The organism is Bradyrhizobium sp. IC3195, from assembly GCF_020193585.1.
In the GTDB taxonomy this organism is placed as follows: domain Bacteria; phylum Pseudomonadota; class Alphaproteobacteria; order Rhizobiales; family Xanthobacteraceae; genus Bradyrhizobium; species Bradyrhizobium yuanmingense.
In genome coordinates, this window is record NZ_JADYVG010000033.1 from 1 (window position 1) to 48,672 (window position 48,672).

Annotated in this window: 45 protein-coding genes and 1 pseudogene; 28 read left to right on the top strand and 18 right to left on the bottom strand. The window is 65.4% G+C overall.

Annotated elements, in window-relative coordinates:
• The first annotated feature begins 78 nt into the window (after nt 1-78).
• Nucleotides 79-546: a hypothetical protein gene (locus I6F09_RS35000; protein ID WP_225144812.1), complete on the top strand. Its 468-nt coding sequence runs from the start codon at nt 79-81 to the stop codon at nt 544-546.
• A gap of 129 nt (nt 547-675) precedes the next feature.
• A complete protein-coding gene (gene murA, locus I6F09_RS35005; RefSeq protein WP_225190068.1) occupies nt 676-1,968 on the top strand; it encodes a UDP-N-acetylglucosamine 1-carboxyvinyltransferase in 1,293 nt (430 codons plus the stop codon).
• A gap of 387 nt (nt 1,969-2,355) precedes the next feature.
• Here murA and I6F09_RS35010 read toward each other — a convergent pair whose 3' ends face one another.
• From I6F09_RS35010 to I6F09_RS35025, 4 genes are read right to left on the bottom strand one after another with little or no spacing between them, the layout of a single operon-like run.
• Nucleotides 2,356-2,799 (bottom strand): periplasmic heavy metal sensor, encoded by a 444-nt coding sequence (locus I6F09_RS35010; RefSeq protein ID WP_225144809.1) that lies wholly within the window; start codon nt 2,797-2,799, stop codon nt 2,356-2,358.
• Nucleotides 2,796-3,224 carry a hypothetical protein gene (locus I6F09_RS35015; protein ID WP_036024094.1) on the bottom strand — a complete coding sequence of 143 codons (429 nt, stop codon included), beginning with the start codon at nt 3,222-3,224 and terminating at the stop codon, nt 2,796-2,798. Before I6F09_RS35015 ends, I6F09_RS35010 begins: the two co-directional genes overlap by 4 nt.
• The gene (locus I6F09_RS35020) at nt 3,221-3,823 is read right to left on the bottom strand and encodes an RNA polymerase sigma factor (protein ID WP_346730142.1); all 603 of its coding nucleotides are present in this window, start codon (nt 3,821-3,823) and stop codon (nt 3,221-3,223) included. The genes I6F09_RS35015 and I6F09_RS35020 overlap by 4 nt, the downstream gene beginning before the upstream one ends.
• Before the next feature lie 43 nt (nt 3,824-3,866).
• The gene (locus I6F09_RS35025; protein ID WP_225190070.1) at nt 3,867-4,595 is read right to left on the bottom strand and encodes an outer membrane beta-barrel protein; all 729 of its coding nucleotides are present in this window, start codon (nt 4,593-4,595) and stop codon (nt 3,867-3,869) included.
• Nucleotides 4,596-4,754: 159 nt separating this feature from the next.
• Here I6F09_RS35025 and I6F09_RS35030 point away from each other — a divergent pair, with 159 nt between their 5' ends.
• The gene (locus tag I6F09_RS35030) at nt 4,755-6,155 is read left to right on the top strand and encodes an MATE family efflux transporter (RefSeq protein WP_225190071.1); all 1,401 of its coding nucleotides are present in this window, start codon (nt 4,755-4,757) and stop codon (nt 6,153-6,155) included.
• Nucleotides 6,152-6,640, top strand: a complete 489-nt coding sequence (locus I6F09_RS35035) for a DUF2867 domain-containing protein (RefSeq protein WP_225190072.1) — start codon at nt 6,152-6,154, stop codon at nt 6,638-6,640. The genes I6F09_RS35030 and I6F09_RS35035 overlap by 4 nt, the downstream gene beginning before the upstream one ends.
• Nucleotides 6,641-6,675: 35 nt before the next feature.
• Here I6F09_RS35035 and I6F09_RS35040 read toward each other — a convergent pair whose 3' ends face one another.
• The gene (locus I6F09_RS35040; protein ID WP_192893029.1) at nt 6,676-7,170 is read right to left on the bottom strand and encodes a septal ring lytic transglycosylase RlpA family protein; all 495 of its coding nucleotides are present in this window, start codon (nt 7,168-7,170) and stop codon (nt 6,676-6,678) included.
• A 312-nt stretch (nt 7,171-7,482) separates the two neighbouring features.
• Nucleotides 7,483-8,598, bottom strand: coding sequence for an FUSC family protein (locus I6F09_RS35045; RefSeq protein ID WP_225190073.1), 1,116 nt, complete (start codon nt 8,596-8,598; stop codon nt 7,483-7,485).
• Between the two features lie 117 nt (nt 8,599-8,715).
• Between I6F09_RS35045 and I6F09_RS35050 the strand changes: the two genes are divergently transcribed.
• On the top strand, nt 8,716-10,083 hold the full coding sequence (locus tag I6F09_RS35050) for an MmgE/PrpD family protein (RefSeq protein ID WP_225190074.1): 1,368 nt from the start codon (nt 8,716-8,718) through the stop codon (nt 10,081-10,083).
• A gap of 44 nt (nt 10,084-10,127) precedes the next feature.
• Here I6F09_RS35050 and I6F09_RS35055 read toward each other — a convergent pair whose 3' ends face one another.
• Nucleotides 10,128-11,555, bottom strand: a complete 1,428-nt coding sequence (locus tag I6F09_RS35055; protein ID WP_225190075.1) for a serine hydrolase — start codon at nt 11,553-11,555, stop codon at nt 10,128-10,130.
• A gap of 335 nt (nt 11,556-11,890) precedes the next feature.
• Complete coding sequence (locus I6F09_RS35060; protein ID WP_225184223.1) at nt 11,891-12,946, bottom strand: helix-turn-helix domain-containing protein; 1,056 nt, start codon at nt 12,944-12,946, stop codon at nt 11,891-11,893.
• A 159-nt stretch (nt 12,947-13,105) separates the two neighbouring features.
• Here I6F09_RS35060 and I6F09_RS35065 point away from each other — a divergent pair, with 159 nt between their 5' ends.
• The gene (locus I6F09_RS35065; protein ID WP_036024106.1) at nt 13,106-14,023 is read left to right on the top strand and encodes a pirin family protein; all 918 of its coding nucleotides are present in this window, start codon (nt 13,106-13,108) and stop codon (nt 14,021-14,023) included.
• 63 nt (nt 14,024-14,086) lie between these two features.
• Entirely contained in the window at nt 14,087-15,001 is a 915-nt protein-coding gene (locus tag I6F09_RS35070; protein ID WP_225190076.1) for a phosphoribosylaminoimidazolesuccinocarboxamide synthase, read from the top strand.
• Nucleotides 15,002-15,167: 166 nt separating this feature from the next.
• Here the strand turns inward: I6F09_RS35070 and I6F09_RS35075 are convergent, their stop codons facing one another.
• Together I6F09_RS35075 and I6F09_RS35080 are read right to left on the bottom strand one after the other, a co-directional pair.
• Nucleotides 15,168-16,661, bottom strand: a complete 1,494-nt coding sequence (locus I6F09_RS35075) for an NAD-dependent succinate-semialdehyde dehydrogenase (RefSeq protein ID WP_225190077.1) — start codon at nt 16,659-16,661, stop codon at nt 15,168-15,170.
• A gap of 108 nt (nt 16,662-16,769) precedes the next feature.
• Entirely contained in the window at nt 16,770-17,090 is a 321-nt protein-coding gene (locus I6F09_RS35080) for a hypothetical protein (RefSeq protein WP_036002694.1), read from the bottom strand.
• A gap of 346 nt (nt 17,091-17,436) precedes the next feature.
• On the opposite strand from I6F09_RS35080, the gene I6F09_RS35085 reads away from it, so the two are divergent.
• The 3 genes from I6F09_RS35085 (at nt 17,437) to I6F09_RS35095 (ending at nt 21,753) form a co-directional block, all read left to right on the top strand.
• Entirely contained in the window at nt 17,437-18,633 is a 1,197-nt protein-coding gene (locus I6F09_RS35085; protein WP_225190078.1) for a serine hydrolase domain-containing protein, read from the top strand.
• Between the two features lie 148 nt (nt 18,634-18,781).
• Nucleotides 18,782-20,476 (top strand): AMP-binding protein, encoded by a 1,695-nt coding sequence (locus tag I6F09_RS35090; protein ID WP_225190079.1) that lies wholly within the window; start codon nt 18,782-18,784, stop codon nt 20,474-20,476.
• 443 nt (nt 20,477-20,919) lie between these two features.
• Nucleotides 20,920-21,753 (top strand): outer membrane protein, encoded by an 834-nt coding sequence (locus I6F09_RS35095; protein ID WP_036024125.1) that lies wholly within the window; start codon nt 20,920-20,922, stop codon nt 21,751-21,753.
• A 150-nt stretch (nt 21,754-21,903) separates the two neighbouring features.
• On the opposite strand, the gene I6F09_RS35100 is transcribed toward I6F09_RS35095, so the two are convergent.
• Nucleotides 21,904-22,905 carry an adenosine kinase gene (locus I6F09_RS35100; RefSeq protein WP_109142029.1) on the bottom strand — a complete coding sequence of 334 codons (1,002 nt, stop codon included), beginning with the start codon at nt 22,903-22,905 and terminating at the stop codon, nt 21,904-21,906.
• Between the two features lie 124 nt (nt 22,906-23,029).
• On the opposite strand from I6F09_RS35100, the gene murJ reads away from it, so the two are divergent.
• The 4 genes from murJ (at nt 23,030) to I6F09_RS35120 (ending at nt 27,186) form a co-directional block, all read left to right on the top strand.
• Nucleotides 23,030-24,562: a murein biosynthesis integral membrane protein MurJ gene (gene murJ, locus I6F09_RS35105; RefSeq protein WP_225190080.1), complete on the top strand. Its 1,533-nt coding sequence runs from the start codon at nt 23,030-23,032 to the stop codon at nt 24,560-24,562.
• Between the two features lie 81 nt (nt 24,563-24,643).
• Nucleotides 24,644-25,696, top strand: a complete 1,053-nt coding sequence (gene trpS / locus I6F09_RS35110) for a tryptophan--tRNA ligase (protein ID WP_225190081.1) — start codon at nt 24,644-24,646, stop codon at nt 25,694-25,696.
• A gap of 107 nt (nt 25,697-25,803) precedes the next feature.
• Entirely contained in the window at nt 25,804-26,298 is a 495-nt protein-coding gene (locus I6F09_RS35115) for a universal stress protein (protein WP_036002710.1), read from the top strand.
• Nucleotides 26,299-26,616: 318 nt separating this feature from the next.
• Nucleotides 26,617-27,186 (top strand): NifU family protein, encoded by a 570-nt coding sequence (locus tag I6F09_RS35120; protein WP_036002713.1) that lies wholly within the window; start codon nt 26,617-26,619, stop codon nt 27,184-27,186.
• Nucleotides 27,187-27,191: 5 nt separating this feature from the next.
• Here I6F09_RS35120 and I6F09_RS35125 read toward each other — a convergent pair whose 3' ends face one another.
• Nucleotides 27,192-28,226, bottom strand: a complete 1,035-nt coding sequence (locus I6F09_RS35125; RefSeq protein WP_057025860.1) for an aspartate-semialdehyde dehydrogenase — start codon at nt 28,224-28,226, stop codon at nt 27,192-27,194.
• 117 nt (nt 28,227-28,343) lie between these two features.
• On the opposite strand from I6F09_RS35125, the gene I6F09_RS35130 reads away from it, so the two are divergent.
• Nucleotides 28,344-29,132: a hypothetical protein gene (locus I6F09_RS35130; RefSeq protein ID WP_057025859.1), complete on the top strand. Its 789-nt coding sequence runs from the start codon at nt 28,344-28,346 to the stop codon at nt 29,130-29,132.
• Nucleotides 29,133-29,302: 170 nt separating this feature from the next.
• Complete coding sequence (locus I6F09_RS35135) at nt 29,303-29,704, top strand: hypothetical protein (RefSeq protein WP_225190082.1); 402 nt, start codon at nt 29,303-29,305, stop codon at nt 29,702-29,704.
• Between the two features lie 76 nt (nt 29,705-29,780).
• On the opposite strand, the gene I6F09_RS35140 is transcribed toward I6F09_RS35135, so the two are convergent.
• Both I6F09_RS35140 and leuB read right to left on the bottom strand, forming a co-directional pair.
• Entirely contained in the window at nt 29,781-30,416 is a 636-nt protein-coding gene (locus tag I6F09_RS35140) for a DapH/DapD/GlmU-related protein (protein WP_225152252.1), read from the bottom strand.
• Between the two features lie 119 nt (nt 30,417-30,535).
• Nucleotides 30,536-31,648: a 3-isopropylmalate dehydrogenase gene (leuB, locus tag I6F09_RS35145; protein WP_225144796.1), complete on the bottom strand. Its 1,113-nt coding sequence runs from the start codon at nt 31,646-31,648 to the stop codon at nt 30,536-30,538.
• A 231-nt stretch (nt 31,649-31,879) separates the two neighbouring features.
• On the opposite strand from leuB, the gene I6F09_RS35150 reads away from it, so the two are divergent.
• Nucleotides 31,880-33,082: a YbfB/YjiJ family MFS transporter gene (locus I6F09_RS35150; RefSeq protein ID WP_036024151.1), complete on the top strand. Its 1,203-nt coding sequence runs from the start codon at nt 31,880-31,882 to the stop codon at nt 33,080-33,082.
• 119 nt (nt 33,083-33,201) lie between these two features.
• Here I6F09_RS35150 and I6F09_RS35155 read toward each other — a convergent pair whose 3' ends face one another.
• From I6F09_RS35155 to I6F09_RS35170, 4 genes are all read right to left on the bottom strand, one after another.
• The gene (locus tag I6F09_RS35155) at nt 33,202-33,984 is read right to left on the bottom strand and encodes a molybdopterin-binding protein (protein WP_225190083.1); all 783 of its coding nucleotides are present in this window, start codon (nt 33,982-33,984) and stop codon (nt 33,202-33,204) included.
• Between the two features lie 70 nt (nt 33,985-34,054).
• Nucleotides 34,055-34,684: a cytochrome b/b6 domain-containing protein gene (locus tag I6F09_RS35160; protein WP_225152250.1), complete on the bottom strand. Its 630-nt coding sequence runs from the start codon at nt 34,682-34,684 to the stop codon at nt 34,055-34,057.
• A gap of 182 nt (nt 34,685-34,866) precedes the next feature.
• Nucleotides 34,867-35,421 carry a fasciclin domain-containing protein gene (locus I6F09_RS35165; protein ID WP_036024154.1) on the bottom strand — a complete coding sequence of 185 codons (555 nt, stop codon included), beginning with the start codon at nt 35,419-35,421 and terminating at the stop codon, nt 34,867-34,869.
• A 341-nt stretch (nt 35,422-35,762) separates the two neighbouring features.
• Complete coding sequence (locus I6F09_RS35170) at nt 35,763-36,524, bottom strand: SDR family NAD(P)-dependent oxidoreductase (RefSeq protein WP_225152248.1); 762 nt, start codon at nt 36,522-36,524, stop codon at nt 35,763-35,765.
• An 86-nt stretch (nt 36,525-36,610) separates the two neighbouring features.
• Between I6F09_RS35170 and I6F09_RS35175 the strand changes: the two genes are divergently transcribed.
• The 11 genes and pseudogenes from I6F09_RS35175 to I6F09_RS35225 form a co-directional block, all read left to right on the top strand.
• Complete coding sequence (locus I6F09_RS35175; protein WP_225130240.1) at nt 36,611-38,140, top strand: malonyl-CoA synthase; 1,530 nt, start codon at nt 36,611-36,613, stop codon at nt 38,138-38,140.
• Between the two features lie 508 nt (nt 38,141-38,648).
• The gene (sdhC, locus tag I6F09_RS35180; protein ID WP_036002772.1) at nt 38,649-39,047 is read left to right on the top strand and encodes a succinate dehydrogenase, cytochrome b556 subunit; all 399 of its coding nucleotides are present in this window, start codon (nt 38,649-38,651) and stop codon (nt 39,045-39,047) included.
• On the top strand, nt 39,044-39,460 hold the full coding sequence (sdhD, locus tag I6F09_RS35185) for a succinate dehydrogenase, hydrophobic membrane anchor protein (protein ID WP_036002745.1): 417 nt from the start codon (nt 39,044-39,046) through the stop codon (nt 39,458-39,460). Before sdhC ends, sdhD begins: the two co-directional genes overlap by 4 nt.
• A gap of 3 nt (nt 39,461-39,463) precedes the next feature.
• Entirely contained in the window at nt 39,464-41,299 is a 1,836-nt protein-coding gene (gene sdhA / locus I6F09_RS35190) for a succinate dehydrogenase flavoprotein subunit (RefSeq protein ID WP_036002747.1), read from the top strand.
• 42 nt (nt 41,300-41,341) lie between these two features.
• Nucleotides 41,342-42,124 (top strand): succinate dehydrogenase iron-sulfur subunit, encoded by a 783-nt coding sequence (locus tag I6F09_RS35195; RefSeq protein ID WP_036002750.1) that lies wholly within the window; start codon nt 41,342-41,344, stop codon nt 42,122-42,124.
• Between the two features lie 186 nt (nt 42,125-42,310).
• A complete protein-coding gene (locus tag I6F09_RS35200) occupies nt 42,311-44,455 on the top strand; it encodes a hybrid sensor histidine kinase/response regulator (protein WP_225190084.1) in 2,145 nt (714 codons plus the stop codon).
• 54 nt (nt 44,456-44,509) lie between these two features.
• Entirely contained in the window at nt 44,510-46,465 is a 1,956-nt protein-coding gene (locus I6F09_RS35205) for an ABC transporter ATP-binding protein/permease (protein WP_225184214.1), read from the top strand.
• Nucleotides 46,466-46,628: 163 nt separating this feature from the next.
• Nucleotides 46,629-47,453 carry an FkbM family methyltransferase gene (locus I6F09_RS35210; protein ID WP_225190085.1) on the top strand — a complete coding sequence of 275 codons (825 nt, stop codon included), beginning with the start codon at nt 46,629-46,631 and terminating at the stop codon, nt 47,451-47,453.
• Between the two features lie 24 nt (nt 47,454-47,477).
• On the top strand, nt 47,478-47,864 hold the full coding sequence (locus I6F09_RS35215; protein ID WP_036002763.1) for a VOC family protein: 387 nt from the start codon (nt 47,478-47,480) through the stop codon (nt 47,862-47,864).
• Between the two features lie 82 nt (nt 47,865-47,946).
• Nucleotides 47,947-48,189, top strand: coding sequence for a hypothetical protein (locus I6F09_RS35220; protein ID WP_036002774.1), 243 nt, complete (start codon nt 47,947-47,949; stop codon nt 48,187-48,189).
• Nucleotides 48,190-48,373: 184 nt separating this feature from the next.
• Nucleotides 48,374-48,672, top strand: a pseudogene (locus I6F09_RS35225) (OmpA family protein); the annotation flags it as partial.

The following is a 48,672-nucleotide window of genomic DNA, read 5'->3' on the forward strand; positions in this document are numbered from 1 at the left end:
CCCCTGAACCTCCCCACCCGCCATCGCGACGAAACGGCATGACCCCGCAAGGCCAGTTCCGGCCGGGAAGCTCGCGCCATGACCGCCTCTGCAACGCCTAGTTCCGCTATGCCCTCACGCCGCCTCGGCATCATCGGCAGCATCGTCGGTGTGCTGGCGTTGATGGCGGCAGTGCTGCCGCATTGGGTCGTGCCGATCGTGTTTCCGCCGCCGCCGGCAGACAAGGTGATCGTCGACACCGGACATCGCATCAAGGACCGCATCGTCGCGAAGGTGAAGGGCGTGGAGTTCAAGGCTCCGGACCTCGAGAAATCGGCTGGACGAAGCTGGAGTGATATCGCATCGGTCACGGCGATCTCGCTCGGCCTGCTCGCCATCCTGCTGTCGGTGCTCTCGCTAATCTTTCGGGAGGAACGGCTCCTTGCCGCTGTCGCCGCCGCACTCGGCACCGGCGCCATCGCCATCGAAATCTCCTTCTTCCTGATGGGCGTCCTGATCCTGATCGCGTTCCTCTATGTGGTCGGGAGTATCATCGGGTTGTTCTGAGGGCGGGTCCTGCCACAAGTGACGGACGGACGTGTGCGGGTCCCAGCCGGCACAATTGCTCCCGCGCTCAAATCTCTGTAGTTTCCGCCCGAAACAGGCCCTCCCACTCAACAGGACAGCGAGAACCCCGTGGCGCCCATCCAATACATCGTCGAGGGCGGTCACCGGCTCTCGGGCTCGATCGAGCCGTCCGGCAATAAGAATTCGGCGCTACCGATCATCGCCGCCGCGCTGCTGACCGAGCATCCGGTCGTGCTGGAGAACGTGCCGCGGATCCGCGACACCGAGACGCTGGTCGAGCTGGTCCGCTCGGTCGGCGCGTCGGCCGAATGGTCCGCGCGCAACACGCTTCACATCCATGCCAAGAGCATCCGCGCCGCCGACCTCGACCCCGAGCTGTGCGTGCGCATTCGCGCCTCGATCCTGCTCGCCGGGCCCCTGCTCGCCCGCTGCGGCGAAGTGATGCTGCCGCCGCCGGGCGGCGACGTCATCGGCCGCCGGCGACTGGACACGCATGTGCTCGCGCTGGAGCAGCTCGGCGCCAAGGTCACCGCGACCGACCGGCTCGAATTCCGTGCGCCAAAGCTCGCGGGCGCGGACGTGTTCCTGGACGAGCCGAGCGTCACCGCCACCGAGAATGCGCTGGTCGCGGCGGTCGCCGCCAACGGCATCACCTATTTGCGCAACGCGGCCTCAGAGCCGCATGTGCAGGACCTCGCCAATTTCCTGGTCGCGCTCGGCGCCAGGATCGAAGGCATCGGCACCAACACCATGATCATCCATGGTCAAGCGACGCTCGGCGGGACAACGTACCGAATCCAGCCCGACCACATCGAGGTCGGCTCGCTGATCGGGCTTGCCGCGGTGACGCGCTCGCCCTTGCGCATCGCCCGCGCCGGCGTCGAGCATCTGCGCTCGATCCGCATGGGCTTCGAGCGGCTCGGCATCGTCTGCCGGATCGAGGGCGATGATCTTATCGTGCCCTCCAACCAGACATTGAAGATCCAGGACGATTTCGGCGGCCATGTGCCCAAGCTGGAGGACCAGCCTTGGCCGGCCTTCCCGGCCGACCTGATGTCGATCGCCATTGTCACCGCCACGCAATGCGAGGGCGTGATCCTGATGTTCGAGAAGATGTTCGAATCCAGGATGTTCTTCGTCGACAAGCTGATCGCGATGGGCGCGCGCATCGTGCTGTGCGACCCGCACCGCGCCATCATCGCCGGCCCCAGCCGCCTGCACGGCGCGACGATGACCTCGCCCGACATCCGCGCCGGCATGGCGATGCTGCTCGCGGCGGTGTGCGCCGAGGGCACCTCGACCATCAACAACGCCGACCAGATCGAGCGCGGCTATGAGCGCATCGAGGAGCGGCTGAACGCGCTTGGCGCGAAGATCAAGCGCGTGCCGGAGCGGAGCTAACCTGTTCTATTTTGGCGGATTCGCGTCGAAGGCCTGTTTGCAGGCCGGGGACAAGCTCGCGTAATTGTCACCGAGGCATTTGCGGATGCGACCGCCCCCGGGCATGGTGCCGGCGCAGAACCGTGAATAGTCTGCCTTGCAGGCCTGCTTCGCCTCACTCCGCGCATCGCCTGCGGAAGCTTGCGAAAGAAACAGCACGAGAAGTGCGATCAGGCTCGCGGCCGCAAGCCCCGCACGCACGTAGACGGCCGTCCGATGCGAGAACCTCACCACTGGTCCGCTTGCCGCCCGGCCAAATCGTTGCACCATGTCACCTCCATCAATTCGCAGACATCGATGTAGGTGATACGTCTAGACGGGCCGAATCCCTCGTTCACTCTGCGCGGCTCAGCGAAAATAGCCGCCGACGAGTTGTCGGCGTCCTTTCGTTGAAATTCGTTCCAGCATCTCGACGAAGGTCGAGACGACGAGGTCGCCAATCTTCACGCGCTTGTCGCGGGCATCCTTCACGGCTGCTTCCAGCTCGGCCTTGTCGAGATTCGTCTGCGCCGCCGTTTTCATCGCCTTCATCAACGCGAGCCGGTACTCGGCCTGGAGCGGGGCCAGCTCCGCCTCCTTGCCGCGATAGATGCTCCACAGGATCTCCGCGTCTTCCGCCGGAAGTCTTTCGGCGACACGCTCGATCATGCGTAGCGGCACGGCTGCGCCCGGTCGAAAGCCGCCGGGTAGCAGCCATTGCGCCGAGACATAGGTAAACAGGGCGACGTTGACGCACAGCGACAGCAGCATGAGCGCCCGCCAGGGAGTGGACCATTCTCGCCGGAACTTCATTGCACCGATCCCAAACCGATTGAGTAGACGTCGAAGACGCCGCTCATGACGGACAACGGGTCCGACGCCGAATGGACATAGGGCATCGCCCCCGCCAGCCACACGCCGACGATCGCGGAGCAGGCGAGACTTGCGGCGGGAACGAGCGTGGGCCAGCGCAGCAGGCGTCGATACCATGCCGGCCGATGCTGCTGCGGGACCGCGGCGAGCCGCTGCAGGACGAGCAGGCTCGAACGATCCGCCCTCGCCTCGTCGATCTCCGGGGCCACCGCGAGCAGGCGATCGAGCCGTCCCTGCTCATCCAGGACGGCCGCGCCTTCCGCACTTGCCGCAAATCGCCGCGCGGCCTCGCGCGTTGCCGCGGGCCAACGCTCGACATCGCCTCCCCATGTCTCGGCCAATCGTCTGAACTGATCCGGCGTCATGCGTAGCTCCCTGTCTCCTGTATTTTCTGGACGTTTGCCTTCAGCGCCGCGCGGGCGCGGCCCAGCAGCGATTCGAACGCCTTGGCGGTGAGATTCATCGCCTTCGCCGCCTCCTCGCCGCTCAATCCCTCCATGTGGAAGAGGGCGATCGCGCCGCGCTGCCGGTCCGACAGGCCGGCCATCGCGCGATTGAGAAGACTGAGCTCCTCATCCGCGATCAGCCGCTCGACAGCATGCGGTCCCATGTCGGGTACGTCGCCGGCGTCTTCGAGCGGCAGGAACGTTCGCCGCCGAGTGCGGTCGAACGTCAGGTTGAGGACGATGCGGTAGAGCCAGGTCGTGAATTTCGCAACCTCTGGGTCGAAAGAGGCTGCGTGCGTCCAGACCCGCATGAACGCCTCCTGGCCGATATCGTCGGCCTCGGCCGGGTCGCGCACGATCCGCTCCGCGACCCGCAGCGCCCGAGGCATATGGCGCCGCATGAGGACGCGAAACGCATGCTGCCGCTGCGCCGAAACCTCCGCCATCAAGGCCTCGTCCGATGGCTCTTCCATCACATCGATCTGTTGCTCTGGCCTGCGGACATCGTAGCCGAGAATTGCGAACCGATCCTACCAGACGATAGCCGCCTCCAACCGAGCATCAAAAGCGCCAATAGACTCCGGCTCGCACCGTGTGCGTGTCGAGCCGGGACTCGCGCGCGCCGAAGGTCGTCGCGCCGACCGTCTGGGCGGCCAGCGTTTTCGAGCCGTAATTGTCATAGAGATATTCGAGCCGGACCGAGGCCTGCGGTGCGAAGCGGAATTCCCCGCCCGCTCCGATCGACCAGCCGATCCGTGTATCGCTCCAGCTCGCAACGGCCCCGATCCCATTGTCGAACGCCTTGCTCTCGACGCCCGCGACGGCAAGGCCACCGGCGGCGAACAGCAGCGTGCGGTCGAAAGCATAGCCGATCCGTCCACGGAGATGGCTGTTCCAATTGACCGCGGATTGAAGCTGCGTGACCGCGGGGGTAGGCGCAAAGCCGGTATCGATCGTCGCGCGCGCATCGACGAAGTTCACGTCGCCCTCGAGCCCGGCGACGATCCGGCCCCATTGCGCCGAGAAGCCCGCCGTTGCACCGACGATCGCGCCCTTCGGATCGACAAAGTGGAATTCACCCGTCGCGGGCAGCGAGATCTCGGAGCGGCCGGAAAGATAGCCGGCCTGAACGCCGACATAGGGCCCCGCCCAGCTCAGCAGGGCTGCCGACGCCGCCTGCGCCGGCGGTGCTGCGGGCAGCCTCAGGTCGGCCGCTGCAGCGGCGCCGGCACCCAGGATGGCAGAACCGATGAACAGTACGGCGAACGTCAGTCTAGATCTCGTTATCATACTCAATTCCCAATGTGAGACCGGCCCAGATTCGCCGCACATGACGAATACGGTGCAACCCGACCTTTCCTTCGCCTGAGCCCCCGCCTTTTTTCAGCGGCACCCGCCCTCACATTTCTTTGCCGTTACTTCGCCGATCGAGGCTGCTATGTCCCCGGCATGACCGAGCTTTTGGATACCAAACGGCGGTACCGGGCACGCCTGGACGCACGGCAGAACCATCTTGCCGAAGAATTCATCGAGACGCTGCGCCTCGCCGTGCCGCTGATGCTGACCCAGCTTGGGCAGATCGCAATGATCACGACCGATCTTGCGATGATCGGGCGGCTCGGCGAGGAGGCGGTGGCCGCGGCGGCGCTGGCCCATACGGTCTATTTCGTCAGCTTCACGTTCGGGCTCGGATTGACGTCCGCAGTGTCGCCGCTGGCGGCGCAGGCGTTCGGCGCCGGCGACGTCAGGCGCATTCGGCGCTCCTTGCGCGTGGGTGTGTGGGCCGCGCTGCTGATCTCGCTGCCGATGATGGCCTCGCCGCTCTATGGCGAGCAGATTTTGCTCACGCTCGGTCAAATGCCGCACTCGGCCGCGCTGGCACAGCACTATCTGAACGGCCTTGCCTGGGGCATCGCACCGGCGCTCGGATTCATCGCGCTGCGCAGCATGATGAGCGCAGTGAACCGGCCGCAGGCGCCGCTATGGATCACGCTGGCGGCGATCCCGGTCAATGCCGCGCTGGTCTATGCCCTGATCCACGGGCTGTTCGGCCTGCCCGAGCTCGGCCTGTTCGGCGCGGGGCTTGCGACCACGCTGGTCAATCTCGGCACCTTCCTCGCCGCGCTCGCGATCGCCGGGCTGCGCAAGCCGTTCGCAGACTATCACCCGCTTGCGCGCCTGTGGCGGATCGACTGGCCCTTGATGCGCCAGCTGATCGCGATCGGCGCGCCGATCTCGTTTTCCCTGCTGCTGGAATATGGCCTGTTCTCCTCGGCCGCGCTGCTGATGGGCTTGATCTCGACCACCGCGATTGCCGCGCACCAGATCGCGCTCCAGGTCACCGCCGTGCTGTTCATGGTGCCGCTCGGCATCGGCATGGCGGCGACCGTGCGGGTCGGTCATGCCTTCGGCCGCAATGATCCGGCGGCGGTGAAGCGCGCAGGACTCGTCGCAGCCGTGCTCGGCCTCGCGCTGGTCTCCGCGCTGACGATCGCCATCGTGATCGGTCGCTATCAGCTCGGCCGGCTGTTCTTCGGCGCCGGCAGCGAAAGTGCGGCCACCGTCGAGCTGACGGCAACGCTGCTGCTGGTCGGGGCCAGCTTCTTCATCGCCGACGGCCTGCAGACCATCATGGGCGGCGCGCTGCGCGGCATCAACGACACCAAAATGACCCTGCTGTTCGCCGCGATCGGCTATTGGGGCGTCTCTTTTCCCATCGGCTGGTTGCTGGCGTTCCACACAGGGCTGGGCGCGATCGGCGTCTGGATCGGATTCTCGATCGGCACGTTCGTCTATGCCGGGCTCCTGATCTTGCGCTTCCGGATGCTGACGCGCAAAATGGCGGGATGATCGGAACGGTCCGCGAAGTCGCGCCTGAAGTCGATGCCGATGCGCTGCTCGCCGGCGCGCAGTTCATCGACGCGTTTTGCGTGGACATCGGCGCCGCGGCGGTGAATGCCCGCGAAGCCTGCACCAGGATGGTGCTGCACGGGCCGCGCTGGATCGACGCACTGCTGCGCCTGCGCAACATTCTGGTGAGGCCGTTCGGGCTGAAGACATCGGGCGAAGGCGCGCCGGCGCCGTACGGCCTGATCGGCCTGTTTCCGGTGCTGAGCGAGACGCCGGAGCAGCTGGTCGCGGGCTTCGATGATTCGCACCTCGATTTCCGCATCGTAGTCGACGTTTCAGGCAATGCCGCGCGCCGCCATGTGACCTCGACCACGCTGGTGCGCACGCACAACCTGCTCGGCCGGACCTATCTTGCGCTGATCATGCCCTTCCACAAGCTCGTGGTCCGCAACATGATGGGACGCATCGTGGAGACGGCCCGATGAACTGTGCGGGCCGACATTGAACGAACACGCCCTGTTCAGCCCACCGGCCCTGCAGTCCAATTGTCGCCAGCGAGCGGACTGACTTTCACGTCAGGAATGACACCGAGGTCCATGCTCGGATCGAAATGGCGCATCGTTCGCTCATTGAGGTCGATGATGCGGCCAGGTCTTAGTGGTCCCACGTCGTTTATCTTGACGATGACCTTCTTGCCCACGGCCTCGACGAGAGCATATTTCGGCCTCGCGCCGAATCCGACCCCACCGAATTTCCGGCGCAGGCTCGTCTTGATGGCAGCCGTCCAGGCGGAGGGATCATAACGTTCGCCGGAAGCCGTCTGCGGACCGCCCTCCTCCTTGCCGGGCTTGAACGGATTATAGGTGGACGCCGCGCCAATAATCGCATCGCCCGAGGCGGCATCGACGACGGCACTTGAGTGATCCCCACGCGTTTCACTTCGAGCAACGGCAACAGAGAAGGCAAGCGTAACCAGGGCGCCGCAAACTGCGGCGCTCGAGCGGAAGAGCATCATGAGTCCTGTGATTTTTTAGATTGTCCGGTTCCAGAACCGCAAACGTGGTCAAGCGAACGCAGCAGCGCTCATGAACTTGCCGAACGTTTTGCGGATTCGAGCCAACCCCTGGCTACGGAACCGTTGTGAGAACCGGAGTGGTCTCACGTCGTGTTTAGCTTCTCGCCGATTAAAACAGAAAATGCGTCAGCAACATGACCCGATGGAACCTCGTGCGTGGAGCGACTCAGAGCCGCAGACCGCCGATCACCGCCGCGCTTCGCACACGCGCATTACTGTCGAAAGCCGACGTTGACGACGACGCGCCCGAACTCACTCCGCAACGCGTGCGGTTTTATCTGTCGAGGCCTCCGACCATTCGCCGACGACGCGGTCGAGGTCGCCGAGATTCTGGTGCATCTGCTCCAGGGAGAAGCCGAGCGCGAAGAAGCGCTCGGCTGTGTCGCTCGCGTGGCCGCGGATCAGGCCATCCTGACGGACGGATGCGACCGCCTCGGCATAGTGCTGGAGCGCGACATGGACGGGATGGATCGGCGGCGCGCCGGCGCCCTCGCGCAAGGCGCCAGCGGCCGAGCGGAGGAAGCGGGCGATCGCGGTCGACACTTCCGACAGGGGCGCTGCCAGCCGCAATTGCACTTCCACCGGCAGCGGCACCACCGTGGCGCGGCCGATCATCACGACGTCATGGCGCAGCCGCAGGATCGTTCGCAGCAACGGGCCGGTGTCCGGGCCACTCGACAAGCGCGCCGCGCGCTCACGCTCGGCTTCGGAGCCGATCGCATTCAGATTGACCATCGCGGTGCCGATGCCGTCCTGGATCCGGTGCAGCGCGTCGTTGTCGCGGCCGCGCGTGAGGCCTGCCAGCAGCTCGGCGAGGGCATCGGCGATCAGCTCGAGCAGAACCGCCGCGCTGGCGCGGATCTGCCGCACCGCGCGCGAGGGCAGCACCAGGAAGGAGACCAGCAATCCTGTGACGGCGCCGACGCCGACCTCGCTGACCCGATCGATCGCCGAGGTCAGGGGATCGGCATGATGCAGGGTCGGAACCAGGAGCACGATCACGGCGGTGACAGTGGCGGCGCTGAGGCTCGGATTGATCGCGGCGATGAAGGCGAGCGGGGCGACGGAGAGGACCAGCAGGCCGAGCAGGCCCGCCTCGCTGGAATAGGGAATCAGGATGGCGATGGCGCCGCCATAGAGGGCTCCGCCGATGGTGCCGAGCATGTAGTCGCGCGTCGCCTTCAGCGAGCGGCCGACGCTCATCTGGGTCACGATCAGCGAGGTCAGCACCGCCCAGAGCGGCAGCAGCAGATGCAGCGCGGTCGCGATCGCATAGGCCGCTGTCGCGGCGACCGTGACCCGGATCGCCAGCCCCAATTGCGTCCGCCGCGCTCGAATCCGGTCGAACAGCTGCCTTGCGCGCGTCATGCGGAATATCCCGATCCTTCTCGCCTAAGCAAAAGCATGGCTGATCCCCGCCGACGCAAGGCCGCTTGAAAGGCCAAATCAGCCCGCCTAACTTGCGCGCCAAATCGAGGAAACACGATGGCTCACGAAACCGCAACGCTCGCCGCCTATGTCTTCAATCTCAAGTACCAGGATATTCCGGCGGAGGTGCTGGAGCGCGCCAAGGTCCTGACGCTGGACTTCCTCGGCAGCGCCATCAGGGCGCGACGCGAGGCGGAATCGACCCCGTCGATGCTGAAGATGCTGGAGGCGCTGGCGCTCGACACCAAGGGCGAGTCCACCGTGTTCGGTGATGCCAAGACCTGGACGCCGGCGGTCGCGGCGCTGCTCAACGGCGCGCTCGGCCACTCCCTCGATTTCGACGACACCCATGCCGATTCCTCGCTGCATCCGAGCGCACCGGTGGTGCCGGCCGCCTTCGCTGTCGGCGAGATGGTCGGCGCCTCCGGGCGCGACGTGCTCACGGCGATCGTTGCTGGCTACGAGGTCTGCTGCCGCCTCGGCAATGCGCTCGATCCGACCTCGCATTACGCGCGCGGCTTCCACCCGACGGCGACGGCCGGCACCTACGGCGCGGCCGCGGCGGCGGGCAAGCTGTTCGGCCTGAGCGAGAAGCAGCTGATTGCCGCGTTTGGCGTCTCCGGCAGCCAGGCCGCGGGCTCGCTGCAATTTCTGGTCAACGGCGCCTGGAACAAGCGCTACCAGGTCGGCGCCGCCGCGATGAACGGGGTGATCGCCGCGACGCTCGCGCGCAACGATTTCGTCGGTGCGACGGAATCGGTCGAGGGCAAGCACGGCCTGCTCGCCGGCTACACCGACGATGCGCATCCCGACAAGGCAGTCGCCGAGCTCGGCAAGACCTACGAAACGATGAAAATTGGCGTGAAGCCCTATCCGAGCTGCCGCTACACCCATGCCGCGATCGACGCGCTGATCGCGATGCGGCGCGAGCACAATCTGACGCCGGAGCAGGTCAAGCGCGTCGAGATCGGTCTGCACCGCAACGGCATCACGCTGACCGGCGACGCCGCGACCAAGCGGCACCCGCGCTCGATCGTCGGCGGCCAGTTCTCGATGTTCTTCACCGGCGCGCTCGCACTCGACCAGGGTTCATTCGGCTGGGACGATTACAGCCGGCTCGGCGACGCCACCATCGACGCGCTCGCCGACAAGTTCGACGTGGTGCAGGACGACCGGCTCGAGATCGGCCGCACTCATCCCTTCGGCGCGCGCGTGAGCATCACCACGGACGACGGCGTGCACGAGCGGCTCTACGCCGATCCGTCCGGAGAGCCGACCTCGTTCCCGGATACACAGGCGATGCAGCAGAAATTTTTGACATTGGCCCGCCCCGTGCTGAACGCGCGCGCGGAAAAGTTCGCGGATGCGATCATGACGCTGGAGCGGTTCGACCGCGTGGCGCAGGCAACGGAATTGGGGAGGTAAGTTCACCGCGGCGCTCCGCTTCCCCCCTGGAGGGTAAGAAGACCTCAATCCCCTCCCGCCAGCCTCCCCTTCTCGCGCGTTGCCGCCACCACATCGCGCACGAGGTCGAACACACCGTCGGCGTGCGGCGGCGCGTTCGGCGAGCGCCCCATGCGCACGATCACCAGCTGCTCCGACGGGATCACGATGGTGTACTGCCCGATCGTGCCCTTGGCGAAGAAGGCATCGCGCGGCCAGCCGTGCTCCATGCGAAGATTTGCGCCGAAGCTGTCGCCCTGGTTGGTCCAGAAGCCGGCGCCGATGCCGACCCACGCATTCGGCGTGGCCGTCGCCGAATAGGTGACCCACCCTTCCGGCAGGATGCGTTTGCCACCGGCGACGCCGTCATTGAGATAGAGCTGGCCGAAGCGCGCCCAGTCGCGGGCGGAGGCGAGCATCTCGGTCGACCCCTCGATCGTGCCGGCGCCGTCGAGCTGGAGCACGACATGGCGCATGCCGAGCGGGGCGAACAATTCGCGGCGCGCAAAGCGCAGCGCGTCTTGCGGTGTGCCGCCGGCCGCATCGCGGATCAGACGCGAGAGAATGAGGGTGTTGCCGTCGTGATAATTCCATGCTGTGCCGGGCGCGGTTGCGAGCGGCATGCTCTCGGCATAGGCGGCCATGTCCTTCTCGGCGAATTTCATCCTGTTGACCGGCTCGAAGGCGGAGCCCAGCGAGGCCTGCAACGAGCTGCCGAGCGCGAGGCCCGCGGTGTGGCGCAGCAGCTGATCGACATTGATGGCATGGCGCGGATCGTCGGGATCCTTCCAGGCGGCGACCGGTGCGGGGCCGTCGAGCTTCAGCTTGCCCTGGCGCACCAGCACGCCGATCAGCGCCGAGACCACCGACTTGGTCATGGAGAAGCCGAGCAGCGGCGTCTCGGGGCCGATGCCGTCGGCGTAGCGTTCGGCGACGACGCGGCCGGCCTTCATCACGATGATGGCGCGGGTGCGGCGGTAAGGCGGCTGAGCGGGCTCGGCGAAGGCGCGGTCGAGCGCGGCGCCGAGCTCGGGGCTCTGCGGCGGCACGATCGCGGGGCCGGCGATCGCGGGAAGCAACGCGGGCCGCTTGTCGTCAGGCAGCGGCTCGACGGAGGCAATGCCGGCGCCGTGCTCAAGCGTGCAGCCGAGGCCCTCGCGATAGATGGCGTGGCTGCGGCCGAGGCCGAACAGCGTCGCCGTGACATCCTTGCGGACGCGGTCGATTCTGTACTCCATCGCCCAGCTGATCAGGCCCGCTCCGGGCATGGCGTCGGTGGTCTCGGCGAAGTTGCGCCCGGGATCGAGGCCGGACACGAACGTCTCGGCGCACAGGATGTCGGCGACGAAGCCGGTCGCGACCTTCGGCACGTCGTGGGCTCGAGCCGCGCCGAGCGCGAGGCCGGCTGCGGCGATGGCGGAGGCGAAAAGGACGATCTTGCGGCGGCGGGTCACGGGCGTTCTCCGGCTGAGGCGTATGCCGGGGAGGAAGCGGGATGCGGGCGGGGGATGCTCGCCGGATTTGGAAAAGGGGTTGGTTGAAATCGGGGCGGGCTGGCCGATTTTGGAATTGTGAAGCCATTCCAAATTCTTAGAGGTACCGTGCCGTCACAGCGGTGGTGCGCTCCCTCTCCCCGTTCTTACGGGGCCGCGACGAGCTTCGCTCGCGCTGAGAGGGTTGGGGTGAGGGGCCTCTCCGCACGCGAGACTGCCGACGGACCTGTACCCCCTCACCCGGATCGCAAGAGCGATCCGACCTCTCCCCGCAAGCGGGGAGAGGTAAAGAAAGATCACGCCGCACTCGTCTTCAACCGCCGGTACTCGGTCGGCGTCACGCCTGTCACCGCCTTGAAGGCGCGGTTGAATGGTCCCAGCGACTGGAAGCCGGCGTCCATGGCAATGGTGATGACGGGGACCTCGGCCTGGGAGGGATCGGCGAGCGCGGCCTTGGCTTCCTCGATGCGGTGGTTGTTCAGGAACACATTGAAATTGCGATAGCCGAGCCGCTGGTTGATCAGGCGGCGCAGCCTGTATTCGGGAATCCTGAGCCGGCCCGCCAGCACACCGATGGTAATGTTCTCCTGGCGATAGATCCGCTCGTCCGCCATCAGGCGCATCAGGGCATCGATGAGTTTCTGGTCGGAGTCCTCGGCCAAAGGCTGGATCGGCGCGATCGCGGGTGCGGGCTCTGGCGCAATCGGAAACAGATCGGCGCCATCGACTCGCAACATTGCGTAGGCGATCGCGGCAACGATGCAGGCGAGCACGCCTGTATTGATGGTGTCGGCGACATCGCTCGCGCTGAAGGCAACGAGGATCTGGAGCAGCGCATTCAACCCGCCATAGAGTGCGGCGGCGCAGACGATGACGACGCGCAGGCGGCGGCGACGCTCGACCAGATCGGCGGACCACGATCCGATCGTCTGCACCACCGCGAGCGCGATGAAGCCGAGCACGATCAGGTTCATTGCCGTCACGGAGAACCGCGCGTTGCCGCCCGGCGCGATCCAGAGACATCCGACGAAGCTGAAGGCGGTCACCGCGGCCCAGATCAAACCATGCCACCAGCGTAGCCGAAACTCGTCGTCGAACAGCGCGCGCGTGAACAGCCAGAACACGACGATGTTGCCGGTCGACAGTGCAATCAGCGGCGCGTGCCAGATTGGAACGAGCGACGACACGCCGATGGAATAGCTCGCGGCATGCGCCGCCGAGCCTAGCGCGAAGGCCGCGCCGAGGCGGGCCGCGAGCACATTGCGGAAATCGGAGAGCAATGACGCCGCCAGCACCAATAGCAGCGCGACGCTGGCAGCGCGGAAGGCAAGTTCGGTTGCGGCAAGGGTCATCGGCTGGGGCGAACGGTCGCGGTTGAAGGCAGCCGAACATCGTTCGTTGCGCCCGGTTTTTCAAGGACGATCCGCATGCAAGGGTTAGCGGAGCTTTGTCGCGACGGCGACGCCAAATCCTGCTAGCGTCGCGTTCAACAAAGCCAAAGGAGTCCCCCCATGAGCTGGCAGCCCTCGAACGATCCCGTGCTCGGCGATCCCATGTCCTGCGATGCGCTCGATCTCGTCATCGTGCCGCGCACGCGCGATCTCGGTGACGGGTTCGCGGTGCGCCGGGCGTTGCCGCACGGCAAGCGGCAGATGGTCGGGCCTTTCATCTTCTTCGACCATTTTGGCCCGGTGCAGTTCGTCTCCGGCAAGGGCATGGACGTGCGGCCGCATCCGCATATCGGGCTTGCCACCGTCACCTATCTGTTCGACGGCGCAATCATGCATCGCGACAGCGAGGGCAACGTCCAGGAGATCGCTCCCGGCGCGATGAACCTGATGACGGCCGGGCGCGGCATCGCGCATTCCGAGCGCACGCCGGACGCGCAGCGCGCCTCGGGCCAGAAGATGCTCGGCCTGCAAAGCTGGATCGCGCTGCCGGCGGGCTCCGAAGAGATCGCGCCGTCGTTCCAGCATTATGCGGCAGGCGATTTGCCGATGATTTCCGAGCGCGACTTCACTGCGCGGGTGATCGCGGGCTCCGCCTTCGGCATCGCCTCGCCGGTGTCGATGGTCTCGCCCTGGTTCTACACCGAGGTCACGGCGCTCGCGGGCGCGAGCGTGCCGCTCGACCCCGATCATGAGGAGCGTGCGATCTATGTCGTCGACGGCGAGGTCGAGATCGCCAACGAGCGCTACGAGGGGCCGCGCCTGCTGATCTTCCGGCCCGGCGACCGCATCACCGTGAAGGCGCTGAAAGCGACGCGAATGATGTTTCTCGGCGGCGATGCGCTGGAAGGCCCGCGCCACATCTGGTGGAATTTCGTCTCCTCCAGCAAGGAGCGGATCGAGCAGGCCAAGCAGGACTGGAAAACCGGGCGCTTCGCCGCAGTTCCGCAGGAACACGAGTTCATTCCGCTGCCGGAATAGGCTAATCCGGTGTCCGGCCGCGCCATCAGACGCGGCCGGATGTCCTGTGCGAAGGCTTTGCCGATGACCACCATGCTCTCCAGCGACCTGCCTCTATCCAAGATCGGACGCGGCAAGGTGCGCGATATCTACGCCGTCGACGACGACCGCCTGCTGCTCGTCACCACCGACCGCATCAGCGCCTTCGATGTGGTGATGAGCGAGACCATCCCGATGAAGGGCGCGGTGCTGACCCAGATCAGCGCGTGGTGGTTCAATGAGCTCGAAGGCGTGGTGCCGCATCACATGATCAGCGCCGACACCGACGAGATCATTGCGGCCGTGCCGGCGTTGCAGCCGCACCGCGCCGAGATCCTCGGCCGCGCCATGCTGTGCAAGCGCACCGCCGTGTTTCCGATCGAATGCGTGATCCGCGGCTATCTTTCGGGCTCCGCCTGGAAGGAATATGCCGCGAGCGGCACACTGGCCGGCGAGAAGCTGAAGCCGGGCCTCATCGAGAGCGAGAAGCTGGAGCCCGCGATCTTCAGCCCGGCGACCAAGGCCGAGAGCGGCCATGACGAGAACATCACCATCGCGAAGATGCGCGCGGTGGTCGGCGACGAGGTGGCCTACACGCTGGAGAGCATGACGCGCGCGATCTACACGCTCGGCGAGGAGCTCGCCCGCGAGCAGGGTATCATCATCGCCGACACCAAGTTCGAGTTCGGCCGCGACAAGGACGGCCGCATCATCCTGATCGACGAGGTGATGACGCCGGATTCGTCGCGGTTCTGGGCGGTCGACGCCTACAGACCGGGCCAGCCGCAGGCGAGCTTCGACAAGCAGCCGCTGCGCGACTATCTCGACGTCGAGCGCCGCGCCGGCCGCTGGAACGGCGACGCCCCGCCGCCGCCGCTGCCGGCCAGCGTGGTGGACGCGACCAGCAAGCGGTACCTGGAAGCGTATCGGCGCGTGACGGGGACAGAGCTGAAGATTTAGGCGCGACTGTTACCGCAGCTCCGTCATTGCGAGCGCAGCGAAGCAATCCAAAGTCTTTCCGCGGAGGGATTCTGGATTGCTTCGCTCCGCTCGCAATGACGTGGGGAGGCCGGTCGGCCCCTCCAGCATTCCTGCCCGGCTCACATTCGCGACGACAACGGCCGGCCTACACCCCCGCCATCATCACGTATTTGATCTCGACATATTCTTCCATGCCGTGACGGGAGCCTTCGCGGCCCAGGCCGCTTTCCTTGACGCCGCCGAAGGGCGCGACTTCGGTGGTGATGAGGCCGGTGTTGACGCCGACCATGCCCGATTCCAGCGCCTCGGCGACACGCCAGACCCGGCCGATATCGCGGGAATAGAAGTACGAGGCGAGGCCGAACGGCGAGGCGTTGCACATCGCGATGACGTCGGCCTCGTCCTTGAAACGGATCACGGGTGCGAGGGGGCCGAAGGTCTCCTCCTGCGACACCAGCGAGTCCGGCTTGACGTCGGCGAGCACCGTCGGCTCGAAGAAGGAGCGCCCGAGCTCGCTGCGCTTGCCGCCGGTGACGACCTTGGCGCCGCGCTTGACGGCATCGGCGATGTGGCGCTCGACCTTGTCGACCGCCTTCATGTTGATCAGCGGGCCCTGCGTCACGCCGCTCTCGGTGCCGTCGCCGATCTTCATTGCCGCGACCTTCTTCGACAGCTTCTGCACGAACTCGTCGTAGATCTTGTCCTGGGCGTAGATGCGGTTGGCGCAGACGCAGGTCTGGCCCATGTTGCGATATTTCGAGACGATCGCGCCTTCGACCGCGGCGTCGATGTCGGCGTCGTCGAATACGATGAAGGGGGCGTTGCCGCCGAGCTCGAGGCCGAGCCGCTTCACGCCGACCGAGGCCTGCTGGTAGAGGATCTTGCCGACGGCGGTCGAGCCGGTGAAGCCGACGAAGCGCACCGCCGGATGCTCGCACAGCACCTTGCCGATCGGCGGCGCATCGCCGGTGATGATGTTGAGCACGCCCTTGGGGATGCCGGCCCGCTCGGCGAGCACGGCCAGCGCCAGCGCCGACAGCGGCGTCTCGTTGGCGGGCTTGAGCACCACGGTGCAGCCGGCCGCCAGCGCCGGCGACACTTTGCGCGTGATCATCGAGTTCGGGAAATTCCACGGCGTGATCGCACCGCAGACGCCGATCGGCTGCTTGATGGCGAGCAGGCGCGCATCGGCGCGCTGGGTCGGGATGGTCTCGCCATAGACGCGCCTCGCTTCCTCGGCGAAGAACTCGATATAGGCCGCGCCGATATCGACCTCGCCGAGCGCCTCGGTGAGCGGCTTGCCCTGCTCTGAGGTGAGGATCAGCGCGAGATCCTCGCGATTGGCCGTGATCAGCTCGAACCATTTGCGCAGAATGTTCGAGCGCTGTTTTGCAGTGTGCTTGGCCCAGCCCGGAAAGGCGCGCTCGGCAGCTTCCACCGCCCGGGTGGTGTCGTCAGCACCAAGCTGCGGCACCTTTGCGAGCTCGACGCCGGTGGCGGGATTGTTGACGGCGAAGACCGGCGTGCCGACCCAGGCGCCGTCGATGTAGCAGGCCTCCTTCAGCAGCGAGGGGTCCTTCAACCGGTCGCGCAGGGTGGCGGTGGCTTGCGGGGCGCGTGCGGCGGCGATCTGGGTCATGGCGTTTCTCCCTGGCGGCGATCGGATCGGCCGCAATATAGGGACAGACGGTGCGCAATGCACCGCCCTGCAAACGCACGTCAGATGGCAGCTAAACTGGCAGCGGCCTTAGGCCGCGCCGCTCATATAGGTCTCGCGGCGGCCGATCATGCGCTCCGCGGCGGCCTTGGCATCCGCTTTCGTGGACGTCGCGCAGGTCCGGTACTCTAAATCGGGGACTGACGAGGTGTCGCGGCGACCGAACCATGACTTCGAGCCGACCGGCAGCAGCGCCAGCGCCTGAGCCAGATTGTCCACCGCCCCGAAGGAATAAAGGGCGCCGGTACCGGCGACGCGGACCTCGTAGATCCCCGGCGAAATCGGCGCCTCCAGGTTCTCGCCACGTCCCGGACGGGGATAGCGCTTCCATTCGCTCCAGGTCGAAATCATCTGAGGTCCCCCTCGCCGCCCGTCCACGGCCGGCACATTTGCATCAAGTCTTAACGGCTCGTCGATCGGGCCGGGTGCTGAACGCGGCAGCTCACGAAATGTTTCAGGGGTTCGAGAGCCACGAAGCATATCGCGAGCAACCCATCCAAGGTGAGGCGAGACACGTCGATCCACCGCAGATTGTAAAAGAGCGTACGCGCTCAGCCTCGTTGTCGTCCTGCGTTGGATCAAGACCGTCAAGTCACGACATCGCGACCGGTGCAGGTACATAGATGGCGCTTGCCGCGCCGGAGATCCGGGAAGACAATCGATCACTTCCAACAATAATCAAACCCGAGGAAACGCCATGCAAAGCCAAGCCCAGATCGATGAGATTCTGCGTCAGAAGAGCGAGACCAAGGAGATTCCGGGCGTCGTCGCCATCGCGGCCAGCGGTCAAGACGTGCTGTATCAGGGCGCGTTCGGCAAGCGCGATCTGTCCAAGCCCGATGCGATGAGTGTCGACAGCGTGTTCTGGATCGCCTCCATGACGAAGGCGGTGACCACAGCGGGCGCCATGCAGCTGGTCGAGCAGGGCAGGCTGTCGCTGGATGCGCCGATCGGCGATGTCTTGCCGGAGCTCGCCAATCCGCAGGTGCTCGAAGGTTTTGACGCCAATGGCGAGGCGAAGCTGCGCCCGGCCAAGGGGCCGATCACGCTACGCCAGCTCATGACCCACACCGCCGGCTTCTGTTACAATATGTGGAACGGCGATCTCGCGGTCTATCTGGACAAGCACGGCATCCCCGCCATCACCACTTGCCAGAATGCGGCATTGAAGACGCCGATCATGTCCGACCCCGGCACGCGCTGGGAATACGGCACCAACATCGATTTCGTCGGCAAGGCGGTGGAGGCCGCCAGCGGCAAGCGGCTCGACGCGTACCTGCGCGACAATCTGTTCGCGCCGCTCGGCATGCGGGACACCGCTTTCAAGATCAGCGACGACATGCGCAAGCGCCTGGTCGGCATGCATGCGCGCGGCGAGGACGGCCAGCTGGCAGCGATCCCGTTCGAGCTGGAGCAGGAGCCGGAATTCCACATGGGCGGCGGCGGCCTGTACTCGACGGCGGGCGACTACATCAAGTTCACCCAGATGATCCTCAACAAGGGGCGCGGCAACGGCAACCAGGTGCTGAAAGCCGAGACGGTCGCGACGATGGGGCAGAACCACATCGGCGATCTCGCTATGGGCAAGATGACGACGGCGGCGCCGATGTACACCAACGACGTCGATCTCTATCCTGAGCAGGTGAAGAAGTGGGGCCTCAGCTTCATGATCAACACCGCCAAGACCGCCGAGGGCCGCAGCGCCGGCAGCCTCGCCTGGGCAGGCCTTGCCAACACCTATTACTGGATCGATCCGGCGCGCGACGTCACCGGCGTCATCCTGATGCAGCTGCTGCCGTTCGCGGATGCGAAATGCCTGGAGGCGTTCGCGGGCTTTGAGCGCGGCGTTTATGCCGGGCTCGATGCTGCCGGAAGCGGGCAGAAGGCGGCGTGACTCGCAACCTCTCACCTGACGTCATGGCCGGGCTTGTCCCGGCCATCCACGACTTGCCACGCGGCACAAAGAACGTGGATGCCCGGGACAAGCCCGGGCATGACGACGGGTAGAGTGTGCCGATCATCACTCACGAAAGGATCTCGACTTGGCGGACAAAGCGGACAGCTACGTTTGCGGCATCTCGGACGCGCCGCTGCTCGGCCACACGATCGGCCGGAGTCTCGACCAGGCCGCGCAGCGCTGGTGCAATCGCGAAGCGCTGGTCTCGCCCAGCCACGAGGTGCGATGGACCTGGTCGGAATTCGCCGAACGGGTCGATGCGCTCGCCGCCGGCTTTCTCGCGCTCGGACTCGAGCGGGGCCAGCGGATCGGCATCTGGTCGCTGAACCGACCGGAATGGACGCTGACCCAGTTCGCCGCCGCCAAGGCCGGCCTGATCCTGGTGACGATCAATCCTGCCTATCGCCTGAGCGAGCTGGAATTTGCCCTTCGCAAGGTCGGCTGCGCGGCGATCGTCACCGCGACGGCGTTCAAGACCAGCAACTACATGGAGATGCTCAACACGCTATTGCCGGAGCTGGCGGGCGCAAGGCCCGGACAATTGCAGGCCGCGCGCTTGCCGGCCTTGCGGATGGTGATCCAGATCGGCGGCCCGGCGCTGTCAGGCACGATCCCTTTCGAGGGGATCGCGCGCATGGGCAGAGCTGAGCATCGCGAACAACTCGCCGCGCTCGGCGCCGCGCTGCAATTCGACGATCCCGTCAACATCCAGTTCACCAGCGGCACCACGGGATCGCCCAAGGGCGTGACGCTGACCCATCACAACATCCTCAACAACGGCTATTTCACGGGACGTGCGATGCGCCTGACCGAGCAGGACCGCATCTGCATTCCGGTGCCGCTCTATCATTGCTTCGGCATGGTCATGGGGAACCTCGCCGCGGTCACGCTCGGTGCCACCATGGTCTACCCGGGCGAGGGCTTCGATCCGCTGGCGACGCTGCGCGCAATCGAGCAGGAGAAATGCACCGCGCTCTACGGCGTGCCGACCATGTTCATCGCGGAGCTCGACCACCCCGAGTTTAGGACGTTCGACCTGAAATCGCTGCGCACCGGCATCATGGCGGGCGCGCCCTGCCCGATCGAGGTGATGAAGCGCGTCAACACCGAAATGAACATGCGCGAGGTCACCATCGCCTATGGCATGACCGAGACCAGCCCGGTCAGCTTCCAGAGCGCAACCGACGATCCGCTCGAGCGGCGCGTCTCCACGGTCGGCCGCATCCACCCGCATGTCGAGGTCAAGGTCGTCGACCTCGAAGGCAAGATCGTCAAGCGGGGCGAACGCGGCGAGCTCTGCACCCGCGGCTACAGTGTCATGCTGGGCTATTGGGAGGAGAAGGAAAAGACCGCCGACGTGCTCGACGCCAACGGCTGGATGCACACCGGCGACCTCGCCACCATCGACGACGAGGGCTATTGCAACATCGTCGGCCGCATCAAGGACATGGTGATCCGCGGCGGCGAAAATCTCTATCCGCGCGAGATCGAGGAGTTTCTTTATCGCCATCCCAAGATCCAGGACGTGCAAATCTTTGGCGTCGCCGATACCCGCTACGGCGAGGAGCTCTGCGCCTGGATTCGTGTCAGAGCGGGCGAGCAACTGACGGCTGAGGAAGTACGTGCCTTCTGCGAGGGCCAGATCGCCCACAACAAGATCCCGCGCTACGTCGAGTTCGTCGACGAATTTCCGATGACCGTGACCGGAAAGATCCAGAAATTCCTGATGCGCGAGGCAGTCGAGCAGCGGCTCGGATTGAAGGCGGCGAAGACGGCGTGAAAGTGTTGAACGCTCTCCATATACAACGACCGTCATTCCCCCCGCAGGCGAATCCAGTACGCCGCGGCTTCTCGATCCATCACAGCCGCTCGGAGTACTGGATCGCCCGGTCTTCGCCGGGCGATGACAGTTTTGATTGAGGCCCGCGCCTGCCTACATCGTCATTGCGAGCGCAGCGAAGCAATCCAGCTGTCTCCCCGCAGAGATTCTGGACTGCTTCGCTGCGCTCGCAATGACGGGGATGACGAGCGTTACGCCGCCGGATGCTGCGCGGCACCCTTAGTTCCAGCTATTTGGACAGGTGCGCCATTCATTCTGCTTGTGGCGTCTCCCACGCGCGTTCAATGTCGATCACCTGTGGCAGGCCCGGCACAGCCATCGGCGGCAGTACAATGTTACGGTCGTGTCCTGACTTGATCGATTGTTGATCTAGGGGGAATGCCATGAAATTGGCTTGGAGGACCATCCTGGTTGCAGGAATTGGATTTGCAACCGTCGGCTCGGCAAGCGCTGCAGATCTCGCGGCCCGGCCCTTCAAGGCACCAGCGACCGCCGTAGCCGTCTATAACTGGACCGGTTTTTACGTGGGCGTGAATGCGGGTTACGCTTGGGGGCAGTCGGATCTCGGCACCGTGCTCGATCCCACCAGCAGCTGGGCCGTGGAAGGCGTAGCGTTCAGGAACGAGTTTGTGGCGCTGAGCAATCGCCGCCTCGATCCGGCCGGCGCTATCGGCGGTCTTCAGATCGGCGCGAACTGGCAGACCGGTGCTTGGGTTCTGGGTGTAGAAGCCGACGCCAACGCAACAGATATCGGTGCGCGCACCGTTTTCACCGGAGCGAATCCGCCGGTGATCCGCACATTCGACGAAAGCATCCGCAACGATTGGCTCGTGACCGTTCGCGGCCGCGCCGGCTATGCGGTCGACAAGACCCTGCTGTACGTCACCGGCGGTCTGGCCGTCGGCAGCGTCAAGGGAAGCTGGGATCTCACCTCGTCCAATGGTTATACCAAGACGGGTTCGGTGTCCGAGACGAAGGTCGGCTGGACGGTCGGCGCCGGCGTTGAGCACGCCTTCGTGCCGAATTGGACGGTTAAGCTCGAATATCTCTACACCGACCTCGGCGGCGTGGATTACACATCGACCTACGTGCCCGGCAGCACTTTTGCTCCGCCCGGCTCCAACTACGTCGAACGCATCTCGCAGGACCTCACCTTCCATACCGTGCGGGCCGGCCTGAACTACAAGTTCGGCGGGCCGATGATGGCCAAGTACTGAGAAGCGAAGAAGCCCAAGATCCCGGCTCCGGCCATTCGGCTCGGAGCCGTTTTTTTTGATCAGGAGCCAGAGAGAGCGCCTCGTTCTACGCGGCACGCCGGCAAAGTGCGGTCGCTATGCCGACCGCATCGTGGAGGCAGAGATAATTTCTTACGCCGTCAGCCCGCGCTGCTCGGCCAGCTCCTTCAACGATACCTGAGGCCGCGCGCCGATGTGCTGGATGACTTCGGCGGCGGCGAGCGCGCCGAGCTCGCCGCACTGCTTGTAGCCGAAGTTGCGCGCGAGGCCGTAGAGGAAGCCGGCGGCGAACAGGTCGCCGGCGCCGGTGGTGTCGACCACCTTCTCGACCGGGAAGGCCGGCGCTGCGACGGCATCCTCGGACGAGACCACCATGCAGCCCTTCTCGCTGCGGGTGACGACACCGAGATTGACGTCGTTGCGCAGCTGCTTCAGCGCGGTGTCGAAGTCCGAGGTCATGTAGAGCGAGTGCAGCTCAGACTCGTTGGCGAACACGATGTCGACGGTGCCGCCTCGCATCAGCGAGAGAAACTCGTCGCGATAACGATCAACGCAGAAGGAATCCGACAGCGTCAGCGCCACCTTGCGCTTGGCGTCATGGGCGATCTTGGCCGCCTTGACGAAGGCCTCCTTTGCGTTCTTGGGGTCCCAGAGATAGCCTTCGAGGTAGACGATGCCTGCGCCGGCAATCTCGGCCGGATCGATGTCGGCGGGCGACAGGTCCTGCGCCGCGCCGAGATAGGTGTTCATGGTGCGCTCGCCGTCGCCGGTGACCAGGATGTAGGAGCAGCCGGTGGCGGGGCCGTCCTTGGCGGCCGGCGTGTTGAAGGCGACGCCGGCGGCGCGAATGTCGTGCACGTAGAGCTTGCCGATCTGGTCGTCCTTGACCTTGCCGACATAGGCGGCGCGCGCCCCCAGGCTGCCGATACCGACGATGGTGTTGGCGGCCGAACCGCCCGAGACCTCGGTCGCCGGACCCATGTCCTTGTAGATGGCGGCCGCGCGCGCCTCGTCGATCAGCGACATGCTGCCCTTCGCCATGCCATGCTTGGCCAGAAAGGCCTCGTCGGTCCGAACCAGCACGTCGAACAGCGCGTTGCCGATGCCGAGAACGTCATATTTCACGTCAGCCATTCACCTTGATCCTGTTTGCCGGATTGCGATCTAACCGGAAATCCGCTTCCTGTCGGCCTGAAATCCAAGCTCGCGGCCTATCACGACCGGGCCTTGGCGGGCAAGCAACGGTATTTTCGAGAGCATGATCCGCTCCTTCCTGACCGTCTCGACGGGAACGCTGGCCTCGCGCCTGCTGGGTTTCGCCCGCGATTCCCTGATTGCGGCGCTGCTCGGCACCGGCGCCGTGGCGGATGCGTTTCTGGCGGCGTTCCAGCTCGTCAACGTGGTGCGGCGGCTGCTCAGCGAGGGCGCGCTGAACGCGGCGCTGATCCCAGCCTGGCTGCGGGTGCGGGACCGCGACGGGGTGGCGGAAGCCGCGGCGTTTGCCGGGCGCGTGATCGGCACGGTCAGCACGGCCCTGATCGGGATCTCACTCCTGCTCGCATTGTTGATGCCGCTGATCATGACGGTGATCGCGCCGGGATTCCTCGGCAGTGGCACGCTCGATCTCGCGGTTCAGAACGCGCGGCTGATGCTGCCTTACCTCGCCTTCGCCGGTCCCGTCACCGTGCTGATGGGGCTGCTCAATGCGCAGGGACGCTTCGCGCTGACGGCGTTCTCGCCACTGCTGTTCAACATTGCGCTGATCGCCGCGATCGCGATGCTGCTGGTCTGGCATGCAGACGCCGGCTTCGCCGCGTGGATCCTGGCAGCGACCGTCGGCCTGGCCGGCTTGCTGCAACTCTTGATGCTGCTGTCGCAGCGAAGCGCGCGCCTTGCGACACCGCTGCGCGCGAGTTTCGACAAGGAGATGCGCGGCTTCTTCGCCAAGGCGATCCCCGGCATGATCGCAAGCTCGGGGCCGCAATGGCTGATGGTGGCGGGTGCGATCATCGCGTCCGCAACGCCGTCCGCGGTGTCCTGGCTCTATTTCGCCAACCGCTTGATCGAGCTGCCGCTCGGCATCGTCGGCGTCGCCATGGGCACAGTGCTGGTGCCGGAGCTGACGCGCGCCGTCGCGAGCTCCGATCGCGACGCGGTGGCGCATGCCGAATCCCGCGCGCTGGAGCTTTCCGCCGGGCTGGCGCTGCCGGCCACGGTCGGCCTGATCGTGCTCGCCGAGCCGATCGTGGGGCTGCTGTTCGAGCATGGCGCGTTCGGTGCGGCGGATAGCGCGGCCACCGCGCGTGCCCTGATGTGGCTGGCGCTGGGCCTGCCGGCGCATGTGGTGATCAAGGCGCTGTCGCCGGCGTTCTATGCCCGCAGCGACACGATGACGCCGCTGCTCGCGACCGCCAAGGGCTTCGTGGTGACGGTCGTGCTCGCGGTTCTGCTCGGTCATGTCTTTGGCGCAAGCGGAATCGCGGCAAGCATCGCGGCTGGCGCCTGGAGCAGCGCGCTCGCGCTGCTCCGCAAGGGCGCGGGCGAGTTCGGCTTCTCGATCGACGCGGCGGCCCGCACGCGATTGCCGCGGATCGTGCTGGCCGCGATCGCCATGGGCGCCCTGCTCTGGCTGACCGCGGGTCTGGTGCCGGCCGGCGCCCATGGGCTTATCCACTTCATTGTGCTGGGTGTGCAGATCGCAGCCGGGATCGCCGTCTACGGCCTGTTGCTGCAGATCCTCGGTGCCGCCTCCTGGCGCGAGGCGGTTAACGCATTGAAACGGCCCAGCTAGACCACGGCCTCCGCGAAAGACCCTTGACGGGGCAGCGCCGCTGTTGGAAACGACGGCCGAATACCTATGGGAAGGCTGACCATGCCATTCGTTGAACGGGTCTTTTCGGGCGTCCAGCCCACGGGCAATCTGCACCTCGGCAATTACCTCGGCGCCATCGTCAACTTCGTGAAGATGCAGGAAACCCACAATTGCATCTATTGCGTCGTCGACATGCACGCGATCACGCAAGGGGTGGACGTCTGGGGCGGGCCGGTCGAGCTCGCGCGCAACACCCGCGAGGTGACCGCCGCGTTCATCGCGGCCGGCATCGATCCGAAGAAGCACATCGTGTTCAACCAGAGCCAGGTCTCGGGCCATGCCGAGCTCGCCTGGATTTTCAACTGCGTCGCGCGCATGGGCTGGCTGGGACGCATGACCCAGTTCAAGGAGAAGGCCGGCAAGGACCGCGAGAACGCCTCGGTGGGCCTGTTCGACTATCCCGTGCTGATGGCGGCCGACATTCTGCTCTACCGCGCCACCCACGTTCCCGTGGGTGAGGACCAGAAGCAGCATCTCGAACTCTCGCGCGACGTCGCGCAGAAGTTCAACAACGACTTCGGCGACTCGATCCGCGCGCAGGGCGTCAATGACGGGCTGTTCTTCCCGCTGCCGGAACCCTTGATTACGGGTCCGGCGACGCGCGTGATGAGCCTGCGCGACGGCACCAAGAAGATGTCGAAGTCGGACGCCTCCGACAATTCGCGCATCAACCTCACCGACGATGCCGACACCATCGCGCAGAAGATCCGCAAGGCGAAGACCGATCCGGAGCCGCTGCCGACGGAAGAGAAGGGCCTGGAAGCGCGGCCCGAGGCCGACAATCTCGTCGGCATCTTCGCCGCGCTGTCCGGCCGCTCCAAGGCGGACGTGCTGCGCGAGTTCGGCGGCGGCCAGTTCTCCAGCTTCAAGAACGCGCTGGCAGAGCTGTGCGTGACCAAGCTCGCGCCGATCGCCGGCGAGATGAAGCGCCTCGTCGCCGACCCTGGCCACATCGAGGCGATCCTGAACGACGGATCCGACCGGGCGCGCGCGATCGCCGACGAGACCATGAAGCTCTCCAAGGACATCGTCGGCTTCATTCGCCGGCGCTAGGGCGCGCTTCGCGATACCGGCTGGCGCCACGGCGCCGGCCGCTTCGCCCCTCCCAAACATCGCGGGAGTGTGGCAGCATGCTCCCCCCTGCACAATCCGGGACATGCATGACCAGCAAGCGACTTTGCTACGAGCCGGGTCACAAGCCCAAATGCCTCGTCATCGTCGACGACAGCGCCGAATGGGATCGCGCCGTCTATTACGCCAGCCGCTGGGCGATTCGCGCTGGCGGCGGCGTGGTGATGCTGCGCATCATCGAGCCTGAGCAGCAGAGCCAGGAATGGCTGGGGGTCGCCGACATCATGCGCGCCGAGGCACAGGAAGCCGCCGAAGCCGCGCTCGACCGCGCCGCCGGGCGCGCCAACGGCATCGCCGCCATCACGCCGGAGCGCGTCATTCGCGAAGGCAGCGCGATGGAACAGCTGCTCGCAGTGATCGACGAGGATCCTGATATCGCCATGCTGGTGCTCGCCGCAAATCCCGGCGCGGAGGGCCCGGGGCCATTGGTCTCGCTGCTCGCGCATGCGCTCGGCACGTTCCCGGTGCCGGTGACGATCATCTCGGGTGCCCTGAGCGATGAGAGCGTGGATTCGCTGTCCTAGCGACGATGCATCTTACCCTCCCCTGGAGGGGAGGGTCGGCTCATGTTGAGCGAAGCGAGGCATGAGACGGGGTGGGGTGACGGTCTCTCCACATCCGACACTGCCCGAGTGGAGAGATCACCCCACCCCGCTCGCGCTGCGCGCGATCGACCACGGGCGAGCTACGCTCGTCCCGGACCCCTCCAGGGGAGGGTAAGGCCAACCCACTGATTTTTATGAGCTAATATCCCGCCTCCCCTTGACCGTGCGTTAGCCGTCGCCATCTGCTAGGGGATAGAGCACGCGCCGGCCTTGAACCGGCGACGTCTGGAGAAAACCATGTTCATTCAAACCGAAGCCACCCCCAATCCCGCCACGCTGAAGTTCATTCCCGGCCGCGTCGTGGTCGACGGCAGCCCGATGGAATTTTCGAGCCGCGAATCGGCGGCGCGCTCCCCGCTCGCTGAGAAGCTGTTCGAGGTGCCCGGCGTCACCGGCGTGTTCTACGGATCGGACTTCATCACCGTGACGAAGGCGAGCGGTGAGTGGCAGCAGCTCAAGCCCGCGATTCTCGGCGCCATCATGGAGCACTACATGTCCGGCGCGCCGCTGCTCGCCGGCGGCGAAGCGCACAGCGATGCCGATCTTGACGACGAGGACGAGTTCTTCGATGAAGCCGACGCCGAGACCGTCGACATGATCAAGGACCTGATCGAGACCCGGGTGCGGCCGGCCGTTGCCAATGACGGCGGCGACATCACCTTCCGCGGCTTCAAGGACGGTATTGTCTATCTCAACATGAAGGGCGCCTGCTCCGGCTGCCCGTCATCGACGGCGACGCTCCAGCACGGCATCCAGAACCTGCTCAAGCACTTCGTGCCTGATGTGGTCGAAGTCCGGCCGATGTAAGCCGGTTACGCCGCCTTCTTCTTCGCGCTGATCAGCTTGCGGTTGATCAGCACTTCCGCGATCTGGATCGCGTTGAGGGCGGCGCCCTTGCGTAAGTTATCGGATACGCACCACAGCGCGAGACCGTTCTCCACGGTCGCGTCCTCGCGGATGCGGCTGATGTAAGTCGCGTCCTCGCCGGCCGCTTCGTAAGGAGTGGCGTAGCCGCCGGGCTCCTGCTTGTCGATGACGAGACAGCCGGGCGCCACGCGCAGGATGTTGCGCGCTTCATCGGCGGTGATCGGATTCTCGAACTCGATGTTGACGGCCTCGGAATGGCCGACGAACACAGGCACGCGCACGCAGGTGGCGGACAGCTTGATCTTGGGATCCAGGATCTTCTTGGTCTCCGCCATCATCTTCCACTCTTCCTTGGTGTAGCCGTCCTCCATGAAGACGTCGATGTGGGGGATGACGTTGAAGGCGATGCGCTTGGGGAATTTCTTCGCGACCAGCTCGTCGTTGGTGTAGACGGCCTTGGTCTGCGAGAACAATTCGTCCATCGCGTCCTTGCCGGCGCCCGACACCGACTGATAGGTCGAGACCACGACGCGCTTGATCGTCGCCTTCTCGTGCAGCGGCTTGAGCGCCACCACGAGCTGGGCGGTCGAGCAGTTCGGGTTGGCGATGATGTTCTTCTTCTTGAAGCCTTCGGTCGCGGCCGCATTCACCTCGGGCACGATCAGCGGCACGTCCGGATCCATGCGCCAAGCGGAGGAATTGTCGATCACCACAGCGCCGGCGGCGCCGATCTTCGGCGACCATTCCTTCGACACCGACCCACCCGCCGACATCAGGCAGATGTCGACGTCGGAGAAGTCGTAATGCTCGAGCGCTTTGACCTTCAGGGTGCGGTCGCCATAGGAGACCTCGACACCGACGCTGCGGCGCGACGCCAGGGCCACGACCTCGTCCGCGGGGAATTTGCGCTCATCCAGGATGTTGAGCATTTCCCGACCGACATTGCCGGTCGCGCCGACGACTGCGACTTTGTAACCCATCGTTCACTCTCCGATGAAAAAGCCCGTTCCCGAAGCTGACGCTTAAACAGGAAGAGCAGCGCTTCTATGCGAGAACCGGCCTCAAGACAACGTTAAGACCATGCCTTAGGGACGTGGATGCAGTCGCCTGAGGCCAGCACGGCCGTTAGCCCTACCCAGATCCAGCTGACGCTCTTGGCCTTGGCCGACGAGGTCGTCGGCACGCTGGCGCATCTGGTCGCCTATGTGGGGGCGCTCGCCCTGTTTGCCATCCTCGCCCTCGCAGGCCTGGGACAGCTGCCTGACCTGCGTGGCGATGGTCCGGCGGACAGACCGGGCTGGAGCATCGCCGACCGCTCGCATCCGGCCTTCGCCGTCAGCCGGATCGATTCATCAGAAAAAACAGCCTCTTACGTCATCTTTAGGCATCCCGAGGGCGGCCGCAGGGACGTGCTGCGCTGGACCGATATGGCGGACAAGCCGGTGGCCGAACTCGAAATCTACCGCCAAGGCGCCGAATTCGACGTGACACGGCCGGCGGCCGCGGGCTTGGCCGCCCGGATGGGTTTGGGTGCAGATGCCCCGCTCGAGCAGGCCGGCCTGATCGACAGCAAATTCGGCCCCGTCGCCCTGTTCCGGCCGGTCGGCGCGACAGAGGGGACGCGGGCCTGCCTCGGCTATCTCAAGCGCTACGAGGAGCCCGCCTTGCAGATCTCCGGCTTCTCCTGCCAGGGCGACAGCTTGCCCGCCCGCCGCGCGGCGATCGCCTGCACGCTGAACCGGCTGACGCTGCTGGCCTCGGGCAACGAGCCGAGGCTGGCGGAATTGTTCGCCCATGCCGAGCTCAGGCGCCGCGGCTGTGACCCTCAGGGCTCGCCGGACTGGCTGCTGGGCGCAGCGAACGCGCAATTGCGCGGAGCGCTTTGACTTGCATCAAGGATTCTGCATCAAGCTCAAGTAGCTGGTTTGCATGCAACTTTTGCCGGCGCGCACGATTATTCCGAGCTGGTGTGACCCAATTGACCTAGTTGCGTCCGCCCCGGCCGGGCTAGTATGGGGTGAAATCGACTGGCGGCCTGCCGCCTGAAGGGGACGTGATGAGCTTGAAATTTGCTGGTGTAAACAAATTGGCCGCGAACAAACTGGCGACATTGCTTGCGGCGGGCGCCGCAATGGCCGTTGCGTTCGCGACCCCGGCTTCCGCCGACACCAGGACCAAGCAGCGCTATGACGACCGCGGCCGGCCCTATTACGGCCCGAGCGGCCCCAACACGGTCTATCAACAGGGCCGCACCCGCCTCTATGTGAGCAAGCGCTCCTGGCTCGATGGCGGCACCGAGGTCAATCCGGGCGACCGCAAGTTCACCGACTACGCCTTCCCCCCGGCCGTGGGCTATCCGTCCTTCGCCCGCGAGAACCTCAACCGGCCGATCGACCGCCAGCCGCTCTCCCCGCCGCAGGATGTCGGCGGCTATCCGCAGAACTTCCCGCTGTACTGAGGCGGGCGTCACGACCGAATCAAAATGGCCGGTGCTCACGCCCGGCCATTTTTGTTTTTCGCGAGATGCGTCCGTCTTACGCATTGGCTGCCGGATCGTAGCGCCGGCAAAATTCTTCGATGGCCTCGGAGCGGAAATCACTGAGGCGTTCGAAGATCAGCGTATCCGGCCAATCCCACCAGGCGATGCGGCGCAGGCTTGCGGAAACGGTATCGTCAAAGCGCTTGCGGATGGGACGGGCGGGAACGCCACCGACGATGGTGTACGGCTCGACATCGCGGCTAACGACGGCGCCTGCGGCGATCACTGCGCCATCGCCGACGCTCACGCCCGGCAGCAGGATGGCGGCATGGCCGATCCAGACGTCGTTGCCGACGATCACCCGGTCGCCGCGCCTACCTGCGAAGAAGTCGCGGTCGCGCGTCGCGCCCGCCTCGTAATATTCGGGGACGTAGGTGAAGCGGTGCTGCGAGGGACGGCCCATCGGGTGGTTTGGCGCACCGATCCGCACCGAGTTGGCGATCGCCGTGAACTTGCCGATCACGGCGTCGGCGACGTCGCAATTCTCGCCGAGATAGGAGTAGTCGCCGAGCGAAGCATATTCGATGCGCGTGCCCGCAAGCACCTCGCAACGCCGCCCGACCTGCGCCTCGCGCAGGCGCACCGTCTCATGGATGACGGTTTCCGCGATCTTGGGGCGGGGTGTATCCATGAGGCGGTTTCCAATGAGGCCGTAGCCCGGATGGAGCGAAGCGCAATCCGGGAAGGTCTGTCCACGGGGTGAGAACCCGGATTTCGCTTCGCTCCATCCAGGCTACGATTCTTCCCGCCTTACGCGTGCAGCTTCTGCAATTCCTTCAGGATCGCTTCGCCCATCTGCGTGGTGGAAGCGACCGTGGTGCCTTCCGACTTGATGTCGGCGGTGCGCAGGCCGCTGGCCAGCACGGCAGCGATGGCCTGGTCGACCTTGTCGGCGAGATCGCCCATGTCGAAAGAATAGCGCAACGCCATGCCGAAGGACGAGATCATCGCGATGGGATTGGCGAGGCCCTTGCCGGCGATATCGGGGGCCGAGCCGTGCACGGGCTCGTACAGCGCCTTGCGCTTCTTGGTCTTGACGTCGACCTCGCCGAGCGAGGCCGAGGGCAGCATGCCGAGCGAGCCCGTGAGCATCGCCGCGATGTCGGAGAGCATGTCGCCGAACAGATTGTCCGTCACGATGACGTCGAACTGCTTCGGCCATTTCACCAGCATCATGCCGCCGGAATCGGCGAGCTGATGCTCGAGCGTGACATCGGGGTATTCGCGCTTGTGGACCTGAGTCATGACCTCGTTCCAGAGCACGCCCGACTTCATGACGTTGCGCTTCTCCATCGACGTCACCTTGTTCTTGCGCTTCCGGGCAAGCTCGAAGGCGACGCGGCCGATGCGCTCGATCTCATAGGTATCGTAGACCTGGGTATCGATGGCGCGCTTCTGGCCGTTGCCGAGATCGGTGATGGTCTTCGGCTCGCCGAAATAGACGCCGCCGGTGAGCTCACGCACGATGACGATGTCGAGGCCCTCGACCGCCTCGCGCTTCAGGCTGGAAGCATCCGCCAGCGCCGGATAGCACACGGCGGGACGGAGGTTGGCGAACAGCGCGAGATCCTTGCGCAGGCGCAAGAGGCCGGCTTCCGGGCGCACCTCGTAAGGCACGGCATCCCACTTCGGACCGCCGACCGCGCCGAAGATCACGGCGTCGGCGTCCTTGGCCTTGGCCATGTCGCCTTCGGAGATCGACACCTTGTGCGCGTCATAGGCGGAGCCGCCGACGAGGCCGGTGTCGGTCTCGAACTTGGCGATCCCGGCCGAATTGAGCCAGTCGATCAGCCGCTTCACCTCGCCCATCACCTCGGGGCCGATACCGTCGCCGGGAAGCAGCAGCAGTTTGTGGGTCGCCATGTCGTGTCCTTTTCGATCCTCTCTCGTCATTCCGGGACGCGCCTCTTAGCGCGGGCCCGGAATCCATAGCCACCAGCCGGGGTTATGGATTCCGGGCTCGCGCTTCGCGCGCCCCGGAATGACGGCGCCGGAGTGCTAGAGCGGCGTTGCGCGCTTGGCAAGACACCATTGCCGCGCTGCGGCTGTGCAAGGCCGGCGGGGCCTGCCACACTGGACGGGCCGGAGTACCCCTTGCACGCACCTGATCGCCCCCTGCCCGACGCACACCCCGCGCGGCTGATCCTGACCCTGTCGCTGGCAGCCACCGTCGGGCTCGGCATCGGCCGCTTTGCCTATGCGCTGGTGCTGCCGGACATGCGGGAGGACCTCGGCTGGTCCTACTCGGCGGCCGGTTTCATGAACACGATCAACGCCGTCGGCTATCTCGTCGGCGCGCTGGTGGCGTCCCGCCTGATCCGGCGCGTCGGCTGGGCCGCCGCGATCCGCGGCGGAACCATTGCCTGCGTCGCAGCGCTCGCCACGTGCGCGCTCACGGGGGATTTCGTCGCGCTGAGCCTGGCGCGCCTGGTGCTGGGCCTGGGCGCGGCGGCCGGCTTCGTCGCCGGCGGCGCACTCGCTGCCACCATCGCCCAGTCGCGGCCCGAACGGGCCAACTTCCTGCTCAGCCTGTTCTATGCCGGACCCGGCATCGGCATTCTGTCCTCGGGGCTGATCGCCCCGTTCACGCTGCAATATTTCGGGCCGGGCTCGTGGTGGATCGTGTGGTGGGCGCTGACGCTGCTGTCGGTCGCGATGACGATCCCGCTGTTCCTGATCCGGATCGAGAGCGGCGCGCGCTTCTCTGAAGGCGGTCATGCCTCGTTCGCGATCCTGCCGGTGCTGATTTATCTGGCCGGCTATTTCCTGTTCGGCGCCGGCTACATCGCCTACATGACCTTCATGATCGCCTATGTGCGCGACGGCGGCGGCGGGGCCGCGGCGCAGGCGGCGTTCTGGGGGTTGATCGGTCTATCTGCGTTCGTGACGCCCTGGGCCTGGCGCGGCGTGCTGGCGCTCGACCGCGGCGGGCTCGCCACCGCCATCATCCTCGGCACCAACGCAGCTGGCGCAGCGCTGCCGATGCTCGGGCATTCGCCGGCCTGGCTCGCGGTCTCCGCGATCGTGTTCGGCGTCGCCTTTTTCGCCGTGGTCGGCTCGACCACCGCCTTCGTCCGCTTCAACTATCCGCCAGAGGTGTGGCCGACCGCGATCGCGGCGATGACGATCTCGTTCGGCGTCGGCCAGACGCTCGGGCCGATCGTGGTCGGCGCGATCACCGATGCGCTGGGGAGCCTGAGTTACGCGCTGAATGTGTCGGCGGCGCTATTGGCGCTGGGCGCGGTGGCGGCGTTGTGCCAGCGGAAGGTGGGGCCTGCCAAGCAATCGGTGCCGTAGGGTGGATTAGCGAAGCGTAATCCACCAACTTCGCTCGGCAACTGCGGAAGTATGGTGGATTACGCCCACCGACTGCGCTTCGCGCAGCCGCTCGGCTAATCCACCCTACGACAGCGGAGCTAGCTCCCGCTGAACGAATTATACCCCTGGTCTTCCCAATAGCCGCCCTTGTAATCGTTGGTGACTTCCATCGAGACCACGTATTTCGGGTTCTTGAAGCCGAGCTTGGTCGGCACGCGGATCTTCATCGGGAAGCCGTAAGCGCGCGGCAGGATCTCGTTGGCGTATTTGAACGTCATCTGCGTCTGCGGATGCAGCGCACTGCGCATGTCGAGCGGCGAGTTGTAGCCGTCCTTGTCGGCGCACTGGAACCAGACATAATTCGCGCGCGTATCGGCGCCGATCAGCTTCAGGAAATCGCGCAACGGCGTGCCGGTCCAGCTGCCGATCGCGCTCCAGCCCTCGACGCAGATGTGACGCGTGATCTGCGTGACCTGCGGCAATCGATGGAGCTCGTCCAGCGTCCAGGACTTCTTGTTGTCGACGAGGCCGCGCACCTCGAGCTTCCAATCCGCGGCCGAGATGTCAGGCGCGTCGTCGAGATCGTAATAGGCGTTGAACGGGAACGGCTTGGTGATCGCGCTTTCGGGGAAGGTCGGCGCCAGCGCGTCGGGATTGAAAATGAAGGCCTGCACCGCGTCGTTGAACTTCGAGACCTTCGCCAGCATGGTCTCGGCCGAAGACGAATCGATCACATCGCAACCCGTGAGCAGCGTCAGCGCCCCTAAGCTGGCGCCGCCCGCGATGAAGCGGCGCCGGGCGAGATCAGGCATGGTCTTGATGGAATCCTTGATCAGCAGCCGCTTGTCGACGCCGGGGATCAGGAACGGACGTTTGGCCATGTTCTCCTCACATATCCATTTTGAGCATGATCTTGTCGGAAAACCGCTTCACACTTTTCCGGATCATGCTCTAGCGACCGATGATCATCGCGCGCAGACTCTTCGGCACGAGCAGCGCAAGCAAGACGTGGACGACCAGAAACGCGCAGATCGCGGCCATGCAGAAGAAGTGGACATAGCGCGCGGCCGGATAATCGCCGAACAGCATCACGAGATAATAGAGCTGCACGGGCTTCCAAATCGCAAGGCCCGACAGCACGATCAGCACGCCGACCACGATGATGCCGGCATAGAGCAGCCGCTGCACGTAATTGTAGACGGTGAGATCGTCATGGCCGAGCTTAAAGGTCAGCGCCGCCCTGACGTCGTGGAGCACGCCCGATGCCGTGATCGGCAGCAGCTTCTTGCGGAAGCGGCCGGTGGCGATGCCGGTGACGAGATAGGCGAAGCCGTTGATCATCAGCAGCCACATCGCCGCAAAATGCCAGAGCAGGCCGCCGCCGAGCCAGCCGCCCAGCGTGTACTCGCGCGGAAAGCGGAAGTCGAACAGCGGCGAGGCGTTGTAGATCTGCCAGCCCGACAGGATCATCAGGATCATGGCGAGCGCGTTGATCCAATGCATGACCCGCACCCAGGCCGGCTGGATCACTTTGGACTTGGTGGCCGTGACCTGCTCGTCGGTGACTGTGAGGCTCGCCATGGCGGGTTCCATCCTGAGGGCGTGTGACAGCGATTATACGCCGGTGTTTCGGCTTTCGTTACATCCCGTTCGCCATCGAATCGATGTCGTGAGGCTATTGTGGTCACAAAAGAGCGAGCCGGGTATCCCCGGCTCGCGGTCTGAGGACGTCCTGTTCGGGGATGAAACAGGATCGCGCGGTGTTACGTCGCCGGCATCAGCACGGTATCGACCACATGGATCACGCCGTTCGACTGGTTGACGTTGGTGATCGTCACCATCGAGGTGCCGCCCTTGGCGTCGACGATCCAGACCTTGCCGTCCATTTTCTTCACCGTCAGCTCCTCGCCTTCGGCGGTCTTCAGCTTCTTGCCGTCGGTGAGGTCGGAAGCCGCGAGCTTACCGGGCACGACATGGTAGGTGAGGATCTTGGTCAGCGTTGCCTTGTTCTCGGGCTTGACCAGGTTGTCGACGGTGCCGGCCGGCAGCTTGCCGAAGGCGGCGTTGGTCGGCGCGAACACCGTGAACGGGCCCTTGCCTTCGAGCGTCGGCACCAGGCCGGCCGCCTTCACCGCCGCCACCAGCGTGGTGTGATCCTTGGAGTTGACCGCGTTCTGGACGATGTTCTTGGACGGGTACATCGCGGCGCCGCCGACCATGACGGTCTTTTCCTCGGCACTGGCGGGCGCGACGACGGTCGCGGTGAGGGCCAGGGCGCTGAAGGCGGCGGCAGCGAGATAGGCAATGCGCTTCGACATGAGAGAGTCTCCCGATTGAATTGAGACCGGCGTTGGCCGGCGTTGAGTTGAGCAACAACGGCGCCTGCGACAGTTAAGGGTGATGCAGCAGTGCCGTCGTTGGACCGAACTACGGGAGGGTTTCAGGTGCGGTTTCGGGGAAAAATTCTTTGTGATGGGTGAAACTATCGGCGGGGATGTTCGTGTGCGAACGAGAGCACCCGGACAAGCGTAGCGAAGCAGTAGGGTGGGCAAAGCGAAGCGTGCCCACCAAACGCAAATGCGGAGAGAGATGGTGGGCACGGCGCTTCGCGCCTTTGCCCATCCTGCGACGGCGTACCCGTTGAGGCAGTGTCCTCGCCTCAATCCCTGTTGTTCGGCGTCTGAATGAACCCGCGATTATGCGTCGGGCTGATCAGCACTTCGTTGATGCAGACCCGCGCCGGCATGCTCGCGATGAAGGCGATGGTACGGCCGAGATCTTCGGGCTGCAGCATCTTCGCCTGCTCGGCTTCGCTCGGCACCACCGGTCGCAGCTTCAGGATCGGCGTCGCCACCTCGCCCGGCATCAGGCAGCAGGCGCGCAGGCCGTTGACGCATTCGTCCATGTTGAAGGAATGGGTCAGCGCCAGCACCGCGTGCTTGGTGGTGGTGTAGGCCGGGCCCGGCATCTTCGAGACGTGACGGCCGGCCCAGGACGAGACGTTGATGATGGAACCGTCCTGCTGCTTGCGCATCGTCGGCAGCACGGCGCGCATGCAATAGAGCACGCCGTTGAGATTGACCTGGACCAGTCTGTCCCAGCCCTCCAGCTCCATGTCCTTCCAGCTGCGCTTGGGGACATTGATGCCGGCATTGTTGACGAGCAGGTCGATGCGGCCGTGCTTCGCGACGATCTGGTCGGCCGCCTTCTGGGCTGCGGCCGCGTTGGCGACGTCGAGCGCAATGGCCTCGGCCGCGCCACCTGCACTGCTGATCTTCGCCACCACGGCGTCCAGGGCTGATTGCCGCCGTCCGGACACCACCACCGTCCAGCCGTCGGCAGCTAACGCCTCGGCGCCGGCCTCCCCGATCCCGCTGCCGCCACCCGTGACCCAGGCCACGCGTTTCCCGCTTTTTGACATGCAAACTGTCTCCGTTGCTTGATCGGGGCGGTTTTTGCTAATCCAGCCCGCGGTTTTGACCGGCCTGTGCCGGCGAGGAATGTTGCATGAACCAAGCTGCCAACGCCAATTTGTTTTCCCGCCTGTTCGAGGGCCTCGCCGATCCGAAGCGGCTCGCGATCGAGACGCATGACGGCGCCCATATCAGCTATGGCGATCTGATCGCGCGCGCGGGCCAGATGGCGAACGTGCTGGTCGCGCGCGGCGTGAAGCCGGGCGACCGCGTCGCGGTACAGGTGGAGAAGTCGGTCGCCAATATCGTGCTGTATCTCGGCACGGTGCGCGCCGGCGCGGTCTATCTGCCGCTGAACACGGCCTATACGCTGAACGAGCTCGACTACTTCATCGGCGATGCCGAGCCGTCGCTGGTGGTCTGCGATCCTGCCAAGGCGGAGGGGCTCGCGCCGATCGCAGGCAAGGTGAGGGCGAAGGTCGAGACGCTCGGGGCTGACGGCAAGGGCTCGCTGACGGAGGCCGCCGACAAAGCGAGCCGCGAATTCACGACGGTGCCGCGTGAAAGCGACGATCTTGCCGCGATCCTCTACACCTCGGGCACCACCGGCCGCTCCAAGGGCGCGATGCTGACGCATGACAATCTCGCGTCTAACTCGCTCTCGCTCGTCGACTATTGGCGCTTCACCGACAAGGACGTCCTGATCCACGCGCTGCCGATCTACCACACCCACGGCCTGTTCGTGGCGACCAACGTGACGCTGTTCGCCCGGGCGTCGATGATCTTCCTGCCGAAGCTCGATCCGGACCTGATCATCAAGCTGATGGCGCGCGCCACGGTGTTGATGGGCGTGCCGACCTTCTACACCCGCCTGCTGCAGAACCCTGCGCTGTCGCACGAGACGACGAAGCACATGCGTCTGTTCATCTCGGGTTCGGCGCCGCTGCTCGCCGACACCCATCGCGAATGGTCGGCGCGCACGGGCCATGCCGTGCTCGAGCGCTACGGCATGACCGAGACCAACATGAACACGTCGAACCCGTATGACGGCGAGCGCGTGCCCGGCGCGGTCGGCTTTCCGCTGCCGGGCGTCTCCGTGCGCGTGACCGATCCCGAGACAGGGAAAGAGCTGGCGCGCGACGAAATCGGCATGATCGAGGTGAAGGGGCCGAACGTCTTCAAGGGCTATTGGCGCATGCCGGAGAAGACCAAGGCCGAATTCCGGCCCGACGGCTTCTTCATCACCGGCGATCTCGGCAAGATCGACGCCAAGGGTTACGTGCACATCCTCGGACGCGGCAAGGATCTCGTGATCTCCGGCGGCTTCAACGTCTACCCGAAGGAGATCGAGAGCGAGATCGATGCCATGCCTGGCGTGGTGGAGTCGGCCGTGATCGGCGTGCCGCACACCGATTTCGGCGAGGGCGTCACCGCGGTGCTGGTGCGCCAGCCCGGCGCGAGCATCGATGAAGCGGCCGTGCTGAAGGGCCTCGACGGGCGCCTCGCGAAATTCAAGATGCCGAAGCGGGTCTTCGTGGTCGACGAGCTACCGCGCAATACGATGGGCAAGGTGCAGAAGAACGTGCTGCGCGAAACGTATAAGGATATTTACGCGAAGAAGTGAGAGAGCTCCGCTCTGTCGGCGTCATTGCGAGGAGCTCTTGCGACGAAGCAAGCCGGCTGCCGAGACCAACAGATAGCACCTGACACGTCGCACGGTCGGGCTGGGGTGGAATGCAGGGTGCGCATATCCGCCCGGAGCGCGGGAACCGGTGCGCGTGCCGGGAGTCGCCGTGGGTCGCAGCCGAGACGGTTTACCCTCGGCATCGTCCCCTCGCACGTTGCGGCCGCACGGGCCAAGGCGGCTTAGAGGCGTTCCAATAGCGATTTCAATGCGCCGTACGCTCGCGCCAAAGAGATGAATTTAGATTCCTATGTTCGTTGGCGGACCGATAGGCTGGTATACCAAGGCCCTGATTGGCCTTGGTTCATCAAGGCCATAGAGCTGAACCACAATTCGGTTTATGGCGATTTGGTGATTGCGCAGGCCAGATCGACTCCGTAAATAGAGCCCACCTTTCGCGATCCCCGCGCGCCCCATGCTGGGCCGCAACAAACATCAAAAGCCGCCCATGACCGCACGGATCGAACGACCGCTTTCGCCGCACATCCAAACCTATCGCTGGACGCTGACGATGGCTCTGTCCATCGTCCACCGCGCCACCGGTATCGCCCTTTACGTCGGAACCCTGCTGCTGGTCTGGTGGCTGGTTGCCGCGGCCTCCGGCCCGGCCGCCTATGCCCATGTCCAGGCCTTCTCCAGCAGCATCCTCGGCCGGCTCATCGTGTTCGGCTACACCTGGGCCCTGATGCACCACATGCTCAGCGGCATCCGGCATTTCGTCTGGGATCTCGGCTACGGCTTCAAGGCCAATGAGCGCGAAGCGCTGACCTGGGGCGCCCTGGTCGGCGGCATCGCACTGACGGTGCTGATCTGGATCATCGCCTATGCGAACGGAGGCGGCCGATGAGCTTTGACGAGTCCCACGGCTCTCCGAAGCGTCCCTCGATGCGCACCCCGCTCGGGCGCGTCCGCAATCTCGGCGCCGCGCATTCCGGCACGTCCGATTTCTGGCGCCAGCGCATCACCGGCGTCGCCATGACGCTGCTGATGATCCCGGCGCTGGTCATCATCATGATGCTGCTCGGCCGCAACCAGGTCTACGCGGCGCAGACCCTGAGCTCCATTCCCGTTGCGGTGATCCTGCTCCTCTTCATCTTCGCCAGCGCCTGGCACATGAAGATCGGCATGCAGGTGGTGATCGAGGACTACGTCCATAACGAGAAGCTCAAGCTCACCGCGATCATGCTCAACAATTTCTTCTCGGTCGCCGTGGCGCTCGCCTCGACCTACGCGATCCTGAAGCTTTCTTCCGGAGTGTAACCCATGGCCGCTGAGACCAATGGCAAGGGCAACGGCGCTCCCGCCACCAACGGAAAAGCCTATCCGATCGAAGACCACACCTATGACGTCGTCGTGGTCGGCGCCGGCGGTGCCGGCCTGCGCGCCGTCGTCGGCTGCAGCGAAGCCGGCCTCCGCACCGCCTGCATCACCAAGGTGTTTCCGACCCGTTCGCACACGGTCGCGGCGCAGGGCGGCATCTCCGCTTCGCTCGGCAACATGCACAAGGACGACTGGCGCTGGCACATGTACGACACCGTGAAGGGGTCGGACTGGCTCGGGGACCAGGACGCGATCGAATACATGGTGCGCAACGCGCCCGACGCGGTCTACGAGCTCGAGCATTGGGGCGTGCCGTTCTCGCGCACCGAGGACGGCAAGATCTACCAGCGTCCGTTCGGCGGCATGACCACCGAGTTCGGCAAGGCCCAGGCGCAGCGCACCTGCGCCGCCGCCGACCGCACCGGCCACGCCATGCTGCACACGATGTACGGCCAGTCGCTGCGCCACGCGGCCGAGTTCTTCATCGAGTTCTTCGCCATCGACCTGATCATGGACGACCAGGGCACCTGCCGCGGCGTCATCGCGCTCAAGCTCGACGACGGCACGCTGCACCGTTTCCGCGCCCAGACCACGATCCTGGCGACCGGCGGCTATGGCCGCGCCTATGCCTCCTGCACCTCGGCGCACACCTGCACCGGCGATGGCGGCGGCATGGTGCTGCGCGCCGGCCTGCCGATGCAGGACATGGAGTTCGTGCAGTTCCATCCGACCGGCATCTACGGCTCGGGCTGTCTCGTCACCGAGGGTGCGCGCGGCGAAGGCGGCTATCTCGTCAACGCCGAAGGCGAGCGGTTCATGGAGCGCTATGCGCCGTCGGCAAAGGACCTCGCTTCGCGCGACGTGGTCTCGCGCGCGATGACCATCGAGATCCGCGAGGGACGCGGCGTCGGCAAGAAGAAGGACCACATCTTCCTGCATCTCGACCATCTCGATCCCGCTGTGCTCGCCGAACGCCTGCCGGGCATCTCGGAATCGGCCAAGATCTTCGCCAATGTCGACGTGACGCGCGAGCCGATCCCGATCGTGCCGACCGTGCATTACAACATGGGCGGCATCCCCACGAACTATCACGGCGAGGTGCTGACCAAGAAGGACGGCGACGACAACGCGGTGATCCCCGGCCTGATGGCGATCGGCGAAGCGGCCTGCGTCTCCGTGCACGGCGCCAACCGCCTCGGCTCCAACTCGCTGATTGACCTCGTCGTGTTCGGCCGCGCCGCTGCGTTGCGCCTGGCCGAAAAGCTCACGCCCAATGCCAAGCAGCCCGAGCTGCCGACGAACTCGGCCGAGATGGCGCTCGGCCGCCTCGACCATTACCGCTACGCCTCAGGCGGCACGCCGACCGCGAAGCTGCGCGAAGGCATGCAGCACGTGATGCAGAACAATTGCGCCGTGTTCCGCACCGGCGAAGTGCTGAGCGAAGGCCAGAACCTGATCGCGAAGGTCCACAGCGGCATCACCGACATCGCCGTCTCCGACCGCTCGCTGGTCTGGAATTCGGACCTCGTCGAGACGCTGGAGTTCGACAATCTGATCTCGCAGGCGGTGGTGACGATGAACTCGGCCGCCAACCGCACCGAGAGCCGCGGCGCCCATGCCCGCGAGGACTTCTCCGAGCGCGACGACAAGAACTGGATGAAGCACACGCTGGCCTGGCTGGACGATGCCGGCAAGGTCAGGATCGAGTATCGCCCGGTTCACAACTACACCATGACCAACGACGTGCAGTACATCCCGCCCAAAGCTCGCGTTTACTAAACGTCGCGCGTGTATTGATCGAACAGCGAAGGCCTTAATCGAATGGTTGAATTCGCACTTCCGAAGAACTCCAAGATCACTGGCGGCAAGACCTGGCCGAAGCCCCCGGGCGCGACCGAGCTCCGCGAGTTCAAGGTCTATCGCTGGAATCCGGACGACGGCAAGAATCCAAGCGTCGATACCTATTACATCGACACCAATGATTGCGGCCCGATGGTGCTGGACGGCCTGATCTGGATCAAGAACCACATCGACCCGTCGCTGACCTTCCGCCGCTCCTGCCGTGAAGGCGTCTGCGGCTCCTGCGCGATGAACATCGACGGCCAGAACACGCTGGCCTGCACCAAGTCGATGCACGACGTGAAGGACGGCGCGGTGAAGATCAACCCGCTGCCGCATCAGCCGGTGGTCAAGGACCTCGTCCCCGACCTCACCAATTTCTACGCGCAATACGCCTCGGTCGAGCCCTGGCTGAAGACGACCTCGCCGACGCCGCAGAAGGAATGGCGCCAGAGCCACGAGGACCGCGAGAAGCTCGACGGCCTCTACGAGTGCATCCTCTGCGCCTGCTGCTCGACCTCCTGCCCGAGCTATTGGTGGAACAGCGAGCGTTATCTCGGCCCCGCCGCGCTGCTCCAGGCCAACCGCTGGGTCTCGGATTCGCGCGACGAGGCCACCGGCGAGCGGCTCGACAATCTCGAGGACCCGTTCCGGCTCTATCGCTGCCACACCATCATGAACTGCGCCAAGGCCTGCCCGAAGGGCCTCAACCCGGCCGAAGCCATCGCCGAGCTCAAGCTCAAGATGGTCGAACGCCAGATCTGAGGCGAAGTCCCCCTTCCGCCCCGGCCAAACCGGCCGGGGTGTTCTGCATTTGCCGTTAATTCGAGCAGAATTTTTCTCTGACCCGCTCGACGCGCAAATTTCCGGCTCGCAACCAACGGTTCCAGCACAAGCTGCTTCCTTCCTTGCGCGGGATTCAGTTAAGCTCCCGTCAGGGACGGAGCGACTGTGCAGAGGGCGCAACGCAACTCGCTGAGGCTGTTGCAGTGGATGATGGCGGCATCCCTGGCGCTGCCGATTGGGCTGTTCGTCGTCGCCGCCGCGATCTCCTACACATCGACCAACGATACCGCCGACCGCGAGATCGAGCGCACGGTCGATGTCGCCCATGAGCACGCGCTCAAGGTCTTCGAGACCATCGACCGCAGCCTCGCCGAGCTCAACGAGGTCGTGCGCGGTCTGCCCGACGGCATCATCCGCGAGCGCGAGCCGACGCTGCATCGCCGGCTGAAGCGGCTGACCGATTCGCTGCCGCAGCTCAAATCGGCCTGGATCTTCGACGCGAACGGAAAGGCGCTGGTCAACAGCCTCGTCTCGCCGCCGCCGGACCTGAGCTTTGCCGACCGCGATTACTTCTATTCCCATGTGGACCAGAGCATCGGCACGTTCATCGGCACGGCGCTGACGCCACGACCGCCCTATCAGGGCGCCCGATTCTTCGGCGTCAGCCGCCGCCGCGAGTCCGACGACGGTCGCTTCATCGGCGTGATCCAGGCCTCCGTGTTGCCGGAATATTTCGAAAGCTTCTATGCCAGGATCGGCACCGATCCCGGCAACTTCTTCGCGATGGGGCGCACCGACGGCGCAATGCTCGCGCATTTTCCCCGACTCGACCACGAGCTTCGGCTCGATCCGACCGGACCGGTGGGCCAGAAGATCGCGACCCAGCCCGTGCACGGCCTCATCACGGTCGCCTGGCCCTCGGACGGTATCGAGCGGCGCATCGCCTACCGGCGCGTCGCCGAATATCCGATCTATGTCAGCGCCGGATTGGAGACCTCTGCGATCCGCGCACGCTGGCTCGCCACCATCGGCCAGCATCTGGTGTTCGGCATTCCCGCCACCGCGCTGCTGTTCCTGCTGCTGGTGCTCGCTCTGCGGCGTACCCAGCACCTTCAGGCCGAAGCTGCAAAGCGGCGCGAGGCCGAGGAGGCGCTCAAGCACAGCCAGCGCCTGGAAGCGCTCGGCCAGCTCACCGGCGGCGTCGCGCACGACTTCAACAACCTCCTGACGGTGATCCGTGCTTCGGTCGATCTCTTGAACCGTCCGCAGCTGACGGAGGAGCGGCGACAACGCTACATCACGGCCATTGCCGATTCGGTGGCGCGTGCGGCCAAGCTGACTTCGCAATTGCTCGCCTTTGCGCGGCGCCAGACCCTCAAGCCGGAGGTGTTCGACGTCGGCGCACGGGTGCAGTCGCTGCACGACATGCTCGCCACGCTGCTGGGCCCCGCGATCGAGATCGTCATGCAGCTGCCGGCGGAGCCGTGCCTCGTCAATGCCGATGCCAGTCAGTTCGAGACGGCGCTGATCAACATGGCGACCAATGCGCGCGACGCCATGCAAGGCCAGGGGCGAATCGTTTTCAAGGTCGAGGCCACGACGACCGTTCCGGACGCGCTGGTGCAGCTTTCGGCCAGCCCGGACCACGGCTTCGTCCGCGTCACCGTCAGCGATACCGGCGTCGGCATTCCCGCCGCGCGGCTCGGGCGCATCTTCGAGCCGTTCTTCACCACCAAGCAGGTCGGCCGCGGCACCGGCCTCGGCCTGTCCCAGGTGTTCGGATTCGCCCGGCAGTCCGGCGGCGAGGTGACCGTGACGAGCGAGGTGGGGCACGGCAGCACCTTCTCGCTCTATCTGCCGCGCGTGCCGCCGGGCCTGCTGCCGCAGCGCCAAGCGCCCAACACGGCGCCGGCGGTGGCCGGCAGCGGCATGTCGGTGCTGGTGGTCGAGGACAATATCGAGCTGGCCAACTTCGCCGCCGACGGGCTCACTGAGCTCGGCTACAGCATCACGCTGGTCGACAACGCGGCCGACGCGCTCGCCGAGCTCGTCGTGGATGCCGACCGCTTCGATGTCGTGTTCTCGGACGTGGTGATGCCCGGCATGACCGGGCTCGATCTGGCGCAGGCGATCCGCGAGCGCAGCCTCGGCGTGCCGGTCGTGCTGACCACCGGCTACAGCCAGGCCCTGTCGCAGGAGGGTACAGGCGGCTGCGACCTCGTGCAAAAGCCTTATACGATCGAGGAATTGTCGCGCGTTCTGCATCGGGCGGCGCGGATCCGGCGCGTCAGGAACGGCGCCGCCGAATAGGGGCACGCGGAACTCTCGTGGGAACCGGCCGAGTTCCCTTGGCGTTGTCCGCTCATGTACAAGCCGGCCGCAACGCGTGAAAAGGGCAAGAAGCCGCCCATCATCGACATCCAGGGCGAGAACGGCGACGAAGTGACACCGCCGCCGCCCGAACTGGTCGAACCCGACCCCGAATTGTCACCCGAGGCAGCCGAGCAGGTCCGCAAGGATTATCTGCTGACACGGTTCTGGATCAGCGCCCGCGGCTTCTGGGGCCGCAACGGCGACCGCCTCGCCTGGCCGTTCTCGGTTGGTCTCGGCCTGCTGATCGTGCTGACCGTCGGCTTCCAATACGGCATCAATGTCTGGAATCGCGCGATCTTCGACGCCATCGAGAAGCGCGATGCGGCGAGCGTCTTCCATCTCACCGCAATGTTCTTCCCGCTCGCGATCGGCAGCATCGTGCTCGCAGTCGTGCAGGTGTTCGCGCGCATGGGCATCCAGCGACGCTGGCGCGCCTGGCTGACGGCGAGCGTGCTGACACGGTGGCTCAAGAACGGGCGCTACTATCAGCTCAACCTTGTCGGCGGCGACCACAAGAATCCCGAATACCGGATCGCGGAGGATTTGCGGATTGCGACCGACTCCCCCGTCGACTTCCTCGCCGGCGTGACGTCGGCGCTGCTGTCGGCCGCGACCTTCATCGTCGTGCTCTGGACCATCGGCGGGGCACTTACCGTCACGCTCGGCGGTTCGTCGGTGACCATTCCCGGCTTCCTCGTGATCGCCGCGATGCTGTACGCCGCGATCGCATCCGGATCGATCGTGGTGATCGGCCGGCGCTTCGTGCAGGTCTCCGAGGGCAAGAACCAGGCCGAAGCCGAGTTCCGCTACACCCTGACGCGCGTGCGCGAGAACGGCGAGAGCATCGCCCTGCTCGGCGGCGAGGAGGAGGAGCGCGACGGCATCGATCGCAACTTCACGAGCGTGCTGCGGCAATGGGCGCGCCTTGCCGGCCAGCACATGCGCACCACGCTGGTGTCGCAAGGATCGAGCCTCGTTGCGCCGGTCGTGCCGCTTCTGCTCTGCGCGCCAAAGTTCCTCGACGGCAGCATGACGCTGGGCCAGGTGATGCAGGCCGCGTCCGCCTTCACGATCGTGCAGAGCGCGTTCGGCTGGCTGGTCGACAATTATCCGCGGCTCGCCGACTGGAATGCCTGTGCGCGGCGCATCGCCTCGCTGATGATGTCGCTCGACGGCCTCGAGCGCGCCGAGCAGGGCGACGGCCTCGGCCGCATCAAGCGCGGCGAGACCAGCAACGAGGCCATGCTGGAGCTGAAGGATCTCTCGGTCACGCTCGACGACGGCACCGCCGTGGTCGGCGAGACCGAGGTGGTGATCGAGCCCGGCGAGCGGCTGCTGGTCGCCGGCGAATCCGGCACCGGCAAGAGCACGCTGGTGCGCGCCATCGCCGGGCTGTGGCCGTGGGGCGGCGGCAGCGTGAATTTCCATGCCGATCGCCGGCTGTTCATGCTGCCGCAGCGGCCCTATGTGCCCTCCGGCTCCTTGCGGCGGGCGGTCGCCTATCCCGGCGCGGCCGACCACTGGACTTTGGACGAGATCGGCGCAGCCCTGCACAAGGTCGGCCTCGATCATCTCAAGGAGAAGATCGAGGAGGAGGCACCGTGGGACCAGACCTTGTCGGGCGGCGAGAAGCAGCGCCTCGCCTTTGCGCGGCTGCTCCTGCACAACCCCGACATCGTCGTGCTCGATGAGGCGACCTCGGCGCTCGACGAGAAGAGCCAGGACAAGATGATGCAGATGATCACCGAGGCGCTGCCGAAGGCGACCATCGTCAGCGTCGCGCATCGCGCCGAGCTGGAGGCTTTCCACAGCCGCAAGATCGTGCTGGAGCGGCGCAAGGGCGGCGCCAAGCTCGTCAGCGACATCGACCTGATTCCGCGCAAGGGCCGGCGCCGGCTGCTGGGGCGGTTCTTGCGGCAGCGCAAGGCGCCAAAGAAGGCGGCGTGATCCGTAGCCCGGATGGAGCGTAGCGCAATCCGGGAAGGTCCATCCGCGCGGCAAGAATCCCGGATTACGCTGCGCTCCATCCGGGCTACCGGACTGTGATCGAGCGTTGGAGTCCTCGTCAAAACCGGTTATGCATGCGCCGCCTGCAACGAGGATCTGCTGCTTGACGTCCGACAATGCCCCTTCGTCCGCACCGTTCGGCGCGTTCGCGCCCAATGCGGCACAGGCCGCGATCATCCGCCTCGCTCAACGGTCGGGGCTGAAGCGCGGCGCGTTCCGGCCGTGGATGTCGCGGCTGGTCAACCTGCTGCGCAGCGGCCCGGTCGACGTGCAATATCAGGGCGCCTCGTTCCGCTTCCATCACCAGGGCAGCGCGACCGAGCGCGGCGCGCTGTTCAATCCCGACTACAATCTCGACGAGCTCGACTTCCTGCGCCAGCACACCCCTGCGGGCGGCACGTTCGTCGATGTCGGCGCCAATGTCGGCACCTTTGCGCTGGTGATGGCGCGGCAGGTCGGGCCATCCGGACAAGTGGTGGCGATCGAGCCGCATCCGCTGACCTTCGGACGGCTCTCGTTCAACCACGCCGCATCGAAGATGCCGCAGGTGCGCCTGGTGCAGGCGGCCGCGGGCGAGCGCGACGGCGATCTGATGATCGAGAGCGGCGGCGGCAACCTCGGCGCCACCCACGTCGTCACCGGCACGGCCAGTGCCGAGGCCATCAAGGTGCCGTCGCTGCGCCTGGTGCGCATTCTGGAGGAGGCCGGCGTCGGCCAAGTCGATTCGCTCAAGATCGACGTCGAGGGCTTTGAGGACCGCGTGCTGATCGGCTTCTTCCGCGACGCGCCGCAATCGCTCTGGCCACGTGCGGTGGTGATCGAGCATCTGTCACAAAACGAATGGCAGCAGGATTGTATTGCCGACATGGTCGGGCGCGGCTTTACGATCGCACGCAAGACACGAAGCAATACGTTTTTGTCCCGCTGACGGGTACGAACAAGGGAGGTTGCGATGATCGATCATCTGGGATTCTCCGTCTCCGACTATGAGCGCGCCAAGGCGTTCTATGCGAAGGCACTGGCGCCGCTCGGCTACAGCCTGATCATGGAGGTCACTGCCGAGCAGACCGGACACGCTGCGGCTGCAGGCTTCGGTGCCGACGGCAAGCCCGATTTCTGGATCGGGGGCGAAGGCGCGATGAACAAGCCGGTGCATGTCGCCATCCGCGCCAATGACCGCGCCACCGTCGATGCGTTCTACAAGACGGCGATGGCGGCCGGCGGCCGCGACAACGGCCCGCCCGGCATCCGCCCACATTATCACGCGAACTATTACGGCGCCTTCGTGCTCGACCCCGACGGCCACAACATCGAAGCGGTCTGCCACACGCCGGAATAATCCGGTCTCCGAAGCGATGTGACGCGGAACATCGGTGCTGCACCTTCGTTGTTGTTCTCTGACAACGATCCCGATGATGCCGATGCCGATTGAACCGCCCGAGATTCCGCCGTCGACGCCCGGTACGCCGACTGAGCCGCCGCCCGGAATCCCGCCCGGCAATCCGCAGCCCGAAATCACGCCGCCGGTGCGCGAGCCCGGCTCGCCGCCGCGGCCCGACGAATTGCCGGGCCGCATGCCTGAGGAGATCCCATCGCGCGGACCGAACGGGCCGCTCACGCCCAATCCTGCGACGGATGCGATTCCGCCGCGCGATCACGCGTGAAGCAGCGAAGCAATGTGAGGCGATTGCCACCAGCGTCTGAATGCGCAATGAACGTTGCCATAGTGAGATGATTTGCGTGCAGAAATAAATCGGGTCGCAGTTGCATCGCCCGCCACAATGCGGCCTAACGCTTGGCCGTTCATCCCGACACTTCGACAAAGAACCTTCCGGGGAAGTTCACCACATGACCAACCTTCGTTTCGTGCTGCTTGCGACGACGGCTCTGACCGCGATGCAATTGGCCAACACCGCATCGCATGCGCAAGACGCTGCGCCGTTCGTCGTCGCTCAGGCCCAGCCGCAGGACGCGGGCCCTGACGGAAGACCGAAGCAGCCGCCGAAGGGACCGCCAGGCGCGGCGCCGCCTGCAGCACCCGCACGCCCCGCGGCTCCGCCGCCGGCGGCTGCACCGCCCCAGCCGCCTGCAGCTCCTCCGCCGGCCGCAGCACCGCCGCGCCCGGCAGCGCCGCCACCGCCTCCGCC

Coding starts and splice junctions, on each gene's coding strand:
- I6F09_RS35000 (WP_225144812.1), top strand. CDS start 79: ATGACCGCCTCTGCAACGCCTAGTTCCGCTATGCCCTCACGCCGCCTC.
- I6F09_RS35010 (WP_225144809.1), bottom strand. CDS start 2,799: ATGAAGTTCCGGCGAGAATGGTCCACTCCCTGGCGGGCGCTCATGCTG.
- I6F09_RS35015 (WP_036024094.1), bottom strand. CDS start 3,224: ATGACGCCGGATCAGTTCAGACGATTGGCCGAGACATGGGGAGGCGAT.
- I6F09_RS35025 (WP_225190070.1), bottom strand. CDS start 4,595: ATGATAACGAGATCTAGACTGACGTTCGCCGTACTGTTCATCGGTTCT.
- I6F09_RS35030 (WP_225190071.1), top strand. CDS start 4,755: ATGACCGAGCTTTTGGATACCAAACGGCGGTACCGGGCACGCCTGGAC.
- I6F09_RS35035 (WP_225190072.1), top strand. CDS start 6,152: ATGATCGGAACGGTCCGCGAAGTCGCGCCTGAAGTCGATGCCGATGCG.
- I6F09_RS35040 (WP_192893029.1), bottom strand. CDS start 7,170: ATGATGCTCTTCCGCTCGAGCGCCGCAGTTTGCGGCGCCCTGGTTACG.
- I6F09_RS35045 (WP_225190073.1), bottom strand. CDS start 8,598: ATGACGCGCGCAAGGCAGCTGTTCGACCGGATTCGAGCGCGGCGGACG.
- I6F09_RS35050 (WP_225190074.1), top strand. CDS start 8,716: ATGGCTCACGAAACCGCAACGCTCGCCGCCTATGTCTTCAATCTCAAG.
- I6F09_RS35060 (WP_225184223.1), bottom strand. CDS start 12,946: ATGACCCTTGCCGCAACCGAACTTGCCTTCCGCGCTGCCAGCGTCGCG.
- I6F09_RS35065 (WP_036024106.1), top strand. CDS start 13,106: ATGAGCTGGCAGCCCTCGAACGATCCCGTGCTCGGCGATCCCATGTCC.
- I6F09_RS35070 (WP_225190076.1), top strand. CDS start 14,087: ATGACCACCATGCTCTCCAGCGACCTGCCTCTATCCAAGATCGGACGC.
- I6F09_RS35075 (WP_225190077.1), bottom strand. CDS start 16,661: ATGACCCAGATCGCCGCCGCACGCGCCCCGCAAGCCACCGCCACCCTG.
- I6F09_RS35080 (WP_036002694.1), bottom strand. CDS start 17,090: ATGATTTCGACCTGGAGCGAATGGAAGCGCTATCCCCGTCCGGGACGT.
- I6F09_RS35085 (WP_225190078.1), top strand. CDS start 17,437: ATGCAAAGCCAAGCCCAGATCGATGAGATTCTGCGTCAGAAGAGCGAG.
- I6F09_RS35095 (WP_036024125.1), top strand. CDS start 20,920: ATGAAATTGGCTTGGAGGACCATCCTGGTTGCAGGAATTGGATTTGCA.
- I6F09_RS35100 (WP_109142029.1), bottom strand. CDS start 22,905: ATGGCTGACGTGAAATATGACGTTCTCGGCATCGGCAACGCGCTGTTC.
- murJ (WP_225190080.1), top strand. CDS start 23,030: ATGATCCGCTCCTTCCTGACCGTCTCGACGGGAACGCTGGCCTCGCGC.
- trpS (WP_225190081.1), top strand. CDS start 24,644: ATGCCATTCGTTGAACGGGTCTTTTCGGGCGTCCAGCCCACGGGCAAT.
- I6F09_RS35115 (WP_036002710.1), top strand. CDS start 25,804: ATGACCAGCAAGCGACTTTGCTACGAGCCGGGTCACAAGCCCAAATGC.
- I6F09_RS35120 (WP_036002713.1), top strand. CDS start 26,617: ATGTTCATTCAAACCGAAGCCACCCCCAATCCCGCCACGCTGAAGTTC.
- I6F09_RS35125 (WP_057025860.1), bottom strand. CDS start 28,226: ATGGGTTACAAAGTCGCAGTCGTCGGCGCGACCGGCAATGTCGGTCGG.
- I6F09_RS35130 (WP_057025859.1), top strand. CDS start 28,344: ATGCAGTCGCCTGAGGCCAGCACGGCCGTTAGCCCTACCCAGATCCAG.
- I6F09_RS35135 (WP_225190082.1), top strand. CDS start 29,303: ATGAGCTTGAAATTTGCTGGTGTAAACAAATTGGCCGCGAACAAACTG.
- I6F09_RS35140 (WP_225152252.1), bottom strand. CDS start 30,416: ATGGATACACCCCGCCCCAAGATCGCGGAAACCGTCATCCATGAGACG.
- leuB (WP_225144796.1), bottom strand. CDS start 31,648: ATGGCGACCCACAAACTGCTGCTGCTTCCCGGCGACGGTATCGGCCCC.
- I6F09_RS35155 (WP_225190083.1), bottom strand. CDS start 33,984: ATGGCCAAACGTCCGTTCCTGATCCCCGGCGTCGACAAGCGGCTGCTG.
- I6F09_RS35160 (WP_225152250.1), bottom strand. CDS start 34,684: ATGGCGAGCCTCACAGTCACCGACGAGCAGGTCACGGCCACCAAGTCC.
- I6F09_RS35165 (WP_036024154.1), bottom strand. CDS start 35,421: ATGTCGAAGCGCATTGCCTATCTCGCTGCCGCCGCCTTCAGCGCCCTG.
- I6F09_RS35170 (WP_225152248.1), bottom strand. CDS start 36,524: ATGTCAAAAAGCGGGAAACGCGTGGCCTGGGTCACGGGTGGCGGCAGC.
- I6F09_RS35175 (WP_225130240.1), top strand. CDS start 36,611: ATGAACCAAGCTGCCAACGCCAATTTGTTTTCCCGCCTGTTCGAGGGC.
- sdhC (WP_036002772.1), top strand. CDS start 38,649: ATGACCGCACGGATCGAACGACCGCTTTCGCCGCACATCCAAACCTAT.
- sdhD (WP_036002745.1), top strand. CDS start 39,044: ATGAGCTTTGACGAGTCCCACGGCTCTCCGAAGCGTCCCTCGATGCGC.
- sdhA (WP_036002747.1), top strand. CDS start 39,464: ATGGCCGCTGAGACCAATGGCAAGGGCAACGGCGCTCCCGCCACCAAC.
- I6F09_RS35195 (WP_036002750.1), top strand. CDS start 41,342: ATGGTTGAATTCGCACTTCCGAAGAACTCCAAGATCACTGGCGGCAAG.
- I6F09_RS35205 (WP_225184214.1), top strand. CDS start 44,510: ATGTACAAGCCGGCCGCAACGCGTGAAAAGGGCAAGAAGCCGCCCATC.
- I6F09_RS35215 (WP_036002763.1), top strand. CDS start 47,478: ATGATCGATCATCTGGGATTCTCCGTCTCCGACTATGAGCGCGCCAAG.
- I6F09_RS35220 (WP_036002774.1), top strand. CDS start 47,947: ATGCCGATTGAACCGCCCGAGATTCCGCCGTCGACGCCCGGTACGCCG.